Source organism: Algoriphagus boseongensis (assembly GCF_004362805.1).
Taxonomy (GTDB): Bacteria; Bacteroidota; Bacteroidia; order Cytophagales; family Cyclobacteriaceae; genus Algoriphagus; species Algoriphagus boseongensis.
The window spans coordinates 1-54,583 of sequence record NZ_SNYF01000012.1; the positions used below are offsets into that span (position 1 = coordinate 1).

At 40.7% G+C, this 54,583-nt stretch carries 50 protein-coding genes; 29 read left to right on the top strand and 21 right to left on the bottom strand.

What is annotated here, in order from left to right; translation table 11 throughout:
• Nucleotides 1-233: 233 nt before the first annotated feature.
• From DFQ04_RS18505 to mfd, 3 genes are all read right to left on the bottom strand, one after another.
• A complete protein-coding gene (locus tag DFQ04_RS18505; protein ID WP_394345585.1) occupies nucleotides 234-350 on the bottom strand; it encodes a YdeI/OmpD-associated family protein in 117 nt (38 codons plus the stop codon).
• Nucleotides 351-875: 525 nt separating this feature from the next.
• Nucleotides 876-2,099, bottom strand: a complete 1,224-nt coding sequence (gldJ, locus tag DFQ04_RS17965) for a gliding motility lipoprotein GldJ (RefSeq protein WP_133558467.1) — start codon at nucleotides 2,097-2,099, stop codon at nucleotides 876-878.
• A 180-nt stretch (nucleotides 2,100-2,279) separates the two neighbouring features.
• Nucleotides 2,280-5,627, bottom strand: coding sequence for a transcription-repair coupling factor (mfd, locus tag DFQ04_RS17970; RefSeq protein ID WP_133558469.1), 3,348 nt, complete (start codon nucleotides 5,625-5,627; stop codon nucleotides 2,280-2,282).
• 169 nt (nucleotides 5,628-5,796) lie between these two features.
• On the opposite strand from mfd, the gene DFQ04_RS17975 reads away from it, so the two are divergent.
• Nucleotides 5,797-6,372 (top strand): cytochrome c oxidase subunit 3, encoded by a 576-nt coding sequence (locus tag DFQ04_RS17975; protein WP_243739719.1) that lies wholly within the window; start codon nucleotides 5,797-5,799, stop codon nucleotides 6,370-6,372.
• Complete coding sequence (locus DFQ04_RS17980; protein WP_133558473.1) at nucleotides 6,372-6,821, top strand: SRPBCC family protein; 450 nt, start codon at nucleotides 6,372-6,374, stop codon at nucleotides 6,819-6,821. Before DFQ04_RS17975 ends, DFQ04_RS17980 begins: the two co-directional genes overlap by 1 nt.
• Here DFQ04_RS17980 and DFQ04_RS17985 read toward each other — a convergent pair.
• On the bottom strand, nucleotides 6,799-7,278 hold the full coding sequence (locus DFQ04_RS17985) for a Fur family transcriptional regulator (protein ID WP_133558475.1): 480 nt from the start codon (nucleotides 7,276-7,278) through the stop codon (nucleotides 6,799-6,801). The two genes, DFQ04_RS17980 and DFQ04_RS17985, sit on opposite strands and share 23 nt — an antisense overlap.
• A gap of 284 nt (nucleotides 7,279-7,562) precedes the next feature.
• On the opposite strand from DFQ04_RS17985, the gene DFQ04_RS17990 reads away from it, so the two are divergent.
• The 4 genes from DFQ04_RS17990 to DFQ04_RS18005 all read left to right on the top strand — a co-directional run bounded on the left by DFQ04_RS17990 (nucleotide 7,563) and on the right by DFQ04_RS18005 (nucleotide 10,673).
• On the top strand, nucleotides 7,563-8,735 hold the full coding sequence (locus DFQ04_RS17990) for a retroviral-like aspartic protease family protein (protein WP_133558477.1): 1,173 nt from the start codon (nucleotides 7,563-7,565) through the stop codon (nucleotides 8,733-8,735).
• Between the two features lie 102 nt (nucleotides 8,736-8,837).
• The gene (locus tag DFQ04_RS17995) at nucleotides 8,838-9,428 is read left to right on the top strand and encodes a LemA family protein (protein ID WP_133558479.1); all 591 of its coding nucleotides are present in this window, start codon (nucleotides 8,838-8,840) and stop codon (nucleotides 9,426-9,428) included.
• An 8-nt stretch (nucleotides 9,429-9,436) separates the two neighbouring features.
• Complete coding sequence (locus DFQ04_RS18000) at nucleotides 9,437-9,871, top strand: TPM domain-containing protein (RefSeq protein ID WP_133558481.1); 435 nt, start codon at nucleotides 9,437-9,439, stop codon at nucleotides 9,869-9,871.
• Complete coding sequence (locus DFQ04_RS18005) at nucleotides 9,852-10,673, top strand: TPM domain-containing protein (protein WP_133558483.1); 822 nt, start codon at nucleotides 9,852-9,854, stop codon at nucleotides 10,671-10,673. Before DFQ04_RS18000 ends, DFQ04_RS18005 begins: the two co-directional genes overlap by 20 nt.
• Nucleotides 10,674-10,747: 74 nt before the next feature.
• Here DFQ04_RS18005 and DFQ04_RS18010 read toward each other — a convergent pair whose 3' ends face one another.
• Complete coding sequence (locus tag DFQ04_RS18010; protein WP_133558485.1) at nucleotides 10,748-11,170, bottom strand: nucleoside-diphosphate kinase; 423 nt, start codon at nucleotides 11,168-11,170, stop codon at nucleotides 10,748-10,750.
• A gap of 180 nt (nucleotides 11,171-11,350) precedes the next feature.
• On the opposite strand from DFQ04_RS18010, the gene DFQ04_RS18015 reads away from it, so the two are divergent.
• The 4 genes from DFQ04_RS18015 to DFQ04_RS18030 are packed head-to-tail and all read left to right on the top strand — an operon-like array spanning nucleotide 11,351 to nucleotide 14,487.
• The gene (locus tag DFQ04_RS18015) at nucleotides 11,351-12,385 is read left to right on the top strand and encodes a DHH family phosphoesterase (protein WP_133558487.1); all 1,035 of its coding nucleotides are present in this window, start codon (nucleotides 11,351-11,353) and stop codon (nucleotides 12,383-12,385) included.
• A gap of 41 nt (nucleotides 12,386-12,426) precedes the next feature.
• Nucleotides 12,427-13,353, top strand: coding sequence for an FKBP-type peptidyl-prolyl cis-trans isomerase (locus DFQ04_RS18020; RefSeq protein ID WP_133558489.1), 927 nt, complete (start codon nucleotides 12,427-12,429; stop codon nucleotides 13,351-13,353).
• A 25-nt stretch (nucleotides 13,354-13,378) separates the two neighbouring features.
• Nucleotides 13,379-13,942, top strand: coding sequence for an FKBP-type peptidyl-prolyl cis-trans isomerase (locus tag DFQ04_RS18025; RefSeq protein ID WP_133558491.1), 564 nt, complete (start codon nucleotides 13,379-13,381; stop codon nucleotides 13,940-13,942).
• On the top strand, nucleotides 13,939-14,487 hold the full coding sequence (locus DFQ04_RS18030; RefSeq protein WP_133558493.1) for an FKBP-type peptidyl-prolyl cis-trans isomerase: 549 nt from the start codon (nucleotides 13,939-13,941) through the stop codon (nucleotides 14,485-14,487). Before DFQ04_RS18025 ends, DFQ04_RS18030 begins: the two co-directional genes overlap by 4 nt.
• Before the next feature lie 23 nt (nucleotides 14,488-14,510).
• Here DFQ04_RS18030 and DFQ04_RS18035 read toward each other — a convergent pair whose 3' ends face one another.
• Nucleotides 14,511-15,086, bottom strand: a complete 576-nt coding sequence (locus DFQ04_RS18035) for a methyltransferase family protein (protein WP_133558495.1) — start codon at nucleotides 15,084-15,086, stop codon at nucleotides 14,511-14,513.
• 30 nt (nucleotides 15,087-15,116) lie between these two features.
• On the opposite strand from DFQ04_RS18035, the gene DFQ04_RS18040 reads away from it, so the two are divergent.
• Nucleotides 15,117-16,328, top strand: a complete 1,212-nt coding sequence (locus DFQ04_RS18040) for an NAD(P)-dependent oxidoreductase (protein ID WP_449353864.1) — start codon at nucleotides 15,117-15,119, stop codon at nucleotides 16,326-16,328.
• A gap of 5 nt (nucleotides 16,329-16,333) precedes the next feature.
• Nucleotides 16,334-16,999 carry a deoxyribose-phosphate aldolase gene (gene deoC / locus DFQ04_RS18045; RefSeq protein WP_133558496.1) on the top strand — a complete coding sequence of 222 codons (666 nt, stop codon included), beginning with the start codon at nucleotides 16,334-16,336 and terminating at the stop codon, nucleotides 16,997-16,999.
• Here the strand turns inward: deoC and DFQ04_RS18050 are convergent.
• The gene (locus DFQ04_RS18050) at nucleotides 16,996-18,108 is read right to left on the bottom strand and encodes a Na/Pi symporter (RefSeq protein WP_133558498.1); all 1,113 of its coding nucleotides are present in this window, start codon (nucleotides 18,106-18,108) and stop codon (nucleotides 16,996-16,998) included. The genes deoC and DFQ04_RS18050 overlap by 4 nt on opposite strands.
• Before the next feature lie 215 nt (nucleotides 18,109-18,323).
• Between DFQ04_RS18050 and DFQ04_RS18055 the strand changes: the two genes are divergently transcribed.
• From DFQ04_RS18055 to DFQ04_RS18080, 6 genes are all read left to right on the top strand, one after another.
• Entirely contained in the window at nucleotides 18,324-19,454 is a 1,131-nt protein-coding gene (locus DFQ04_RS18055) for a hypothetical protein (RefSeq protein ID WP_133558501.1), read from the top strand.
• Between the two features lie 10 nt (nucleotides 19,455-19,464).
• Complete coding sequence (locus DFQ04_RS18060) at nucleotides 19,465-19,908, top strand: nucleoside deaminase (protein ID WP_133558503.1); 444 nt, start codon at nucleotides 19,465-19,467, stop codon at nucleotides 19,906-19,908.
• A 103-nt stretch (nucleotides 19,909-20,011) separates the two neighbouring features.
• Nucleotides 20,012-20,617 carry a superoxide dismutase gene (locus DFQ04_RS18065; protein ID WP_133558505.1) on the top strand — a complete coding sequence of 202 codons (606 nt, stop codon included), beginning with the start codon at nucleotides 20,012-20,014 and terminating at the stop codon, nucleotides 20,615-20,617.
• Between the two features lie 213 nt (nucleotides 20,618-20,830).
• Entirely contained in the window at nucleotides 20,831-23,266 is a 2,436-nt protein-coding gene (locus tag DFQ04_RS18070) for an outer membrane beta-barrel protein (protein ID WP_133558507.1), read from the top strand.
• Nucleotides 23,267-23,332: 66 nt separating this feature from the next.
• Nucleotides 23,333-23,980, top strand: coding sequence for a TatD family hydrolase (locus DFQ04_RS18075; protein WP_133558509.1), 648 nt, complete (start codon nucleotides 23,333-23,335; stop codon nucleotides 23,978-23,980).
• On the top strand, nucleotides 23,977-24,705 hold the full coding sequence (locus DFQ04_RS18080) for a tRNA threonylcarbamoyladenosine dehydratase (RefSeq protein WP_133558511.1): 729 nt from the start codon (nucleotides 23,977-23,979) through the stop codon (nucleotides 24,703-24,705). Before DFQ04_RS18075 ends, DFQ04_RS18080 begins: the two co-directional genes overlap by 4 nt.
• On the opposite strand, the gene DFQ04_RS18085 is transcribed toward DFQ04_RS18080, so the two are convergent.
• Entirely contained in the window at nucleotides 24,702-25,166 is a 465-nt protein-coding gene (locus DFQ04_RS18085) for a MaoC family dehydratase (protein ID WP_133558513.1), read from the bottom strand. The two genes, DFQ04_RS18080 and DFQ04_RS18085, sit on opposite strands and share 4 nt — an antisense overlap.
• A 167-nt stretch (nucleotides 25,167-25,333) precedes the next feature.
• Between DFQ04_RS18085 and DFQ04_RS18090 the strand changes: the two genes are divergently transcribed.
• Nucleotides 25,334-26,128, top strand: a complete 795-nt coding sequence (locus tag DFQ04_RS18090) for a class I SAM-dependent methyltransferase (RefSeq protein ID WP_133558515.1) — start codon at nucleotides 25,334-25,336, stop codon at nucleotides 26,126-26,128.
• Between the two features lie 6 nt (nucleotides 26,129-26,134).
• A complete protein-coding gene (mtgA, locus tag DFQ04_RS18095) occupies nucleotides 26,135-26,830 on the top strand; it encodes a monofunctional biosynthetic peptidoglycan transglycosylase (protein WP_133558517.1) in 696 nt (231 codons plus the stop codon).
• A gap of 419 nt (nucleotides 26,831-27,249) precedes the next feature.
• Here mtgA and DFQ04_RS18100 read toward each other — a convergent pair whose 3' ends face one another.
• Entirely contained in the window at nucleotides 27,250-28,983 is a 1,734-nt protein-coding gene (locus DFQ04_RS18100; RefSeq protein ID WP_243739721.1) for a chloride channel protein, read from the bottom strand.
• 95 nt (nucleotides 28,984-29,078) lie between these two features.
• Complete coding sequence (locus DFQ04_RS18105; RefSeq protein WP_243739722.1) at nucleotides 29,079-30,029, bottom strand: M28 family peptidase; 951 nt, start codon at nucleotides 30,027-30,029, stop codon at nucleotides 29,079-29,081.
• A gap of 56 nt (nucleotides 30,030-30,085) precedes the next feature.
• Between DFQ04_RS18105 and DFQ04_RS18110 the strand changes: the two genes are divergently transcribed.
• On the top strand, nucleotides 30,086-31,075 hold the full coding sequence (locus DFQ04_RS18110; protein WP_133558521.1) for an NTPase: 990 nt from the start codon (nucleotides 30,086-30,088) through the stop codon (nucleotides 31,073-31,075).
• Nucleotides 31,076-31,304: 229 nt separating this feature from the next.
• Here the strand turns inward: DFQ04_RS18110 and yjjX are convergent, their stop codons facing one another.
• Together yjjX and DFQ04_RS18120 are read right to left on the bottom strand one after the other, a co-directional pair.
• A complete protein-coding gene (gene yjjX / locus DFQ04_RS18115) occupies nucleotides 31,305-31,871 on the bottom strand; it encodes an inosine/xanthosine triphosphatase (RefSeq protein ID WP_133558523.1) in 567 nt (188 codons plus the stop codon).
• A gap of 22 nt (nucleotides 31,872-31,893) precedes the next feature.
• Nucleotides 31,894-32,601 (bottom strand): YebC/PmpR family DNA-binding transcriptional regulator, encoded by a 708-nt coding sequence (locus DFQ04_RS18120; RefSeq protein ID WP_133558525.1) that lies wholly within the window; start codon nucleotides 32,599-32,601, stop codon nucleotides 31,894-31,896.
• 142 nt (nucleotides 32,602-32,743) lie between these two features.
• On the opposite strand from DFQ04_RS18120, the gene DFQ04_RS18125 reads away from it, so the two are divergent.
• Together DFQ04_RS18125 and DFQ04_RS18130 are read left to right on the top strand one after the other, a co-directional pair.
• Nucleotides 32,744-34,084, top strand: a complete 1,341-nt coding sequence (locus tag DFQ04_RS18125; RefSeq protein ID WP_133558527.1) for an NAD(P)/FAD-dependent oxidoreductase — start codon at nucleotides 32,744-32,746, stop codon at nucleotides 34,082-34,084.
• A gap of 85 nt (nucleotides 34,085-34,169) precedes the next feature.
• Nucleotides 34,170-34,577, top strand: coding sequence for a DUF4890 domain-containing protein (locus DFQ04_RS18130; protein WP_133558529.1), 408 nt, complete (start codon nucleotides 34,170-34,172; stop codon nucleotides 34,575-34,577).
• A gap of 104 nt (nucleotides 34,578-34,681) precedes the next feature.
• Here the strand turns inward: DFQ04_RS18130 and DFQ04_RS18135 are convergent, their stop codons facing one another.
• From DFQ04_RS18135 to mutY, 5 genes are all read right to left on the bottom strand, one after another.
• Complete coding sequence (locus DFQ04_RS18135; protein WP_133558531.1) at nucleotides 34,682-36,154, bottom strand: glutamate synthase subunit beta; 1,473 nt, start codon at nucleotides 36,152-36,154, stop codon at nucleotides 34,682-34,684.
• 1 nt (nucleotide 36,155) lies between these two features.
• Nucleotides 36,156-40,646, bottom strand: coding sequence for a glutamate synthase large subunit (gltB, locus tag DFQ04_RS18140; protein WP_133558533.1), 4,491 nt, complete (start codon nucleotides 40,644-40,646; stop codon nucleotides 36,156-36,158).
• A gap of 391 nt (nucleotides 40,647-41,037) precedes the next feature.
• Nucleotides 41,038-42,387 carry a gliding motility-associated protein GldE gene (gldE, locus tag DFQ04_RS18145; RefSeq protein WP_133558535.1) on the bottom strand — a complete coding sequence of 450 codons (1,350 nt, stop codon included), beginning with the start codon at nucleotides 42,385-42,387 and terminating at the stop codon, nucleotides 41,038-41,040.
• Between the two features lie 74 nt (nucleotides 42,388-42,461).
• Nucleotides 42,462-42,917, bottom strand: a complete 456-nt coding sequence (locus DFQ04_RS18150) for a single-stranded DNA-binding protein (protein WP_133558537.1) — start codon at nucleotides 42,915-42,917, stop codon at nucleotides 42,462-42,464.
• Nucleotides 42,918-42,961: 44 nt separating this feature from the next.
• Nucleotides 42,962-44,011, bottom strand: coding sequence for an A/G-specific adenine glycosylase (mutY, locus tag DFQ04_RS18155; RefSeq protein WP_133558539.1), 1,050 nt, complete (start codon nucleotides 44,009-44,011; stop codon nucleotides 42,962-42,964).
• A gap of 145 nt (nucleotides 44,012-44,156) precedes the next feature.
• Here mutY and DFQ04_RS18160 point away from each other — a divergent pair, with 145 nt between their 5' ends.
• From DFQ04_RS18160 to DFQ04_RS18170, 3 genes are all read left to right on the top strand, one after another.
• Complete coding sequence (locus tag DFQ04_RS18160; protein ID WP_133558541.1) at nucleotides 44,157-44,465, top strand: HU family DNA-binding protein; 309 nt, start codon at nucleotides 44,157-44,159, stop codon at nucleotides 44,463-44,465.
• Between the two features lie 18 nt (nucleotides 44,466-44,483).
• A complete protein-coding gene (locus DFQ04_RS18165; RefSeq protein WP_133558543.1) occupies nucleotides 44,484-45,314 on the top strand; it encodes a tetratricopeptide repeat protein in 831 nt (276 codons plus the stop codon).
• A gap of 182 nt (nucleotides 45,315-45,496) precedes the next feature.
• On the top strand, nucleotides 45,497-47,068 hold the full coding sequence (locus DFQ04_RS18170; protein WP_133558545.1) for an Rne/Rng family ribonuclease: 1,572 nt from the start codon (nucleotides 45,497-45,499) through the stop codon (nucleotides 47,066-47,068).
• Between the two features lie 18 nt (nucleotides 47,069-47,086).
• On the opposite strand, the gene DFQ04_RS18175 is transcribed toward DFQ04_RS18170, so the two are convergent.
• Both DFQ04_RS18175 and DFQ04_RS18180 read right to left on the bottom strand, forming a co-directional pair.
• Complete coding sequence (locus tag DFQ04_RS18175) at nucleotides 47,087-47,536, bottom strand: hypothetical protein (RefSeq protein WP_133558547.1); 450 nt, start codon at nucleotides 47,534-47,536, stop codon at nucleotides 47,087-47,089.
• A gap of 36 nt (nucleotides 47,537-47,572) precedes the next feature.
• On the bottom strand, nucleotides 47,573-47,917 hold the full coding sequence (locus tag DFQ04_RS18180; RefSeq protein WP_133558549.1) for a DUF3127 domain-containing protein: 345 nt from the start codon (nucleotides 47,915-47,917) through the stop codon (nucleotides 47,573-47,575).
• Between the two features lie 331 nt (nucleotides 47,918-48,248).
• Here DFQ04_RS18180 and DFQ04_RS18185 point away from each other — a divergent pair, with 331 nt between their 5' ends.
• Together DFQ04_RS18185 and DFQ04_RS18190 are read left to right on the top strand one after the other, a co-directional pair.
• Nucleotides 48,249-48,851, top strand: coding sequence for an RNA polymerase sigma factor (locus tag DFQ04_RS18185; protein ID WP_133558551.1), 603 nt, complete (start codon nucleotides 48,249-48,251; stop codon nucleotides 48,849-48,851).
• Nucleotides 48,826-49,059 carry a hypothetical protein gene (locus DFQ04_RS18190; RefSeq protein ID WP_133558553.1) on the top strand — a complete coding sequence of 78 codons (234 nt, stop codon included), beginning with the start codon at nucleotides 48,826-48,828 and terminating at the stop codon, nucleotides 49,057-49,059. The genes DFQ04_RS18185 and DFQ04_RS18190 overlap by 26 nt, the downstream gene beginning before the upstream one ends.
• 32 nt (nucleotides 49,060-49,091) lie before the next feature.
• Here the strand turns inward: DFQ04_RS18190 and DFQ04_RS18195 are convergent, their stop codons facing one another.
• Entirely contained in the window at nucleotides 49,092-49,949 is an 858-nt protein-coding gene (locus DFQ04_RS18195; protein ID WP_133558555.1) for an alpha/beta hydrolase, read from the bottom strand.
• Nucleotide 49,950: 1 nt separating this feature from the next.
• A complete protein-coding gene (locus DFQ04_RS18200; RefSeq protein ID WP_133558557.1) occupies nucleotides 49,951-51,375 on the bottom strand; it encodes an aldehyde dehydrogenase family protein in 1,425 nt (474 codons plus the stop codon).
• 405 nt (nucleotides 51,376-51,780) lie between these two features.
• On the opposite strand from DFQ04_RS18200, the gene DFQ04_RS18205 reads away from it, so the two are divergent.
• Nucleotides 51,781-54,583, top strand: a 2,803-nt coding sequence (locus DFQ04_RS18205) for a DUF11 domain-containing protein (protein ID WP_243739723.1), incomplete at its 3' end; no start/stop codon positions are given.

Genomic DNA, 54,583 nt, shown 5'->3' on the forward strand with positions numbered 1-54,583 from the left:
AGACTGGAGTACCAGTGGTTTGGCAAGACCCGACCTATCCACAACTGTGACGAGGTGACCTGTACCCCTGCGATGCACCAGCTGAACAGACGTACCGAGCTGAGAGTGGGCAAGACCTCCTACGGCTACACCGGCAGACAGAAGAAGGTGGATACCATGTAAGCACCACAAAACAGAACAGATAACAAATCCTAACCATCAAAAAAGGCCTTCATCTCGAAGGCCTTTTTGGTTTAGAAAGGTTTGGGGAAGGAATTGGCCCTTAAATTCTTTTCGGCAAGTTTGACCGTTTCTTGAATTCTTTTCAACCGAGTATTTTCTGTTTTTGCGTTATAAATCCACTCTAAAATTCCTCTTCTAGCGGAGGACCGGAATTCTTTCCAAAACTGAAAAGTGACGAAATCTTAAGAAAATTCCCACAAATGGTCCTTTGGTTCGATATGCACGTCAACTTCATTTAGAGCATTCCATGTTCTATTGACTTTAGCAAGTTCAACCATGGCTAGCCCAGAAGCTCCCATTTTATTCTCTTTTATCAGTTTTGCGACCTTTTCTTTATTGACTTTGCTCCAGTTGCTTTTTGGATTGCGCTTTGAAAAATATAAATAGAAGCTTTCTTTATCTCTTTTGTTGGGTTTACTATCTACCCATCCAAGGCATAAAGCAACATTGATTGCTTTATCTAAAGAAATGTTAGGTTTTCTACTTCCTTTTTAAAAATGATAAGTCAAACGGAGTCGAATTTTTCCTGATTAGTCCTTAACCATTTCCTCCTAGCTTATGAAGATTCTCTGTAAAATTCAGGCTTTTCATTTTTTCCTTTTCAAAAAAAAAGCCCGAATAAATCGGGCTTGTATTTAAGTGATATTGGAATGTTATTTTCCTCGTTCTCCAATAGAGATCATTGCACATCTAAAACCAATGTGGTTGGTAGCAGAATCTTGGTGCATAAATCTTCTAGTTCCTGGAGCAAGCCAATAAGCTACATCTTTCCAAGAACCTCCTTTGTATACTCTTAATTCGTCAGTAAACATTGAGGTTTCATAGTTTTCCTGCTCGTCATAAACTCCATCTTTTCTAAGTGGGTTAAGATCATCAGCATCTTGGAAAGTCAACGGTCTGTAAACGTCATAAACCCATTCGTTCATGTTTCCAGCCATATGATACAATCCAAAATCATTTGGAGCCATGTCATAAACGTTGGTAGGAAGAATCTCACCGTCATTTCTTTGATTACCAGAAATACCGGCGTAGTCACCACGGCCTCTTTTGAAGTTGGCTAAGAAATCACCTTGTTTACCTTTTCTTTTCACATTGTATGGATTTCTAACCCCTCTTCCGTCCCATGGATAGATTCGTCCATATTCCTGGTTTTCATCCAAATATTGGGTACCGATCATGGCTTTTGCTGCATATTCCCATTCTGCCTCATTTGGAAGACGGAAATCTGCCATCGCCACACCTCTTTCGATCAATTGATTTTTAGTGAAGGAAGAATCAATTCCTCTTTCTTCTCTTACTAAATCCTGAACGAAATCAGTTCTCCATTTAGAATAAGTATTTGCTTGCTTCCAAGAAACTCCAGCTACTGGATAAAAATTGAAACCGGGGAAACGGAAATAATAAGACTGATACAAATCATTGAAAGACATCGCTCCAGACCAAACGTTATCGGCTGGCTCAAGCTTGGCCACAGAATCAGCGCTTACCTTTTTCTTCATGTAAAACAAAAATTCTCTGTAATCATTGTTAGTGATTTCAGTTTCGTCCATGTAAAAAGAGGCAATTGAAACAGTTCTTTCCAAATTGTCCCGGAAAGCCATTACGTCATCTTCCTGAGAACCAAGCACAGTTCTACCGCCTTGGATAAATTTCAAATTTGGACCAGGAATTTGCTCAGCTCTTCTAGCTACGAAAAAGTTTGTGGAATCATTTTCGTCGAAAGAAAATTCAGATCCAGTTGTCGCACTTTTCTTACCCGGATCATTGGCGGTACGTCTTCCGTACCCAGGAGTTTTGTTACAAGAAGATAAAAAGCTTGCAGAAACCAGCATAAAAGCTGATGCCCACATTCCCCAAGAGTTGTTTGTAAGACGCATATTTCAGATGTTAGGTCTATTTCAGATTGCTAATATATAGGCATTGAAATCTAGTTCCAATGATTTTTATTTTTGTGAGTATTTGCAAAAGGCCTTGAAATCAATAATTGAGGCATATTCTGCAAAATACTCATGCGAAAGCGCAATATTTATGCCAGTTAAATTTTGAATTTTTTTTCTCTATTTCATTTCTAAAAGCATCTTTTCCGCTTCTTTGATCGACTTTATCCCTTCAATGGTAAGAATCAAACGATTTTTGTACTCCTTTATTTTACAATTTTTTGGATGGAGTTGGACAAATTTCATAATTCCTCCAAAAATCCCTGAGGAATAAAAATCATCCCGGCCAGAAGGCAATAAGTAACACTTCATTTGTTTGCCCTTCAACACTAGCTTTTCGATTCCCAATTTTTCAGCCAACCACCTTAGGCGAACAGTTTCCATCAGATCTTTCACGGTCTCTGGAAGAGGGCCAAATCTATCTGAAAGCATGGAAGAAAATTTGCTCAATTCTTCCTCATTTTTGATGGAATCCAGCTTGGAATATAGGCCTAATCGTTCGCTGATATTTCCAACATATTCTTCCGGAATAAGGAGTTCCAAGTCCGTTTCAATGGTACAATCTTGTACCAAAACCTTTACTTTTTCCTTAAGATCGGTTTCGAAAAGCGCAGCAAATTCATTTTCCTTCAGTTCTTGAACTGCCTCATCGAGAATCTTGTGATACATCTCAAAGCCCAAATCAGTGATAAATCCACTTTGCTCTGCACCCAAAAGATTGCCGGCTCCCCGAATATCCAAATCCTTCATGGCTACCTTAAACCCATCTCCCAGATCGGAAAATTCTTCCAAAGTCTGCAATCTTTTCCTTGCTTCAGGAGTCAATCCAGACATCGGAGGGGTCAAAAGGTAGCAGAAAGCCTTTTTGTTACTTCGACCAACTCGTCCCCGCATCTGGTGAAGATCGCTCAAGCCAAACATGTGAGCCCGATTAATGATGATTGTATTGGCATTTGGAATATCCAAGCCTGATTCGATGATATTGGTTGAAACAAGCACATCGTATTCATGATTGATAAAATCAACCATGATTTTTTCAAGCTTCTTTCCGTCCATTTGACCATGAGCACCAATTACCCGGGCATCTGGAACCAGCTTTTTGATCAAGTTTGCGATGCTATCTATTTCTCCTACACGATTGTGAACAAAAAACACCTGCCCTCCTCTCCTCAATTCATAAGCCACTGAGTCGCGGATGATTTCTTCTTGGAAAGTTTGGACTTCAGTTGTTACAGGTTGCCTATTGGGAGGAGCAGTGGCAATTACTGAAAGATCCCTTGCTCCCATCAAGGAAAAATGAAGTGTTCTAGGGATTGGAGTGGCTGTCAAGGTGAGTACATCCACGTTGACGCGAAGATTTTTCAATTGATCTTTCACCTTTACCCCAAACTTCTGCTCCTCATCAATTATCAAAAGGCCAAGATCCTTGAATTCAATGTCTTTGTTAACAATCTTATGAGTTCCGACCAGAATATCAATTTCTCCGGTTTTGACTTGATTGACGATTTCTTTGACTTCCTTGGTTGTTCGGAAGCGATTGATATAATCCACCTTTACTGGGAAATTTTCTAGCCTTTCCTTGAAGGTTTGAAAATGCTGCATGGCCAAGATGGTCGTAGGAACCAAAACCGCCACTTGCTTTCGGTCATTAACAGCTTTGAAAGCCGCCCGAATAGCAACCTCCGTTTTCCCAAATCCCACATCTCCACAAACCAATCGATCCATGGGGTAATTTTTTTCCATATCAGATTTTACATCTGAAGTGGCTAAAGCCTGATCCGGAGTATCCTCATAGATAAATGAGGATTCCAACTCAATCTGTAAAACTGAATCCTTGGAAAATTGAAATCCTGGAGCTGACCTTCGCTTGGCATAAAGGTTTATCAAATCCTTGGCAATGTCCTTAACCTGCTTTTTGACCCGACTCTTTTTATTCTCCCAATCCGGTGATCCCAATTTGGACATGGAAGGAACTTGGCCTTCCTGTCCGGAATATTTTGAGATTTTATGAAGGGAGTGAATGTTAACATACAGGAGGTCATCGTCCCTAAAAATCAATCGGACCGCTTCCTGCATTTTCCCCCCGACATCCACTTTTTCCAAACCTGCAAAGCGACCTACCCCATAATCGATATGCACCACAAAGTCCCCAGGATGCAGACTTTTTAGCTCTTTTATAGTTAGTGCCTTTGATTTGCTGGCCTTTGCTTTGGTTTTATAGCGATGAAATCGCTCAAAAAGCTGATGATCTGTATAGCATGCGATTTTTAGGTTTCTGTCGACAAAACCCTCTCTCAATCCTAAAAGCATGCTTTGGACGTGTAGAGTAGGATCTAGCTCATGAAAAATACCTAAAAGCCGATCAATCTGCTTTTCATTTTCTGCGGTAATTAGATTGGTGATTCCAGATTTTTCATTTTCGGAAAGATTGGCTACCAGCAGATCAAAATTTTTATTGAAGGATGGCTGAGGCTGACTGTCCCAAACAATTTTATTTTCTGTCTTGAGATAAAATTGACGCCCAAACTCTACTGTTGAGAATTGTTTGATTTGGTTGGTAAAAGGCTTTGCTCCATCAAATAAATCTTCAGGTTTTAGAAGTAATTTTTCGGTGTGTGTAGCTTTGACAATCTGCTGAAAAGCCTGTTCTGCTTTATGAAAACACTCCTCCATCACGTCAGCAGTGAGTTGAAAATCTTTCAACCAAACGATGGTTTCTTGTGGTAAAAACTCCAAAAAAGACTGACGTACTTCCTGCAAAAGCTTGGTTTGTACGTTCGGGATCAGAGAAATCTGATCTACTGAAGCTATGGAAAGCTGAGTTTCAGGATCGAATGTTCGAATGCTTTCTACCTCTTTTCCAAATAGCTCCAGTCGATAAGGATGCTCAAAGGAATAAGAGAAAACGTCCAAAATCCCTCCCCGGATAGCAAATTGCCCTGGCTCATAGACAAAATCCGTTCGCTCAAAGTCATAGCTCGACAATAGCTCAGTCACAAACTCCATGTCTACTGCCTCTCCAACTCTTACCGAAAAGGTATTTTCCACCAAGGATCTTTTGTTAATCACCTTTTCATAAAGAGCCTCAGGATAGGTGATGATCAGGCTTGATTTTCTTTTGGTCTCTAAGATTTTATTCAAAATCTCTGCTCTCATCAGCACGTTGGCATTATCCACTTCGTCATACTGATAAGGGCGCTTGAAGCTTCCTGGGAAAACTAGATGATCTTCAATACCCAAGAGGTTTTGCAAATCTGAATTGAAATAAGCGGCCTCTTCCTTGTCCTGTGCAATGATTAGATGAGTTCCTCCTTTTTGCTCAAAATAGGAAGCGAGCAATACCATATCCAAGCTACCGGAAAGACCTCGAAGCTGAATTTTAAACTGGTCTTTAGAACTTAGCTGAAGACTTAAGGTCTGAAAAATCGGGTCGGCTTGGTATAGAGAAATGAAGGACTGTCGATCCACAGTGGGCTAATTTTGGAATGGGGTGCCTAGGTTGAATGCGCAAATTTAGGGCTTTTGAGCTTTACTAGACTTAATTCTTCTGAAATGGTAATTTTCTGAACCAAGTGCCCGTTAAAATGTTTGAGATTGCATGGGAGACTCGAATACATCATCAACCTTTCTCCAAAAAATGGAAAGGCTGCATCCATACGAGATGCTGCTCTATCTTGGCATGGTCAGTAGTGGCCTTATTTTCCTTTTTCTGACAGCTGCTTTTCTCTTTTCTGGTTTGCATCAGCTCGCCGGATTTAACAAGCACATACCGGTTTCCTTTCTGATTTCTACATTTTTGCTTGTCTTAAGTGGATATACAGCTACTAAAATGAGACTTTACTATCAGGAGGAAAGGATTCCTGAGTTGGAAAGTTCTCTTAGAAACACTTTCCTTTTGGGAATTGCCTTTACTGTTTTACAGTTTGCAGGATGGAAAGAATTGGATCAAATGGGAGTGAGTTTCACCGGAATTCCAAGCGGAAGCTTTCTATATGTACTTTCCGGAATCCATATTTTTCACCTGTTGGGAGCCATGGTTTTTGCTTTGATTCTCCTCTATCAGTTGAGAAAAACTCAAGAGGATGGGATCAGGCGGCTGATCTTGGTGACCAATCCTTTTGAAAAAATGAGAATCCGCTTATTTACTGTCTATTGGCACTTTATGGATGTGATTTGGCTGATTTTGTTTTTACTATTTATCCTAAGTTTTTAATGAAATTGACCCTAGAAACTACCGTCGAGCAGGGCTATTTGGATGTAAAATCCGGATTCACGGAAAAGCTATTCAAAAAGTTAAGCCCTCCATTTCCTCCGGTAAAAGTCATTCGATTTGATGGCTGTGAAAAGGGGGATTTAGTCAGCCTAGAGTTGAATTTCCTTCTTTTCAAGCAAAAATGGACCAGTGAAATCAAAGAGGGATTCACCAATGAATTTGAGTTTTGCTTTGTAGACGAAGGAATTGAATTACCCTTTTTCCTTAAAAAATGGCATCACCGACACCGGGTAATTTCTTCTGGGATCCAGTCAAAAATTCGGGATGAAATCACTTTTGAGGCTCCTTTGGGACTTTTGACTCTACTTTTATATCCAGCAATGTGGGTTCTGTTTTCCTATAGAAAACCCATCTATAAAAAGATGTTTAAAAGGGCTGTAAATCCTTGAGATTTTCGCAATTCTCAATTTTACAATCCCCATACAAAACAAGGGAATGACTGGTGATGGCCGATTGGAAGCTTTTACCCATCGCCTCTTTGATTTCATTGATTTTTGGATCTGAAAACTCACGGATTTTGCGGCACTGGTTGCATACGTGATGATCGTGATGCTTATAGGTTAGTGCCTGTTCGTACAAAGCAACCTTGTCCTTGAACTGGTGTTTTACCGCTAAACCACTTTCAACCAAGAGGTCCAAAGTATTGTAAATAGTGGCCCGACTGATCGTATAACCCTTGTTTCTCATTTTGAGAAAAAGCCCTTCTACGTCGATATGCTCATCTTCCGGCAATAAATACAGTTCGTCAATCACAGAAAATCGCTCAGGAGTTTTCCGGCTGCCTTGTTTGGAAAGAAAGTTTTCGAAGATTTTTTTCGCCTTTTCGATCAGTACTGTATTAGCCATGGGAATGTGAGATAATTTTAAAGATGAAATTTTCTGATTTTTTAGGCAACCTAGAAGCCCATTGGCCATCTAATTTGGGTTCATTCTAAATTGGAAAGAAGTTATGACTTTGTTTTGCAACAATTCTTGGCAGAATTCGATTTTTAAAAGTAAAGGACTCTTTTAAAGTTGTTAACTTATAGAGACCATTCACCCAACTTATCTACCTCTTGAAAAAACATCTTCTTTGGTTTTTTTCACTGCTTTTGCCTTTACTACTTGAGGCTCAGGTACCTGGATTTTTTATGAAGGAGGATAAACGTATGGTTAGAATTCCATTCTATTCTTCCAATAGTTTGATCATTATTCCTGTTTCGATTAATGGCAATGAGGCTGTCAATTTTTTGGTAGATACTGGAGTAAAATCGAATATACTTTTTAGCAAAAAATTAGGCGATGCTCTGGGGCTTGAATATACCCGGAGGATAAACATAGTCGGAGCTGATGGAAGTGATCAAATCATGGCTCAGGTTTCTCCCATAAATACCTTGGATGTGGGTCCTGTGGAAGGAAGACTCCAAAGTTTATTGGTCTTAGAGGAAGATTTTTTTGAATTGGAATCTGTAATCGGGGTACCTGTTTATGGAGTGCTTGGATATGAATTTTTCAAATACAATCCCATAAGAGTCAATTATGACGATGGGTGGTTGGATTTTTTTAGAGAAAAGGCCATGAAATGGAAACCTCCGTTTTATAGAAAACTGGACATGTCCATTGATGATAGTAAAGCCTATATCCAGGCAAAGATTAAGCAAAGCAATGGTCCAAAATTGAAGGCTAAATTATTGGTTGATACAGGGGCAAATCATGGGCTTTTACTCAATAGAGAAACTTCAGACTCAATCAAAATGCCTCTTGAGTTTATTGAATCTGAGTTGGGACAATCTTTAGGTGGTGTTTTGTATGGATATATAGGGAGAGTTTCAGCGCTTAATTTGGGAGGTTTGACTATGGAGGAGGTATTGACTTCATATCCTGAAGAGACTGACTATAGCTCCATAATTAAAGCCTCTGGCAGAATGGGAAGCCTAGGGTCTGAAGTCTTGGGGAAAACAAGGATAATTTTAGACTATCCAAGAAAGAAATTTTTGGTGAGAAAAGGGCAGACTTTCTATACTCCCTTTGAATTTGACATGAGTGGTCTTATAGTCAAAAAAGTGCCAAATGATGAAAACCGGATTTTTATAGGGGAAGTAAGACCAGGGTCTCCAGCTTATAGAGTTGGTATTTTACCATTTGATGAAATACTTTCCATCAATAAGGTTCCGACATTTTTATGGGAACTTACTGAGGTTTTTAAATTGCTAAGGTCAGAGGAAGGAAGGGAAATCCAATTTGAAATGAGGAGGTATATCAACAATGATATCAACCAATTCAGTGACTACAAAGTAAGCATCTTCCTTAGAAAGCAGATTTAGTATTTCTACTTACAAAAGAAAATTTGGGTAAATTTGATCCAAGTGAAAACAAAAGAGGAAGATTTACGTGAACTCTCCTCGCTTTAAAATCAACTTAGAACTATGAAAAAACTCCTTATTCCAATCGCCATCCTAGCTGTAGTCGGTATTTTCATCTATACCAAGGCAGTTGGCACTTACAACATGTTTGTTCAAAAAGAAGAAGTAATCAATGGCCAATGGGCAGAAGTCCAGACGCAATACCAGCGTAGAGCGGATTTGATTCCCAACTTGGTGAATACGGTTAAGGGCTATGCAGAATTTGAGCAGGAAACTTTGACTGGTGTTGTAGAAGCACGGGCAAAAGCCACTTCTATTCAGATTGACCCGACTAACTTGACTCCTGAAAAATTGGCTGAATTCCAGCAGGCACAAGACCAACTTTCAGGCGCATTGAGCAGACTCTTGGTCACTGTAGAAAAATATCCTGACCTCAAGGCAAATCAGAATTTCTTGGAGCTTCAGGCCCAATTGGAAGGAACTGAAAATAGAATTTCTGTTGCCAGAAGAAACTTCAATGAATCCGTTCAGGACTTTAATTCCAACCTCAGAACCTTCCCTAATAACATTTTCGCAGGCTGGTATGGCTTCGAAACGAAAGGGTATTTTGAGGCAGCTGCGGGTGCTGAAAATGCGCCAACAGTCCAATTCTAATCTAGATCATGGCTGAAAAATTATTTTCTCAGGAAGAAAAAAAGAGCATCGTTGAAGCAATTCAATCGGCTGAGCTTCGTACTTCCGGGGAAATTCAAGTTCATATCGAAAACCACTGCAAAGGCGACGTAATGGATCGAGCAGCAGAGGTTTTCGAAACTTTGAAAATGTACCAAACCAAAGAACGAAATGGGGTCTTGGTCTATTTGGCTGTAGAAGATCATAAGTTTGCCATCATAGGCGATGCAGGGATCAATTCAGTGGTTCCCAAAGATTTTTGGGAAAAATGTAAGGACCTCATAGCTGAACAGTTTCGTCAGGGGAATTTTACCAAAGGACTAATTGCCGGAATACATCAAGCCGGAGAGCAGTTGAGAACGCATTTCCCGTATGATGCTAAGTCAGACCAAAACGAACTATCAGATGAGATTTCCTTTGGGTAAAAAGCCCGTTCTTCTACTACTTTCTTTTTTTCTTTTCCAAGTTGGATTTGGGCAGGATTTCCCTCCTGTACCTAACCCTCCCAAATTGGTCAATGACTTTACAGGAACTTTGAGTAGCGAGGAGGTTAATCAGCTGGAACGAAAACTGGTGGCTTACAACGACAGTACGTCTACCCAGATAGCCATTGTGATGATGCGGTCTACTGGAGAGTATGAAATTGCAGATTACTCTCAGAGATTAGCTCAAGCTTGGGGAATTGGCGGGGCAAATAATGATAATGGCATTCTCATTTTGGCCGCAATGAATGACCGGAAGGTTTTTATTGCGACTGGTTATGGAATGGAAGGGGCAGTTCCTGATGCATTGGCCAAACGGATCGTGAACAACCTGATTATTCCCAATTTCAAAATGGAGGCTTATTATCAGGGTTTGGACCAGGCCACGGATATGATCATCAAACTTGCCTCAGGAGAATACAAAGCGGATGAAGTCACTTCAGATGGAAACCATGGTGGAGCGGCAATTCTGATTTTCTTGTTTATCCTGTTTTTTATCATCATTCCATTGATCAAAAACCGTAAGGATAACGACAACCACATGGGTGGAAAAGGAGGAGGAATAGACCTTTGGACTACTATTATGCTGGCCAATATGCTTAAAGGTTCCAGCCGAGGAAAGTGGGGAGATTTCTCAGGGGGAAGAGGTTCCTTTGGAGGTGGAGGAGGATTCGGTGGCGGAGGAGGTTTTGGCGGCTTCGGAGGAGGATCCTTTGGAGGAGGTGGAGCCGGAGGAAGCTGGTAAGCTTGAAAAGATAAAAAGCAAAAAGCGCCAATTCGGCGCTTTTTTGTTTTAGTACTTTTCAGAAGATGTTCAGATTATAGAACTCTTTCCAACTGAGAGAAGTAGAAATTGCCTTCGATAGCAGCATTTTCGTCAGAATCTGATCCATGAACTGCATTGGCTTCGATAGACTTGGCAAATATTTTTCTGATGGTTCCTTCTGCAGCATTTGCAGGATTAGTAGCACCGATCAAAGTTCTGAAATCTTCCACTGCATTATCTTTTTCCAAAATAGCAGCGATGATTGGTCCAGAAGACATGTATTTGCAAAGGTCTGCGTAGAAAGGTCTTTCCTTATGCACTTCGTAAAATTTACCGGCTAGTTCTGGAGTCAATCGGGTAGCTTTCATGGCTACGATTTTAAAGCCTGCTTCTTCGATCATTTTCAAGATTGCGCCTGAATTGCCTGCTTCGAACGCGTCAGGCTTGATCATAGTGAATGTTCTGTTTCCTGCCATGGGAATGATTTGGTTTAATTTGGCCGCAAAAATAGGGTTTTTCAGGACAAATCAGGTCTAATCTTTAGGATTAATCTTGTAGAGTCTTCATTTTCAGTGAAGTTGGTACTTTGGCAATTCTAAAAAAAATGTAGACCTTTGCAGGCTATTGGAGCCAAAAGTGCCGCTGAATTAGACTAAATGGAAGCTTTAGCTACGTTTGAAAAAGAACTTTCCTCACCCAAAAAAATATTCATCACCACTCACGTAAAGCCTGATGCGGATGCATTGGGTTCCTCTTTAGGTCTGGCTAATTACCTGATTAAGAAAGGACATGAGGTTACGGTGGTGACTCCTACGGATTATCCTTCTTTCCTGAATTGGATGAAGGGGAACGAATTCGTGCTTGATTTTAGCAAACAAGTGGACAGGGATTTGGCTGTGAAAAAACTCAATGAGGCAGAAATGATTTTTTGCCTTGATTTCTCGGTTTTAAACCGGGTAAATGAATTGGGTGAAATGATCCGTAAATCCGATGCCTTCGTTGTCAATATAGACCATCACCAGGATCCTGAGGATTTCGCAAAATTTAAATTCTGGAGTACACAAGCCGCTGCAACTTGTGAGTTGGTTTATGAACTCATTGTCAAGTTGGGGGATAAGAATCTGATTGATAAAGACATTGCAGAATGTCTTTACGCAGGAATCATGACAGATACGGGTGGATTTAGGCATCCAAATACCACCAAAAATGTCCATCTCGTGGTTGCTGAATTGATTGATTTGGGAGCAGATGTATCCCAAATCGCCAATTGGATTTATGATTCCAATTCTGTTAATCGTTTGAAATTTATCGGTTTTGCGATCACCAGAAGATTGGTGGTGAGAGAGGATATCCATACAGCCTATTTCGTTATCAGCAAAAAAGATCTTAAAAAATATCAAAGCCAGACTGGAGATACCGAAGGTCTGGTGAATTATGCCCTATCTTTGGATGGGATTAAACTTGCCGCATTGTTTTCTGAACGGGAAGACGGAATAAAAATCTCTTTTAGATCAAGTACCGAAGTAGCAATCAACAAATTTGCTGCGTCCTACTTCAACGGAGGAGGTCATAAAAATGCTGCTGGAGGTAAATCAACACAAAGCCTGAAAGAAACCGTCGAGTATTTTGAAAAGCTCGTGGAAGAAAGTCAGGAGGAACTGTTTCACTCCGAAAGCGTCACTGCTAACTAAAGCTCAACTTTAAGAATACCTTGAAAATTCTCTTATACTTTATGAAAAACAAACACAGCCTTTTGGCAGCTCTTGCACTTACTGTAGGTGTGAGTACTCTTTCCTCCTGTCAAAAATCGAAAGTCACTGAAAAGGACGGGATTGAATACACTTATATCAAAGAGGGAACAGAAAAAGCTCCTAATGGGGATTTCCTTCTTTACAATTTGGAGATTTCTACCGCTAGCGATTCTGTAATATATACGACTTTGAATCAGCCTTTTCCAGGCTATTTGATGGCTACGGATACCCTTACTCCTCAAAACGGAATGGATGAGATTTTCCTAAACTTAAAAAAAGGAGATTCCATTACATTCAAGTCTACTGCAAAGATCATTTTCAATGGCAATCAACCTGAATTCTTGAAAGAGGATGATTTGCTTACCGTGAAATTGGGTGCATTCGACGTGAAAACTGATTCTGCAATGCAGGCCTATTACATGGAAGTAATGATGGCTGAGCAGGCTAAAAGCGCTGAAAGGGCCAAAGTTCTTGTAGTAGAGGAAGGTCAAAAAATCGAAGCTTATGCTGCTGAAAAAGGCCTTACTGTTCAAAAGACTGAAAATGGCTTGTATTACGTAATCGAAAAAGAAGGAACCGGTGAGGCTACTACTCCTGGTACTACCATGTATGTGAACTATGCCGGGTATTTGTTGGACGGAACTTTGTTTGATACCTCCATCGAAGAAATCGCTAAAGCTAATAATGTCTTCAGTGAAGAAAGACCTTATGAGCCACTTCCAGTAAATGTTGGAATGGGTCAGGTAATTCCGGGATGGGATGAGGGTTTGATGTTGTTGAAAAAAGGCTCTAAAGCTAAATTCTTGATTCCTTCTCCGCTTGCTTATGGTGAGGCTGGAGCAGGAGCACTAATTCCAGCAAACTCAATTTTGATTTTCGACGTAGAAGTTACCGACGTTCAGAAATAATCAACATTAATTTCAAAGCCGAACTATGAAAAACAGGTGGATTGCTTTCCTAACACTTCTTGTCGGAGCCATTTCTATTGCCTCCTGTGTAGATCCAGACCAAACTCAAGAAGTTATTCTGGAGCGAGACAAAGAGGCTATTGCGAAGTATTTGCTGGAAAATCCGATCTCCTCTGTGAAAGAATACTCAGAACCGATTGAAGGGTTTTACATGTTTTGGCAAGTTTCAACAGATCCTAAAATCAATAATCTTCTTCGTGGGGATACCGTGACGGTAGACTATGCTGGGAAATTATTGTCAAATAAATATTTCGATACATCGAAAGAACAGTTTGCAAAGGATCAGGGGATTTATAACTCCACAAGAAATTATACCCCTTTAAAATATCCGTTAGGCTATGGTTTAACAATATCCGGATTTGAATTTGCCGTCTCCCTGATGAGAGAAGGGGAAAAAGCTACAGTAATTTTCCCTTCCAGACTTGGATATGGTTCACAGCCCCAAGGTCCTGTGCCATCAAATTCTCCTTTAATATTTGAACTAGAGCTTAAGAATGTGAAGCTCGGAGTCAATCATCTCAATCCATGATCAAAAAAGTTTTACCTGTATTTTTCCTAGGCCTCATTGCCCTATTTTCCTGTGAGCCAACCAATCCGTTTAACATTGGTCCGGTTTACGATTATGAGGGAAATTTGGCAAAGGACAGGGTTAAAATCGATGCCTATCTTGATACTGCAAAAATTGATAGTATCTATAGAATCCATGATCCATCAGGTGTGGTGATCATTGTTCAGGAAGAAGGAGCAGGTTCTCGTCCAATTACCAATTCAGTAATCTATACTGATTATACAGGGTTTTTGATGGAGGACGGTACCGTCTTTGATACCAGCTATGAAAATGTAGCTAGAGATAATGACATTTTCGATGAAAAAAGGGATTACATTCCTCTCCGATTTATTCTAAATACCAATCAGGTAATATTCGGGTGGGATATTGCATTCAATAGAATCCGGCCAAAAACCAAGGCGGTATTTGTGATTCCCTCACCTTTGGCCTATCGGGACAAGGAGGAGACCAGAATACCCGCCAACTCAATTTTGGTATTTAATATTGATTTCCTAGGACTAGATTAAAAAAGGGCTCTAAAGCCCTTTTTTTAGTTAAAGATCTTCGGGAAAAAGGCCGGGATCTCTTGTTTGTATTTTCTATAGCTTTCTCCGAAAAGGGCAACCAAATTTTTCTCCTCGAAATAAATTCCAAAGGGAAGGTATAGGGCCAAACAGGCCAAATGAATCAAAGATCCCAAGGTTCCAGCCACTAAAAAATACCCCAGAAAAACCAGCGTTATGCCTAAGTATAATGGGTGCCTTGATTTGCTGTAAATCCCTTTTTGGATTAATTCGGTCGATTTTTTTTCCTCTTTGAAAAGGAAGTTATTCACAGAAATCTCCTTCATTGATCTACTGAATACCACTATGCCTAGGGTCGCCAATAAATAACCCAAATACCTGGGGAATCCACGAGAGTCGAAGAGATGATGAACGGACAGGAATAATGCCTGAAAAAAGATTCCTGAAAAAAGCAGGATTGATAATAAAGTGTAGAAAAGGCGATAGTTTTTATAGAATCTTGGCCATTCCGCCTCCAAAAATCTTTTTAACTTGCCTGAAGCTAGCGCAGTGTGCAAGAAATAGAATAAGACCCAGCTGAGGATCAATAGTACATTTGCCATTATCAGGAATTAAACCCGGAAATAAACCCCATGATTAAAATCGGAATAATCCGTGAAGGAAAAAACCCACCAGATAAGCGAGTTCCCTTTACTCCGACACAAATAAAGGAATTGATTCTTAACTATGGAGAAGACCTTGAATTTTTGGTAGAATCTAGTCCGAATAGATGTTTCGATGATCAAGAATACATCCAGGCGGGAGTTAGAGTGGTGAATGACGTGTCCGAGGCAGATATTCTTTTTGGGGTTAAGGAAGTCCCAATTAGCAATTTACTCCCAGAAAAAACTTACTTTTTTTTCTCCCATACCATTAAAAAGCAAGCCTATAACCGCCCGCTTTTGAAAGCTATTTTAGCCAAGAATATCAGGTTGATTGATTATGAAGCTCTCAAGAATGAGGAAGGGAATAGAGTGGTGGCTTTTGGAAGATGGGCTGGAATTGTAGGTGCCTACAATGCGCTTTGGACGTATGGGCAGAAAACCGGTTTGTATGAAATTGAAAGAGCCCGAAATTTAGATGGGCTTTCAGATCTCCTAAATGAACTCAAAAAGATCCAGCTACCTCCTATAAAAATCATTGTAATTGGAACTGGAAGAGTGGGGAAAGGAATAAAGGAAATTTTAGGAGCATTGGGTATACAAGAGGTCAGCGCCCATGATTTTATTCATTCATATTATGAGGAGCCGGTTTTTGTGGTGTTGAAATCCGAAGATTTTAATCGCAGAAAAAGTGATGGGGGATTTGATAAGGAGGAGTTTTATTCCAGCCCCGAAAAATATGAAAGCCATTTCCAGAAATTTGCCGAAGTCGGTGAAGTTTTGATTGGAGGAGGATATTGGAATCCCGGTGCCCCGAGATTATTTACCATGGAGGATATCAAGTCCCCTGACTTTTCTATTTCCGTAATTGCAGACATTACTTGTGACATAAGAGGATCAATTCCGACGACCATAAGAGCATCAACTATCACAGACCCGATTTATGATATCGAAAGGGAATCTGGTGCAGAAATTCCAGCATTTGGGAGTCAGACGAGTATCTCCGTCATGGCTATTGACAACCTTCCCTGCGAATTGCCCAGAGAATCCAGTGAGGAATTTGGTAGGCATCTCAGCAAATGGGTGATCCCAGCCTTGTTTGAGGAAAATTCACCCATTTTGGAAAGGGCAACTGTCACCAGAGATGGGGATTTGACTCTTGAGTTTATGTATTTGATGGATTTTGTAAACCAAGAAGAATAATTCCGATGAAGAATTTGAACAGATTTTTGGAATCTACAGTCCTCAAGCCTACAATGACGGACAAGGATGTGGATTTATTGATTCGAGATGCCATCGAAGAGCAATTTATTGGGGTATGTATTCCTTCCTTTTGGGTGAAAAAGGCAAAAAGAGAATTAAAAGACGAGGATATTCAGGTAGTCACTGTCATTGGCTTTCCTTTTGGATTTGAGGATACAGCTACCAAAGTGGCAGAAACCAAAGAAGCCATCAAAAATGGGGCAGATGAATTGGACTTGGTATGGTCTCAGACTGCTTTTCATTCGGGTATGAATTGGCCAAAGATTGAAATCGCCCAAATAGCCAAATTGTGCCATGAAGAAGAGCGGATTCTTAAAGTAATCATCGAGACTGCCTACCTCAGCACAGCGCAAATCCGAGAAGCTTGTCTGATCTGCCAGGAGGCAGGAGCAGATTTTGTAAAAACTTCAACTGGGTATGCCCCCACTGGAGCAAAGATCGAAGACATCCAATTGATGCGGCAGACATTATCCTCGGGTGTTGGGATCAAAGCAAGTGGGGGAATTAAAACGCTGGATTTTGCTTTGGAATTAATCCGCGCTGGAGCTGATCGGATAGGAACCAGTTCGGCTGTTTCCCTGATGAAAGAACTCAGATCCCGGGAATCTTAATCTTTGCTGAAATAGATTAGGAGAAAAGGAATGATAAAGAAAGTCAGCAAAATATAGGCGAACCCTACGATTCGATTGTCCACAGCCTTTTTCCCCATATAATTCGCCATTCGAACAGGAATTTTTCTGATTTCAGGAAAGGGCAAGAAAATCAGTGCGCCAATACTATTGAAAAGAATATGCACAATGGCTAGTGCAATAGCAGCTTCAGACTTGTACAGGGAAGCAATGACAGCAGTAATTGTGGTTCCTAGATTTGCTCCGATAATAAATGGGAAGCTCTTGGCGAGGCTAACTCGTCTATTTGCCACCAAGGGAACAACCAATGAAGTGGTAACTGTGCTAGATTGAACTAAAGCTGTGAAAAATGTACCATAAAGAAATGCCAAGCCTGTCTTTTTGAAAATCAGGTTATTGATATTATTAAAACTGTCCAGCACAAAGGATTTGTACATGGCAGTGGAAAGAATTTTTATAGCAGCAAAAACCGAGAAAACGGCCAAGATCATGGTCAAAAATGGAATACTAATATGATCTGTAATCCACTCTGTCAATGGTCTTGTGAAGAGCTTGTTATACACAATTGGTCCCTCAAAGGATTCATCAAAACCGAACCAGCCCACAATTTTTTGTGCCAATCCAGATAAAAAGCCTAGGTAAACTTCCAAAGGAAGTAAAATCAAAACAGTTAGAATATTGAATAAATCGTGTACGATTCCTGCGGATAGGGCTCTTCTGAACTCTTTTTTCTCCATCAAGTAAGAAAAAGAAACCAAAGTGGAGGTCAACGTAGTACCGATATTTGCACCAAGAACCATAGGGACTGCCTGTTGCAGAGTCATGTTTCCTGATGCTACGATTGCCACTATACTTGCCGTAACCGTTGAACTGCTTTGGATCAGAGCGGTAACCAAAAGTCCAATAAATAGACTGATAAAAGGATTTCTGGTAGCCTGAAGAATTTCGCCGGCCACTGTATCATTTATAGCGGCCATTGCTACAGTGAGCAGATCAATTGAAAAAATAAACAGGATCAAACCCAACAAAACCGCGATCAGGTTTTTTGCTTTTTTATTTTTGTCAGGTTTTTGGATTCCCAAGTTTTCCATTCATTCAAGGTAAAATTCAGTCAATACAACTCCTAATCGGGAATACCAGTATTCAGAATTTATCTAAAATATTTTGGCAAAAGTTGAAATTTTTTTGTGAAAAATCATTCCAAGAGTGGGCTATAGAAAAGATTTTCAGCATAGTTAACAATTTGTTAACATGAGGTCCAATATATCTTCTGTAATTTTGACCGTTTATCAGCCCTCTCCAGGCAATGAAAAAAAAGCAAATCGATCAGAACATCAACCAAGATAAGCTTTCCAAAACCGCTTATTCCCTGTTTGACTTTACAAAAAGCGAGCGTCCTTTTCTTGTAACCATCTGTGTTCTGATTTCTGTCGCAGGACTTATCACCCCCTATACTTATGCGGCAATGTGGTTTGGGTTTGCTCTGGCAGCCTACTCTGCCATTGCCAATGACAGTATCCAGACCATCGGGACATTTATTGCTTCCAATAGCAAGCGACCTTGGTGGTTGCTTTGGTTGTTTATGGGCTTGATTTTCGTAGCCACGGTTACCTATAGTTGGTTTACATATGACGGAGATGTTAGTTATGAGCGCCTCAGCGTTCCAGGCTTAGAAAAGGCTCCTGAGAGCTTTGTATTTCTTCAGCTAGCAGCTCCAATAGTCCTACTCATCATGACTAGGATGAGAATGCCAGTATCTACCACCTTCCTTTTACTGAATGTTTTTACCTACAAAGCCGGAACCATCGTAGATGTCATGTTCAAAAGTTTTGTTGGATATATTTTGGCTTTTGGGATGGCCATTGTGGTTTGGTTTGTATTGGAGAGGTTCTTCAAGAACTATCTGAAAGGAGAAGCCAAGCCCTATTGGATGGTTTTGCAGTGGATTACTTCTGGAATTCTTTGGGCAGTTTGGATCATGCAGGACGCTGCAAATATTGCCGTATTCCTACCGCGACAATTGGATGTATTTGAATTTTCGGTATACACAGGTTTCGTATTCCTTGGTTTAGGATTTCTTTTTTATCTGAAAGGAGATAAAATTCAAGCCATTGTCAATGAAAAGTCAAATGTTACAGATGTAAGGGCGGCGACTATCGTGGATTTGGTGTATGCAATTATCCTTTTCTATTTTAAAATGTATAATAATGTACCAATGAGTACCACTTGGGTATTTATTGGACTTTTGGCAGGTAGAGAATTGGCCATAGCATTAGGTAAGCATGGTAAAGCCAAAAAGCGAAATGCGTGGTTGGTTCGGGCTTTCAGATTAGGTAGAAAAGACGTTTTCAAAGCTTTGATAGGTTTGGTAGTTTCCTTGATTCTTGCAGTGATCATCAACAAGGGTGTTCGGGATGAAATCCTAGCCATGTTCTAAATTCCAAAAATTGGAGCTTTTCACACACGAGTATTTCATGAATGAAGCCCTCAAGCAGGCAAAAATTGCCTTTGAAGAAGGGGAAATACCTGTTGGGGCAGTAATAGTTTCCAAGAATAAAATCATAGGAAGAGGGTATAATCAGACGGAAAAGCTCCAAGATGTCACTGCTCATGCCGAAATGATTGCCATAACCTCAGCGGCAAACTATTTGGGAGCAAAATATTTAATTGACTGTCGACTTTATGTGACCTTAGAGCCTTGCCCGATGTGTGCCGGTGCGCTTTTTTGGTCACAAATAGGGGAAGTTTATTATGCTGCCTCTGACCCGAAACGAGGTTTTCACCAATGCAATGATTCCATGTTGCATCCCAAAACCAAAGTTTTTTCTGGCATAATGGCTGAACCTGCACAAGACTTGGTTAATGAGTTTTTCAAAAAGCTCAGAGAATAAGACTTTTTTTACAAGAAGAAACCTTTTTTGAAGAAGTCTGGTTGACAAAACACAGCTTAGCTGACGAAATTGTACTAAATGTTTAACCCTAAATTTTAATAAAATGGCTTTTACACTCCCATCATTACCTTATGCTTTTAATGCTCTTGAGCCGCATATCGATGCAAGAACAATGGAAATCCACCATGGAAAGCATCACAATGCGTACGTGACCAACCTAAACAACGCTATTGCCGGTACAGATTTAGAAAATAAGTCTCTGGAAGAGCTTATGCATGTAGCTGGTTCAAACACCGCAGTAAGAAATAACGGTGGTGGGCATTGGAACCACAGCCTTTTTTGGGAAATCCTTTCTCCAACTGGTGGAGGAGAACCTACAGGTGATTTGGCAGGAGCTATCAATGCTAAGTTTGGCAATTTTGACGGATTCAAAGAGGTATTCAATAAGGCTGCAGCAACCCGTTTTGGCTCTGGCTGGGCTTGGTTGATCGTAACGGCTTCAGGAACTCTGGAAGTAGTTTCTACTCCTAATCAGGATAACCCACTTATGGATGTTGCCGAAATCAAAGGTACTCCAATCCTTGGCTTGGATGTGTGGGAACATGCCTACTACCTGCATTACCAAAACAGAAGACCTGATTACATCGGAGCATTCTGGAATCTAGTGAATTGGGCAGAAGTAAATAAGCGATATATGGCGGCTTTGTAAGCCTAATTCAATGGAATAATAGAATCCCGGATCTTAACGATTCGGGATTTTTTTGTCCTATACCGAATAAAATATTGTTCGGATTTGATACAGTCATTTTTTTCGGAGAACCTCAAATCTGCTTTTTTAGCCATTTTGGAGGGGTTTTCCCCTCTTGGCACTTCCTTTTCCTATAGAATGGTACGAGTATAAACTAAGCCAATCTATTCAGTCATGAAAACGACCAACTTTATTTTTCTTACCCTTCTTATTTATTTGCTTGGGGTAAGCAACCTTGCCGCCGCTCCAAAAGAAGTCGCAAAGATTTCCGGAAAGGTGGAAGATCAAAAAGGCCAGCCAGTGCCTTATGCTAACGTAGCCTTAATTTCAACAGAAGGAGGTTTGGTGGATGGAGCTGTTTCCGATGAGGACGGTAACTTCCTGATCGAGTCCGTGAAAAGCGCCAAAGTTAAACTGGTAGTATCCTCCATTGGGTACAAAACCTTCTCAACCGAACCTTTTGATCTTCAGCCTGGGATTTCCAAGGAATTTGGAAAGATCACTATCGAAGATGAAATGACCGGTCTGGATGAGGTTACTGTTAAAGCTTCCCGTCCTGAGATTATCATTGAGCCTGACAAAACCATTGTCAATGTGGAAGGAACTGTGATGGCTGAGGGCTCAAATGCCCTCGACGTGATCGGAAGATCTCCGGGTATCTATGTAGATCAGGATGGAAATATCAATCTTAATGGAAGAACCGGAGCCACTGTGATGATCAATGATCGTCCAAGCTACATGAGCGCGACCGACTTGGCTAATTTCCTTCGTTCCATGCCTGCAGATAATATCAAGAGTATTGAAGTGATCAATAATCCTTCTGCAAGATTTGATGCGGAAGGTTCAGCCGGTGTGATCAATATTCAATTGAAGAAAAACTCGGTTGATGGTGTATTTGGGAATATCCAGTTTGGAGGCCAATACAACGGCCAATATGCACCCAATGGAGGAGCAACGCTAAATGTGAAAAAGGGCAAGTGGTCTACCAATGGCACCTTTAATTACAATGAATTTGCTAACTACAATGATTTAAACATTTATCGAAATTTCACTTTGGAAGAAGGAATTTCAAGCTTCAATCAGGAGTCCAGAATCACCTCTAGATATAAGACTCCTTCTTTTGTAGGATCTGCCAATTATGAAATCAACAAAAATCAGAATCTGGCAATCAACGTTCAGGCATCTGCTTCTACTGACATCAATTCAAGTTCCTCAAAAAGCACGGTGACTAATCCAGGTTTGGATTACAACAGCTACATCCAGTCCCTGAATGATGCAGAAGGAAAAAGAAACCGCTTGTTTTCCAATCTTCACTATGATGCAAAGTTGGATACTTTAGGTACCAAAATTTCAGCGGACGTAGATTTTACCGTGATGGATAATTCCAGTACTTCTCTTTTGGATAATAGTTACTGGGATGGTAATGATTCGAACTCTGGGACTGACGATAGAATCCAAACATTGAACGACATGTATTACACGATTTTCACTTCCAAGGTGGACTTCACCAAACCATTGAAAGGTGGGAAAATCTTTGAAACTGGTTTAAAAGGAAGCTGGGTGCAATCTGACAATGATCTAGACTTAAGCCGGTCAGTTGGAGAAGGACCTTTTGAGCCAGATCCAAATTCCAATCGCTTTATCTATAACGAGAATGTATTGGCTGCCTATGCTTCTATCAAGGGTTCTTTCAATCCGAAAATTAGCTATCAGGTAGGCTTGAGAGGGGAATATTCAGATATCACCGGAAACTCGGTGACTTTGGAGGAGGTCAATACCCAGCAGTACTTCAACTTATTCCCAAGTCTTTTTGTACAGCAAAAAGTGAGTGAAAAGTATCAAATCGTGTACAATGCCAACCGTAGAATTACGCGTCCTAATTATCGCTTGCTGAATCCTTTTGTGTACTACATTGATCCTTTGACTTCAGAAAGAGGAAACCCAGGTTTGACGCCTCAGTATTCCACCAATTTTGAAATGAACCACGTGATCAATGGAGCGTTCCAGTTTACCTTGGGCTATAGCGTTACAGAAGATGCCTTTATGCAGGTTTTTGAGCAGGATCAGGAGGAAAGAACCACTACTACCTTTACCGATAATTTTGACAAGACCAGAAATGCCAACTTTAGAGCGATTTTGCCTTTCGAGATCAAGAAGTGGTGGAATACCTCAAACATGGTGCAGGTGAATTATAACCAGTTCCAATCTCAAATCGGAGAAGATATCCTAGATGTAGGGCAGGTTTCTTATATGGTCAGAACTCAGCAAAACTTCACTTTGCCAAAAGGATTCAAAATGGAATTGATGGGGATGTATTTAGGCCCACAGATTTGGGGTCAAGGTTTGATCGAAGGTTTTGGATGGGTTGATTTGGGTGTGACCAAATCCATGATGAAAGACAAGCTTTCTCTTTCTGTAAACGGAACAGACTTGTTCAGAACACAAGTGATCAAAGCGAAAATTGACTTTGCAGAAATCGACACCTCATTTAGACAATACCGAAGCAATCAGGGAATTCGATTCACTTTGAGATACAACTTCGCCAAAGGGGAGAGCTTCCGAGTAAGATCTACCTCGGGAAGTCAGGAAGAACGAAATAGACTAGATTAATAAGGGACAAGCCTCTCAAATTTGAGAGGCTTTGTTTTTTTTAGGGAAAAGGTGAAGCTTAGCGCTATGAAATTTTGGGATTTTCATACACACCAAGGGCAAAGTAGCGAATCCATTTTTAATTGGGATCTTTCGGGGGAAATCCCCGAAGGGAGTTTTTCTGTGGGCTTGCATCCCTGGTTTTTGGATCAAAATTGGGAGGAATCAATTAAGCTGGTGGAAAAGCTAGCAAAACAAAATCAGGGAGTTTTAGCTATTGGAGAATGTGGCTTTGATCGTATTAAAGGACCAAAAATTGGCATCCAAAAAAAAGCATTTCAGGCTCAGGCAAGCCTAGCTAGTCAACTTGAAATTCCACTGATTCTTCATTGTGTGAAAGGGCATGATTTGTTGGTTGAGTATTTGAAGAACGAAAAAAATCCTCCCCCAATTATCTGGCATGGATGGAATCTCAAGCCAGAATTAGCCAATCAACTGCTACTTTTTCCAGTCTATTTTTCCTTTGGGAAACATCTTTTAATAGAAAATAGCAATGCTTCTCAATGGCTTAAGGATTGTCCCCAAAACAAGATTTTTTTGGAAACTGATGATTCCAATCTTCCAATTGCTCAAATTTATCAGGCTGCTTCCCTAATTTTGGGCCTTTCTGAGCAAGACCTATCAGATCTTGTTCAGAAAAATTGGAATAGCATTTCATCAAGAAAAATCAAATGAGTGAATTTGCCTGGCTGAGCCGAACCGAACTGATAATCGGTAGGGAAGGTCTTGAAAAACTTGCCGGAAAGCATGTGCTGGTTGTTGGATTAGGAGGAGTGGGATCCTTTGCTGCCGAATTTATTTGTAGATCCGGAGTCGGAGAAATGACCATTATCGATGGAGACACCGTGGATATTTCCAATGTTAATCGACAGCTTCCTGCTACCCAGCTCAATGTGGGCCAGTCCAAAGCGGAATGGATGGAGCAGCGCCTACTTTCGATCAATCCGAAATTGAAGATTCATACCATCCGTCAGTTTCTAAATCCCCATGACATGACCGCCTTATTGCAGGCAAACGAGTTTGATTACGTGGTGGATTGTATTGACAGTTTCACACCAAAGCTGCACTTGATTGAAGGGGCATTCAATCGAGGATTTCCTTTGGTTAGTTCCATGGGAGCTGGAGGAAAAGTAGATCCCACCAAAATTCAGGTGGTGGATATCTCCGAAACCTATGAATGTAAACTCGCGAAGTTTGTCCGGAAAAAGCTCCGCTATCGCAATATTAATTCCGGATTCAAGGCGGTATTTTCTACAGAAAGGGTAATCAAAGAAAGCCTGATGCTAACTGACGGGAAAAACTTCAAGAAATCAGCTTATGGGACCATGTCATTTCTGCCTGCTGCCTTTGGCTGTGCCTGTGCTGCAACAGTAGTCAATGATCTTCTCGCCTTTGATTAATGAAAATGGTAAAGGAATACTAAAACGCCTGTGAAAGCAGGCTTTTTTTGATCCTTAATCTCCAGTTTCACTTCCACCTCAGCTTTTACTGTTCCCCGTAGGTTTGCCACGTTTTTTAATTTCGCCGCTAGTCTGACTTCGCTATCCACCGTCACTGCCTGAGCAAATCGCAAAGTCTCAATACCGTAATTGATCATCATTTTGAGATTTTCCACCTTGACGATTTGATCCCAAAGGTGAGGGACAATGCTCAAGGTGAGGTAACCATGGGCGATGGTATTGCCAAAGGCGCCTTCTTTTTTGGCTCGTTCAGGGTCACAATGAATCCATTGGTGATCATGGGTGGCATCAGCAAAAAGATTGATTTGATTTTGGGTGATTCTGAAATAGTCCGATGTTCCTAGATCTTGACCGTTGAATTTTTCAAAATCTTCAAAACTTCTTATAACAAGTACTGACATTAATTGGTGGTTTTTATAAAATGAAATTAGTAAAGATTCCCTTCCAATTCCAAGAATTGGGATAAATGGAATCATTAGAATTTAATTTCTACTTTAGAGGCTAGAGATGAAAGTGATTTTTTGAGGTAAAGATTTAATTTACTTTTGATAAATAACTCCTAATTCCAATGAGCAATTACCTCCACGGCTTTGACTCTGAAGAGCAGCAGAGATTACTGGATCAGGCTGGTTTTTTGGCTCAAAAAATATATGCCGGGATTGATTTTTCAGGATGTAAAAATCTCCTTGAAATCGGAAGTGGAGTAGGGGCTCAGACGGCTGTTTTACTGGATTTATATCCAGATTTGCACATTACCTGTGTTGATTTTTCAGAAAGTCAATTGCAAACTGCCAAGCAAAATCTCAAGGGGAAGGAGTCCCGGGTTACCTTTGTCCAGCAGGATGCGCAGGCACTTTCACTTCCCGACAAGTTTGATTCCGTATTTATTTGCTGGGCCTTGGAGCATATTCCTTCGCCGATCAAGGTTTTAGAACATTTAAAAGCTCATTTGACTGTGGGGGCGAAAATCTATATCACGGAAGTTTTCAACTCTACATTTTATTGCTTCCCATTTTCTCCGGGATTGGAAAAATACTACCAAGCCTATAATGAGTTTCAGGAAAAATCAGGAGGCAATCCCGATGTAGGATCGCAACTGGGAAACTTATTGAATCAAGCAGGATTTTCGTCAATTTCGACTTGGAATCAAGGGTTTTTTCTGGATCAAAGCGCTCCGGAGCAGCTTAAATCCATGCTGGATTTTTGGAAAAAACTCCTGTTAAGTGGCGCTCCTGCGCTACTTCAAGCGGGATTAATTTCTCAAAACGAGGTGCAGGCTATGGAAAGAGAAATTGATTTGATCGGGCAGAATAAAAATGCCGTTTTTTTCTACCAATTTGTGCAAGCATTTGCAACACTATAGACTGCTATGAAGATTCTTCGCTGGATTTGGAGACTGCTTTGGAAGACAACACTTTGGTTTTTGGGAATTTCAATTGGATTGGTAATTCTTTACCGGTTTATCCCTGTACCATTTACCCCCTTAATGATCATTCGCGTTTTTGAGCAAGCTTTTGATGAAAAAAGGGAGGTAAGGCTATACAAGGACTGGGTTTCCATTGATGAAATCTCGCGTCATATGCCTCAAGCAGTAGTGGCATCAGAAGATCAGAAGTTTCTGGATCATCGAGGCTTCGATTTCGAGGCTATGGAAAAGGCTTGGGAAGGAAACAAAAAAGGGAAACGAGTCAAAGGTGCCAGTACTATCACTCAGCAAACTGTCAAGAATGTATTTCTGTGGCCTGCACGTAGTTATTTGAGAAAAGGACTTGAGGCCTATTTCACTGTTTTGGTTGAACTGATTTGGTCTAAGGAGCGAATCATGGAAGTTTATCTCAACGTGATCGAAATGGGTGATGGGATTTACGGGATTGAAGCAGCTGCACAATATTATTATAAAATACCCGCTGTAAAACTTAATAGAAGCCAGTCTGCAATGATTGCGGCTGTTTTACCGAATCCAATCCGTTGGAAACCTTCGAAGCCTACTGGATATATCCGAGGAAGGCAGGCATGGATCCTACGCCAGATGAATAATCTAGCTCCGGTAGGATTTGGAAAATAGAATTTCCGATGTAAAAAATTCACTTTTCTAAGAAGGTTTGAGGTTGATTTTGCTGATCAACCCAAACTGATCATTTTTGTTTTAGCTTGGATAAAAAATTCCAAATAAAATTTTATTTCAGCCGGTTTGTGATCCATAAAATACCAATAAAAAATACTCCCCCTGGGGACTTATCATTCTCAAAAAAACGGCCTCTATCGCGCGTATTTTGAGATTAAAAAACGCAAGAAAAATTTATCCACAAATTCAATAATTTATCCACACACCTCTAAAATAATACTATAAAACATTGAAAATCAATACAATAAGTATGTGTTAGTATTGCTGAATTTGTGGATAATTGTTGCTAAGTTCGATTTTTTCGACAGCCTTTTCGTGGAAAAAAGTGGATAAATCCAAATTCCAAATAATATTCTAAATCAGCCCAAATCGTGCTTTTGTCGCAGCAATCTTTTTCGGTAGGTATTGAAAATTCTTGACTTGGAAACAAAGCCTATATAGCGCTCATTTTCAATGACTGGGAGATTCCAAGCCCCTGATTTCTCAAATTTCTCCATAGCTGATTGCATATTTTCAGTAACCAATAGGACATCAGGGGGACTGTGCATAAGCTGTCGCACCAAGAGGTTGTTTTGCTTTTCTGGATCAAACATGATTTCTCTGATATCATCCAGGGTAATGATTCCTCTGAGTTGTTTTTCCTCATCCACCACAGGAAAAATATTTCTCTTCGACACCTTTACCAACTGAACCAAATCACCAAGTTTGGAGTCGGGATGAATGGGTAAAAGGTCCCTCTCAATGACGTGGGAAATATTGATTGCATCCAGTAACTCCTGATCCTTGCTTTCTGGAAGCTGCTTTCCCTGGTCTTTCAATTGTAATTTGTAGAGACTGTCTTTTTGGAAGTAAGTAGTAGTAGTGTAAGAAATCGCGGAAACAAACATCAATGGGACAAAGAGCTCATAGCCCCCCGTAATTTCTGCGATTAAGAATATCGCGGATAGAGGGGAATGCTGAACTCCGGCCATTACCCCGCACATGGCCACTAAAGTGAAATGTGCCAAAGGAAGGGAAATGTGGAAATCCACCATGTTTTTGGAATAGGCGAACAAAAAGCCTAAGATTCCTCCGACGTACAATGAAGGAGCAAAGATCCCTCCGCTACCTCCAGCACCAATAGTGATAGCGGAAGCGATTGGTTTGAAAAGAATAATCAAGCCAAGGAATCCCACGATCAACAAGGGATTTTCAAAAGCTGAGAAGAATGGACTCTTGGCTAGCAATTCTCCAGTTTGGCCTTCGATTAAAAGATTTAGCGTGTCATATCCCTCACCATAAATGGGAGGAAAGAAAAACACCATAAAACCCAGAAAAGCACCTCCATATAGGAGCCTCATCCATTGGTCCCCCATATCTTCCATGATATGCTCGGTTTTTCGGACCATCCGTGAAAAGTAAAGAGAGACAACACCACAGATAATGCCCAATAACAAGTAATAAGGCATATGTGAGGCACTGAATGAATCGACCAGATCAAACTTGAAAACCGATTCCCGTCCCATTAAAATCATAGAGGTCAAAGAGCCCATCACCGAAGCTATCAATAGAGGGATAAAGCTTGAAGTGCTTATTTCCAGAAGAATTACTTCAATCGCAAAAATTACCGCGCCGATTGGGGCACCAAATATTGCCGAAATAGCTCCTGCCGCACCGCAACCGATAAGCAAGGCTCTTTTCTTTGCATTGAGGTGCATGAGTAATCCCACATTGGATCCAATGGCTGACCCTGTGACGACCATCGGCGCTTCCAATCCTACCGATCCTCCAAAACCAACCGTCAGCGCTGAAGTTATTACTCGGCTATAAGTTTTTATTCTTGGAATTAGGGCTGAGTTTTTTGAGATATTAAAAAGAACATCCGGGATTCCATGTCCTCCTACGTCTTTCAAAACATATTTTCCGATAAGATATGCGACAGATATCCCAATCAAGGGATAAAGGATATACATGAAATTGGCATACTCGGTATAAAAGTCCTCCGTTAAAAAATGCTGGATAAAATGAACGGCCGTTTTCAAAATCACTGCTGCCAAACCTGAAAATATCCCAATCAATCCACTTAAGATTAGGATAAAAGCCTGATTGCTCATGTGTTTGAGCCTCCAGATCAGTAGTTTGGTTATAAAATCATTTTTGGCCAAGCTCGATTACTAGTTTTGGTGAAAAGTAAAAGTTAGGCATTTGTTTAACTCCCTTGAAGTAATTCGGCATCTAATGCAAGAATACATTTCAAAATAAGATTAACCGCATTGGTGAAAAACTCAGGTTGGATATTTTCAAATTCGTCTGAAGGCTTGTGGTAATCTTCATGATCTTCTACTCCAAAATAGATATGTGGGATTTTTTTGTCAAAAAATGCCCCATGATCTGAGGATTTCGTCCAGTCTTCTCTTCCAGTTCCGGGTATATCATGTCCAAAAACCAAAGTTGGATTTGATCCTTTTGATGCTCGTTCTAAAATGGGTTTTAAGCTGGGATTATGGTAAGTTCCAGAAGCATACAATTCATTTTTATCGCTCCTTGAAACCATATCCATATTGACATTTACTACAATTTGATCCAGGCCATAGGGGAAATCCTCCAGCAGTGCTTTCCCTCCCTGCAAGCCCATTTCTTCCGCATCAAGGGCTGCAAAGATTAAGGCATGTTTAGGTCTGTTTTTGGAAAAATAATCGGCCAAGGCCAATAGTGCAGAAGTACCTGATGCATTATCATCTGCCCCATTGTAAATAGAATCCCCAGAGGCATTTTTCCGACCAATTCCGACATGGTCATAATGTGCCGTTATTACGATGACTTTTTTGGATTCACTTCCCGGAATCAAAGCAATGATATTTGCGGCATCCTCATAGGTTACTTTTCTTCTCGTATTTTGAAAAGTAAAGAGTTGGGTGAAATCATGATATAGAGGCTCGACTAAGTCCAACTTGGAAAGGTTTTCTAAAATATAGGAACGAGCCATTAAACTCCCTTCCGAAAGAGTCTCACGGCCTTGGAGTTCGTCTTTTGAAAGGTATTCCAGATGGTTTAATACCTTTTGAGCGTTTATTTGCTGTGCAAAACTGGGATCGGTGTAACCTAGCAAAGCAATCAATCCTAAAATTTTGAAGAATTTTCTACACATCTGGTGTTCCATGTTTCGTTACGTATATTCGTAAAAGTACAAAGCCAAAGCCAAAGCCGTCCAAATAGATGAAATTTATCCTTTCCCTTGGTGTTTTTTTTAGTGTTTTAGTGGTAGGATTTGCTCAGGGACAATTACCCGAAAGCTTTTATGATGGAAAGTCAGTGGTGATGATCTCCACCGACCCAGGTGCCAGACCAGTGCTTTCCTGGCAAGTTTTAGCTGATAGCATTCATCCGTATTTGGTGGAGGCAGGAGCAGATCCGATTGGTTATTTTGAATTGGAGCAAGTGGTTCTGTCAGAAGCCCGTCAGGCGGCATTTGCGACTGCTTTTCTTCAGAGAAAAGTTCAGAATATCATCTTGGTGACCCGACAAAAATCTAAGTTGAGTATTCATGTTGGGGCATTTAGTGGGGATGGAAAAATTATCCCCACAGCAGCGCTTTATGGGCTTTCTGGAGCGGATTGGAATGAGGCTGGGGGTGTATTGGCAGAGTTAGGAAAAGGCAAAAGTTCCAAAAACCTGCTTGTGATCGATGTGGCTGAATTTCCAACAATTAGTAATGTGGAAACTGCTCAGGCTGCCCAGAGATTTTTACCCCGGAATCCCCTGAATTTAGAAGTTTTCAAATTAGGAATCCCCTTGGAAGGCTCCTCAGCACAAACGGGTTTAATGAGTGCGTTTCGATACGATTTACTAGGAAAAAGCCAAGAGGCTATTTTGGCGGAACAAAGTGCTCAAAAAAGCCAGCTGGAATCTATCTTTGAAAGCAATTATTCCAATCCAATTGAATGGCTGACGGAGGCAAAAACTAATCAGGAACTAATTCAAAATCGAGTTCAATTTTTATTGGTGAAAGTTGAGGGAAGACAAGCTGACTTGATGCAAAGTATGGGATTGGAACCTGTAGCCGGTGAAGCTGCCTCTCAAATTGTAGTGAAGTACTACATTAAATTTTTGGTGAGGGATGAATTATATATAGGACCGGAATGGGATGCAAATTCGGATTGGAGAATTGCACTGACTCAATTCCTGCAAAACCTCAAAAAGCAATAAGGTTTAGAGTTTTTATCGAGAATCTATAAATAAAAAAAACCTCCTAATGGAGGTTTTGGACTGATTTAGGGTGTGGTGATTTGAGCAACTTTTACTAATTCAATTTCAGAAAATAATTTTTTAGCTGATCTCTAACCGAAACAAATAATATTTTTTCGTTTTTCCTATTTAATCACGAAAATTTTATGAAATATCTTTAGTTCAGCGTATAAATAGTGCTAATTCAGATTCAATAGATGTTTTCATTAAGAAAGGGAATCAAGGCAAGAATGATTGCCTGACGATAGTATTCAGATCGATCTACTACCCCATGTGTCAGAATTCCAACCGATCCACCCTGCTGTTTTGAGTTTTCTTTTTCAAAAACCAGATCATCTGCCTTTCCAAGCTCCATTCCTCCCTTGACTAATTCGGCTACTTTTTTGGGTAAATAGAACGTTCCCGTTTTGGATTGACCGGATTTACCATTTCTATCCAAAACGTAAATCCATGCAAAGGCAAACATTCCATGGTTGTCCTCATCAATTCCTCCTTCCAGTCCTACCCAATAATTGGCATCAGGAAAAACTTTCTGGGAGTTTATAGCTCGATTTTTCGCTCCGAGAAGGGTTTCTTCATCCCCAACGGGTTGATCGGGAACTCCCGAGAAGGCATTGATTCCTTCTACAAGAAATGATCTATTGAAAGCTTGGGTAAATCCGTCCTCTGTACAGGCAATTTTAACTGGATTTTTACTTCCTACTAATACAAGTGGCTTTTCTGATTCCTGAATGTTTTGTCTTTTCCTAAACTGCATTTAATTTTTTGCCCAATCTGGATTAGGCCATGTTGGTGAATACCTGGTTTACGTCATCATCCTCTTCCAATCGATCAATCAACTTATTGATGATTTCTTCCTGTTCTTCGGTAAGTTCAGTCAAGGTAGTTGGGAATCGCTGAAAATCTGCTGAAATCACTTCGATTCCTTTGTCTTCTAAGGCTTTTTGCATAGCACCAAAATCTTCAAACTCAGTGTAAACGAATAATTCCCCTTCGTTTTCAGCAATTTCGGTTAGGCCTGCGTCGATCAATTCCAGTTCGAGCTCCTCCATGTCATAGTTACCTTGGGCAAAACGGAATACAGCCTTTCGGTCAAACATAAAGCTTACCGAGCCAGATGTGCCTAGGGAACCTCCAGCTTTTGAAAAATAAGAGCGGACGTTGGCCACAGTTCTATTGGTATTATCTGTGGAGGTTTCTACGATGACTGCCACCCCAAATGGTCCGTAACCTTCGTATACAATTTCTTCGTAATCTCTTTCTTCCTTATTGGAAGCTCGTTTGATCGCAGCCTCAATTCGGTCTTTGGGCATTTGTGCACCTTTGGCATTTTGGATCACTGTCCTAAGCTTGGCATTGGTTGTAGGATCAGGGCCGCCAGCCTTTACTGCCATTACAATTTCTTTTCCTAGTCTGGTAAACACTTTGGACATTTTGTCCCAGCGCTTAAACTTTCTTTCTTTTCGGAATTCAAATGCTCTTCCCATGGGTTTACTTTTTGAGGTGGGCAAAAATAACAATTCTTTTGGCTTAGGGGAAAATGAATTACAATACATTACTGGAGATGTTTCCTGTTTTTTCCTAGACTAATTGCTTCAAAAAACGTGTATTGAGTAATTCCTCTTTCTTATGAACACCTCTCTTAATTCTCCAATTCCCAACCTTCCTAAGCTTAATTTACCGAAGGTGGTTATCGTAGGAGCAGGTTTTGCAGGCCTCAAACTGGCAAGAAATCTCAAAAACTCTCCATTCCAGGTGATTTTGGTGGATAAGAATAATTACCACCAGTTTCAGCCATTATTCTATCAAGTTGCAACTGCTGGATTAGAGCCATCAGCCATTTCCTTTCCACTGAGAAAGATTTTTCACAATACTCAAAATGTCAGCTTTAGAATGGCTGAGGTGCTGCGGGTGGATCAAAACGCGAAACGCCTATTTACGGATATAGGCTATGTTGATTTTGATTATTTGGTCCTGGCAATGGGGGCTGATACCAATTATTTTGGATCCAAAAACATAGAATACTTTTCTTCTCCGATGAAAACTGTCTCGGAGGCTTTATATATACGGAATAAGATTATTTCAAACTACGAACGAGCTATAAGTTTGGAGAAGGAGAGTGATCGAAAAGCATTAATGAATGTGGTGATCGTTGGTGGAGGTCCGACTGGGGTTGAATTGGCCGGGGCAATGGCAGAATTGAGAAATAATGTATTTCCAAAAGATTATCCCGAGTTGAGTTTCAAAAATATGAAGGTTACCCTGGTGGAGGCTGGTCCCAAATTATTAGCTGCTATGTCAAATGATGCGCAGGAGCACGCTAATGCTTATTTGAAACAATTAGGAGTCGAAGTATTTCTTCAAACCAGGGTTTTAGACTACGATGGGAAGACAGTTATTTTGGAAGGAAAGGAGGCTATCAATACTGAAACTTTACTTTGGGCGGCAGGAATAAAGCCTAATCGAATCGAGGGATTTTCTGAGAATCAATATGCTGCTAATGGTAGGATGATCGTGGATGAGTTTAATCAGTTGATTGGAGGGCACGATATTTTTGTGCTTGGTGATCAATGTTTAATTCATTCAGAAAAACTTCCAAAAGGTCATCCTCAAGTAGCCCAGGTAGCTATTCAACAAGCTAAAAACCTGTCCAGAAACCTGATTAGAATAGAAGCAGGGAAGGATATTTTTCCTTTTGAGTACAAAGACTTGGGTTCTATGGCAACTGTTGGCAGAAAGCTAGCGGTGGTTGATTTACCATTCATGAGATTTCAAGGACTATTTGCGTGGATGACTTGGCTTTTTGTACACTTGATGGCAATTCTGGGAGTGAAAAATAAGTTATTTATCTTTTTTGACTGGGCTTGGAACTACTTGAGTTTTGATCCGAGCTTGCGACTTTTAATCAAACCCAAATATGTTAGGGCTTCTGAGCGGAAGGAATTGATTGAAGAAAAAGCAGGGGGTTAAGGTTCTTTAACAAATAGAATTTTAACCCTGATTAAACCGTCCTCATTTCCATAGGTCTAATCCACGAAACAAAACCAAAACAACTATGAAAAAGTGGATGATTGGAGCTGCCTTCTTGGTCTTTACAAGTTTGGGAGTTACCGCACAGCAACAAAGCAAAACACCTCCTTCTCCTGAAGAAAGAGCTCAACGGATGACAGAGAGAATGGCCGAAAAATTAGGTCTGAGTGAGGAACAAAAGAAGCAGATCTATGAAGTTAATCTGGAAAATGCGGCAAAGCGTCAAACTGAAATGGAGGCTCAAAAAGCTGAAAGACAGGCAAAGCAAGCTGAGATGAAGGCACAGGAGGAGAAGATCAATCAGATTTTGACTGAAGAGCAAAGAAAGCAGTGGGAGGAAATCAAAATGGAAAATAGAGATCGAAGAAGACCCGGAGGCCAAGTGCATGACCGAGGTGAAATTCGCAGAGGTCCTCGAGGAGGTAATAATTAAAAAGGAGAAAGCCACCCTAGGGGTGGCTTTCTTTATCGCAGGTGGGTCAACTAAACAGGGTACTATTGATGTGCCAGGAACTTCCCACAGGAAAGCTCTTGGCGCTAGCCCGCGATTTGCTCATCCACCTGGAAGAATGATTCATCCTTCCGCGGAAGACCAGATGTACCCATAAGGTATTCATCAACTTTTACTGCAGCTTCCCGGCCTTCTGAGATAGCCCAAACCACTAGGGATTGGCCTCTTCTCATGTCTCCGGCAAGAAAAACTTTTGAATTCGTACTTTGATAATTTTTCGATTTTGGAAGTGTATTCTCCATGGCTTCCACTCCAAAAGAGTCCAGAAGGCCATTTTGGGTTGGTCCCATATAGCCGATAGCAATGAAAGCCAAATCACAAGGGAGAGTTCGTTCGGTTCCAGGAATTTCCTCAAAGGTCATACGACCTCCTTTTTCTTTCCATTCAATATCCACCAACTTTAATCCAGTGACTTCTCCATTTTCATTTCCTACAAATTCTTTGGTTAGAATCGAAAACATCCGATCTGCGCCTTCTTCGTGAGAGCTGGAAGTTTTCAAAACCATTGGCCACTCTGGCCATGGATTGAGGGTAGTTCTTTGCTTAGGAGGTTTGGGTAAAAGCTCCAACTGAGTAATTGAAGCTGCTCCATGACGATTTGAAGTTCCAATACAGTCACTTCCTGTGTCTCCACCTCCAATTACAATCACATGCTTGCCCTCTGCTGAAATCGGATTTTCAGAGATTTCTCCACTAATTACTTGATTTTGCTTGCCCAAAAATTCCATGGCAAAATGGACACCTTTGAGTTGGTCTCCTTTGATATTTAGAGCTCTAGGCTGGCCTGCACCTGTTGAAAGGACCACTGCATCAAAATCCTTAAGAATCTGCTCAGCAGGGAGGTTTTTTCCTACTTCGATATTGGTCGCGAAGATTACTCCCTCCTTTTCCATCAATTCTACACGGCGGTCAATAACCCATTTTTCCAATTTGAAATCGGGAATTCCATAACGGAGAAGCCCGCCTACTTTTTCATCTTTTTCAAATAAAGTAACCTCATGTCCGGCCTGATTTAACTGGTCTGCAGCAGCAAGTCCAGCTGGTCCTGATCCTATTACGGCTACTTTTTTACCAGTTCTCTTAGCTGGTGGATTGGCTTGAATCAATCCCAATTCGTAAGCTTTTTCAGCAATACTTTTTTCAATTAATTCAATGGCAACTGGGTCCTTATTGATTCCCAAAACACAGCTGGCTTCACAAGGCGCAGGGCAAATTCTACCGGTAAATTCAGGGAAGTTATTTGTGCTTCTCAAAATCTGTATAGCCTGTCCCCACTCTTGGTTGTACACTGCATCGTTGAATTCGGGAATTACATTTCCCAGCGGGCAACCATTATGGCAAAATGGAACACCGCAATCCATGCATCGAGCCGCTTGATGATTTAATTTTTCATCAGAAAATGGCACATATATCTCTCTGTAATCTCCAATCCTTTCTTTGGGATCCCGGCTTACTGGAGTTTCTCTTTTAAACTGAATAAATCCTTCATTCGCTCCCATCTTACACCAATGTTTTTGCTTGTTCTTCTGCTCTTTTTTTCAATACAGCCTTGTAATCCCTTGGAATTATCTTGATGAATTTTTCTTTGGCCTGGTCCCAATCTTCCAGGAATTTTTCTGCCAAAGCACTTTCGGTTAGCTTCACATGTCGCTTGAGGAAAGCTTTGATGGTTGAAAAATCTTCTTCTTCCAAGAGGTCGATATCCACCATTTCTGTATTGATTTCGGTGATGTAATCTTTCAGGATATAAGCAATTCCACCGCTCATTCCTGCGGCAAAGTTTCTTCCTATTTCTCCCAAATTGATCACCAATCCACCGGTCATGTATTCACAGCCATGGTCTCCGATTCCTTCGATTACGGTTTTTACACCTGAATTTCTCACACAGAATCTTTCACCACCCTTTCCATTGATATAGGCCTCTCCGGATGTTGCACCATAAAAGGCCACGTTTCCGATGATGATATTTTCTTCAGGAACGAAGCGGGCATTTCGACTTGGATAAATGATCAATCTACCTCCTGAGAGGCCTTTTCCGAAGTAATCATTGGCTTCACCTTCTAGCTCGAAGTTCACTCCTTTAGCCAGGAAGCCGCCAAAAGTCTGGCCTGCAGAACCGGTAAATTTGAAATGAATTGTGTCTTCGGGAAGCCCTACGCCTCCATAGATTTTCGAGATTTCATTGGAAAGCATGGCTCCCACAGATCGGTCTGTGTTTTTGATCTGGAAAGAACCATCCACCTGAATTGCCTGCTCTAGGGCTGGCATGGCAGCTTTTATTAATTGTCTGTCAAGAACCTTGTCAAGTTCAAATTCCTGATCGATTTGCTTATGGATTCCAACGTGATCTGGCACCTCTACTTTGTGGAAAATAGGAGAAAGGTCGATTTTATCCCATTTCCAATGGTTGAGATGTCCAGTTGATTGCAATACTTGGCTTTGGCCAACCATTTCATCCACCGTTCTAAAGCCTAAAGAGGCCATAATTTCTCTGAGGTCTTGTGCTAGGAATCTGAAATAATTCACCACATGATCCGGATCTCCGGTGAATAGCTGTCTTAGTTCAGGGTTTTGGGTAGCAATACCTACAGGGCATGTGTTGAGATGACATTTTCTCATCATGATGCATCCTTCTACCACTAATGCTCCGGTAGCCACACCCCATTCTTCGGCACCTAATAGAGTAGCGATTGCGATATCTCTTCCTGTTCGGATTTGTCCATCAGTTTGCAAAACCACCCTGCTACGCAGGTTATTTTTTACTAAAGTTTGATGTGCTTCAGAAAGTCCCAATTCCCAAGGAAGTCCCGCGTGGCGGATAGAACTTAAAGGAGATGCTCCCGTTCCTCCATCTGCACCAGCGATCAAAATCACATCAGCCATTGCCTTGGCCACACCTGCGGCTACTGTACCGACTCCAGCTTGGGAGACCAGCTTGACATTGATTCTAGCTTGTCTATTTGCATTCTTTAAATCGAAGATCAGTTGTGCTAAATCTTCGATAGAATAAATATCATGGTGTGGTGGAGGAGAAATCAGCCCAACTCCAGGAGTGGAATGTCTTACTCTACCTATCCAATCGTCTACTTTATGACCGGGAAGCTGTCCTCCTTCACCGGGCTTTGCGCCTTGGGCCATTTTAATTTGAAGCTCATCGGCATTGGTGAGGTAATGAGAAGTCACCCCAAATCTTCCAGAAGCTACTTGCTTGATAGCCGAGCGCTCCCAGTCTCCATTTGGTTTTTTCTCATAGCGGATTTCATCCTCCCCGCCTTCTCCGGAATTACTCTTTGCTCCAATTCGATTCATGGCAACAGCCAAGGTCGTATGGGCTTCGAAAGATATGGAACCAAAAGACATGGCGCCGGTGGCAAATCGCTTGAGAATATTTTCTTCAGGCTCGACTTCTTCAATTGGGATGCTGATCCGCTTTTTGAATTCAAAAAGTCCTCGAAGTGTCAAGGCATCTTTGGTTTGCTCATTGATTTTTGCTGCGAACTTTTTATAAAGTTCATAATCACCTAAGCGGGTTGATTTTTGAAGTAGGTGTATGGTCTCCGGATTAAACATGTGTTTTTCTCCACGTCTTTTCCATTGATAAACTCCACCAGTTTCCAAAATCGGAGTTAAGGTCTCATAGGCTGCACGATGCCTTGCCAAAACCTCCTCAGCAAGTTCGTCGAAAGACACCCCGGAAATTCTGGAAATGGTACCCTTGAAGCATCTGTCGATGACCTCTGGCCCTAAACCAATGGCTTCAAATATCTGAGCACCTTGATAAGACTGCAGGGTAGAAATACCCATTTTGGAAAGGACCTTCAATAAGCCTTTTCCAATTGCATCCTGATAGTTGTGAAAGAGAGTCTTTTGATCTTTTACCTTTGGTAATTGCCCCTTTTCAAACATGTCCAAAAGAGACTCCAAGGCCAAATACGGATTGATTGCCGATACACCATAGCCGATTGCAGTAGCAAAATGATGGACTTCTCGGATATCACCTGACTCCAATACCAAACCGGCGCGAGTTCTGATTTTCTTTTTAACCAAATGCTGATGAACAGCCCCAATAGCCAATAAGGATGGAATTGGAGCCAATTTTTCTGTACTATATCTATCCGAAATGATCAGTACATTTTTACCATTTTCGATTGCATCTTCTGCCTCTTGGCAAAGTTTGTCGATAGCCTCAAGCAATCTTCCAGGCTGATGATCTGCCACGAAATGTCCAAATAGCTTGATCGTTCTATAGCCCAAATGATCCATTCGGGTTATTTTTTCCAAATCCTCATTCAAAAGAACCGGCTGTGAAATGTGGATCTGTTTGGTATGCTCGGGACTTTCTTCCAAGATATTGTGCCCTTCACCTATTCGGGTGAAAAGTGACATTACCATCCGTTCCCGAATTGGATCAATAGGAGGATTACTTACTTGTGCAAAAAGCTGCTTGAAGTAATTGGAGATATGTTGGCTTTGCTTGGATAAAACTGCCAAAGGAGTATCAGCTCCCATGGAACCGATAGCCTCATAGCCACTTTCTCCCATTGGTGCCAAGATTACTTTGAGTTCCTCGGAAGTATATCCAAAGACTGTCTGGCATTTATTGATATTGTTTGTTGAATAAGGATGAGTGAGTTCCTCTGGATCTGGTACAAATCGAAGCTTGGTTCGCTTTTCATTTACCCATTTCTCATAAGGCTGCTGTCTGCAGATTTCACCTTTAACCTCTTCATCAAAAAGAACCTGTCCTTTTTCCAAATCCGCCCAAAGCATTCTTCCTGGGCTGATTCTTCCCTTTTCTACGATAGTAGCTTCTCTCAAAGGCAAAGCACCTGCTTCAGAAGATAGAACCAATCTTTGGTCACGAGTAATAAAATAGCGAAGAGGTCTTAGTCCGTTTCTATCTAGAGTAGCTCCTACAGATTTACCATCCGTGAAAAGTAGAGCCGCAGGACCATCCCAAGGCTCCACCAGTGAAGCATGAAATTTATAGAAAGCCTTTCTTTCCCGATCCATTACCTCATTATCCTGCCAGGCTTCTGGGACTAGCATCATCATGGCATGAGGCAGTGACCTTCCGCTCAAGGTGAGCAATTCCACCATGGCATCTAGGTTCGCTGAATCTGAATTCATCTTATTCGTGATAGGCATTAGCATGGCCAATTCTTCATCAGTGAAGAATTTAGACTTCATCAGTGCCTCCTTAGACTTCATCTTATTCAAATTCCCTCGAATGGTATTAATCTCTCCATTGTGAGATAAGAATCTAAATGGCTGTGCCAGTCTCCAGTTAGGAAAGGTATTGGTCGAAAATCTGGAATGGACAATGGCAAAGGCTGATTCAATTCTAGGATTTTGCAAGTCTTTATAAAAAGCCAAAACTTGATCTGTCCTGAGTTGGCCCTTATATATAAGTGTTAGGCTACTCAAGCTGGCAAAATAGAAGGAGTGGTTAACCCCAGGGATTTTGTTGTTGATTTCGGAAGTTGCAAAATTTCTCAATACATAGAGTTTTCGCTCAAGCTCGATTCCAGTCAGCCCCTCTTTATGTTTGACAAAAAGCTGTTCGATATTTGGCATTACATCCAATGCACCAGATCCAGGAACTGTTTCATCCACTGGCACAGTGCGGTATCCGATCAGGTCAAAGCCTAATTCTTCAATTAATTCATTGAGAAGTTCCTTTGAGCGTTGAAATAGCTGTTTGTTTTTTGGGAAAAAAGTCATTCCCACCCCGTAATACCCTTTTTCAGGCAAAGAAATTTCTGTGCGCGCTGTGACGTCTTTTAAAAATTGATGAGGGACCTGAATACAGATACCTGCCCCATCTCCAGTTTTGGGGTCAGAGCCCCGACCTCCGCGGTGCTCCATATTACTAAGCATGTATAAGGCATCGCTGATAGTTTCATGAGTTGGGGTATTACTCAAGTCGACCACCGCACCTATACCGCAGGAGTCATGCTCAAACTCCGGCCGATACAAACCTTCTTGCATTCTAAATTGATTTAATAGGTTCAAAATTTCCAAAAATTACAAAAAAAAAATCCTTTGTTAAAATAAAGGCAATAAACTAGCTATAAAAATGAAGGATTGTTGATGAAAATTAGGTTTGATTGATTTTTTATGAAATAAAAATTCGATCCAAAAAAGCTGAGATTTTTACTGATTTCTTGTGGTTACTTCAAAATTTGGTTTAAATCTTGATTGATTTCGGTTAAAAAAATGTAAAAAGATTAGAAACGGGTTATTTTAATATTTTTTTAAAAAACTTTTAAAAATTTTCTGGAAGTGATTTCAGGCTTCCACTACATGAAAGTTTGGGTTGAAATTTAAATAAAAATAAAATTTTGCAATTTAAAGAAAATACAGAATTTTAATTCGTGTATTAATCTGTAAAATGATCTCCAGGCTCTTTCCCGGAGGACATAAAGTGAACTTTTACCTTCTTGATTTTTCTGGCATCAACCGCCAAAACAGTGAATTCAAAGCCCTCAAACTGAATCTTAGTTCCATTTTTTGGAAGCTTCGAATTTAGCTCGAGCAATAAGCCGCCGAGGGATTCACTTTCTCCCTTTACCTCTTCAAAAATTTGCGGATCAAGTTCTAGCTTTTTGCAAAAGTCATTCAGGGATACTTTTCCCTCAAAAACAAAGGTGTCAGAGTCTATTTCCTGAAAGAAAAAGTCTACCGTGTCATCAAATTCATCATTGATTTCACCGATGATTTCTTCAATCAAATCTTCCAAAGTAACCAGGCCTGAAGTTCCTCCATATTCATCTACCACAATGGCCATGTGGACTCTCATCTTTTGGAAGTCCTTTAATAAGGCGTCAACTTTTTTGTTTTCGGGTACGAAGAAGCTTTTTCTGATTAGAGTCTTCCATTCAAAATTCTCATCACGATCGATATAGGGGAGAAGATCTTTGATATAGAGGATGCCAAGAATATTGTCCACTGTCTCCTCATAAACCGGAATTCTGGAATATCCACTTTTATTGATTCGGTCCATCAATTCATGAAAATCCATTTCTGAATCGAGAGCAGTGATTTCCAAGCGGCTTTTCATCACCTGCTTGACATTTAGGGTGCCAAAGTTTACGATTCCTTTCAGAATGTCTTTTTCCTCCTCTGGGGTGTCTTCGGTGGTTAGTTCCAAAGCCTGATTAAGTTCATCCACAGAAAGGGAATATCCTTTTTGCTGGAATCTCTTTTCGATCAGATTTCCAAATGCCATCAATAAGACTGAGAATGGTTTTAAAATGGACGAAAAGAAACTTAGGATTGAGGCCATACCCATTGAAAATGGAATTTTGGCTTGGTTCGCATAGACTTTTGGGACGATTTCGCCAAAAAACACAATAGCGAATGTCACTCCCACTGTCTGAATTAGAATGATGATGATACCGGCTGCATTAGTTCCAAAGATTGACCAAGTGACAAAAGTGGTCAAGGTGACAATCCCGATATTAATCAGGTTATTTAGAATCAAAATAGTGCTTAACAGTCTTTTAGGTGAAGACAGAAGGAAGCTTACTTTTTTGCCTGTTTGTGGGTCTGTCTCTCGGATATTTTCTAGGTCTTCATTGCTTAAGGAAAAAAATGCTACTTCCGAACCTGAGGCAAGGGCGGAACATATAAGCAAAAAGACCAGAACTAACCCATTGATGAGGTAATAACTAGGTGAAAACTCAGCAATTTGAGCTAAAATCAGTTGACTCGGGTAAGGGTCGTCCATTGGAAGGTTTACTGGTTGATGCAAAAATAAAAAATTCCTCTGAAACTTAATTTCAGAGGAATTTTCCAAATTAATTAAAATGGCAAATCATCATCAGTATCAGACAAGTCAATTTCTGGTCCTGAAGAGGTTTGAACAGAAGCTTTCGGAGCGTTTGTGCTAGTAGCAGGCATATTTGGAGCATTCGGCGCATTGTCAGGTCTGCCACCCAACATAGTAAAACTCAAAACTCTGATTCTTACTTTTTTTCTATTCTGACCTTGTTCATCTTGCCAAGTGTCTGATTTGATTTTTCCTTCTACATAAATCTGGGATCCCTTTTTAAGGTACTGCTCGGCGATTTTGGCCTGCTGTCCCCAAAGTTCGAGATCATGCCATTCCGTTTGTTCAACGCGGTTACCACTTCTATCTTTGTAAGATTCAGTGGTAGCTAGCCTTAGATTGGCTACTACATTATCTCCTTCTAGGTACTTCACCTCAGGATCTGCTCCGAGATTTCCAACCAAGATCACTTTATTTACTCCTGCCATGGTATTCTTTTTTTTAAGATTAAAAACTTGAAAATTGAAGTTACTCAAAACCCTTGATCGGTCAAAAAGTTGACAATCAGTTTAGGCTTGGCCAAATACTCAATTTCATTCTCTGCTACGAGTTCAAAACCTTTGTTTTCACACCATTGAGCAAGTTTTTCTCGATTATTGATTGGAATTTCGACTTCAGAAAATTTCGCCTCAAGTTTCTGATGGGACAAAAGGTGTCGATATTTTTTCGGGAATGGTTTGGGATCCTCGCTCAATAATCCTCCTTGTTGGGAGATTTCCTCAGAAGGAAAATCATAAAGTCCTTCCCAGATATCGCCAGCTCCCCGCTTTTTCCATACCCAATCTGTGCCACAACGGATGACCAAGTAGTTGAGAGACCTTTCTTTGATTTTTACTTTATTTATTTTTACTGGAAGAGATCCTACCAATTGGTGCTGAAATGCAAAGCAAGAAGATTTAATAGGGCAATTGGTGCAATCTGGGTTTTTGGGAGTACAAAGTCTTGCACCAAAGTCCATCATCGCCTGATTGAATTCTCCAGGTGTATCGGCAGGGATTAATTCATTAGCTAAAGTTTCAAATTCTTTTTTCCCCTTACTCGAGGCTATATCTGTTTCAATTCCAAAATACCTTGCCAAAACCCGAAACACGTTTCCATCCACCACAGCCTTAACTTCCCCAAAGGCAAAACTAGATATGGCCGCAGCAGTATAACTTCCCACTCCCTTTAATTTAATTAGCTCATCATATCGAGTGGGGAATTTTCCTTCTAGCTCATGCCAAATAAATTTTGCACAGAAATGTAGATTTCTAGCTCTACTATAATATCCTAATCCTTGCCATAGTCTTAAAACCTCAGATTCAGGAGCAAGGGCAAGATCTTTCACAGTCGGATACGCTTGGGTAAATGCATAATAATAAGGTAATCCTTGGGCAACCCGGGTTTGTTGGAGAATGATCTCTGAAAGCCAAATTTTATAAGGATCGGAACTATTTCTCCAAGGTAAATCCCTTGGATTTTCCCGATACCATTTTATTATTTGATGAGAAAAAGCCTGATATTCAGGTAGTTTTAGGGGCATGTTGGGGTAATTTTTATTAGGATTTCCTAGGTAATTTTTTTGATTTTGTTTTTTAATTGAGATGCTTCTCGTACATTTGCAGTCCCAAAAACACTTGGTTAATAGGTTGTTAAGCTTATTTCGTAATTTCTAAATTAAAATCACTGTGACAAAAGCAGAAGTAATCACCAAGATTTCCGATAAAACCGGAATCCAGAAGGATGATGTGACACAAGCTATCGAAGCGTTCTTCAAAGTAGTGAAGGACTCTATGGCTGAAGGAGATAACATCTACGTAAGAGGGTTTGGTAGTTTTATCAACAAGAAGAGAGCAAAGAAAATTGCTAGAAACATCTCCAAAAATACAGCTATCGTGATCGATGAGCACTATATCCCGGCATTTAAGCCATCAAAAGTGTTTATTGAGAAGATCAAGAACAGCAAAAAAATCAAACAACTCGCTCCTCAGGACTAAGCCAGAGGCGACTTTGACATGAAAAAATCACAGCTCATTCTTGTTGCAGTCGGTATTTTAGCTGTTGTAGGTTTGTATGCCCTACCCAAAGTAGTGGTCGACAACGATTCTACAGGAGCAAAAATGGAGGAATCGGAAGGACAAACTTCTACTGAGACTCCATCTGTTACCGAAATGCATGAGAATGAGCTATCTTCTGAAAAAAGAACTCAAGCGGACCAATTGAAATACAATTACCTTAATGCTCCTGAAAAGGAAGAAAAGGTAGCTGCAGCGCAGGTTTTAGCAGGAATTTATCAGGAGGAAGGTTTGTTTGACAGTGCGGCCTACTATTGGAGTGGAGCTGCTGATCTTTTGCCTGAGAATATGTTTTTGGCAGAAGAAGCTGGAAAAGCCAATTATGAGGCTTTTTCCTTTGCGTTGGACAAATCGAAAGTTGAATTATTGGCAGAAAAAACTAGGCTCTATCTAAACAAAGTCTTGGATAAAGATCAGAGTAGACTTGATCTTAAGACCAAAGTGGCGATGACCTACGTTTCTTCCTCCAACCCGATGCAGGGAATTACCATGCTGAGGGAAGTTTTGGAGCAAGATCCGCAAAACGAAGATGGATTGTTTAATATGGGAGTTCTTTCCATGCAATCCGGACAATATAAAAGAGCGGTTGAGCGATTTGAGGAATTGGTAAAATACCATCCTGACAATCTTCAAGGGCAATTTTATCTCGGAGTGAGCTATTTTGAAGCCAAAGAAAAAAACAAAGCGAAAGCACAGTTTGAGTTAGTAAAGAAAATGACTGAGGATCCTATGATTCTTGGAAGTATTCAGGGCTATCTCGACCAGCTATAAATTATTGTTACACACTAAATTCTAAAAACTATGCCTTGCGGTAAGAAAAGAAAAAGACATAAAATCGCGACTCACAAGCGTAAGAAAAGACTTAGAAAAAACAGACATAAGAAGAAGTAATCCACTTCTTCTTTTCGAGTTTTTATACCTACGTTCATTTACATATTAATTAAGACGAGATTTTGAGTACGGAATTGTTAATCGATTCTGCTCAAAACGGGAGTCGTATCGCCTTATTAAGTGACAAACAACTGGTAGAGCTTCATTCCGAAGGGATGGAAAACCAGTTTAAGGTAGGAGACATTTACCTGGGCACGGTCCGCAAGATCGTCAATGGACTCAACGCTGCGTTCATTGACGTGGGTTATGAGAAAGACGCCTTTCTTCATTACCAGGACCTTGGCCCGAATGTCAACAGCTTGCTGAAGTTTACCAAGTTGGTAAGAAACAACAACTACAGCAGTTACCTACTGAAGGGTTTTGACAATGAACCTGAAATAGAAAAAGTCGGTAAAATCGACAAGATTCTTTCCAAGACCAATCAGGTTTTGGTTCAGGTGGTTAAAGAACCCATTTCCACTAAAGGCCCGCGATTATCCTGTGAGCTCTCTCTGCCCGGCCGATATTTGGTGCTGGTTCCATTTTCTGATACAGTCAATGTATCCAAGAAAATAAGAAGCAGTGACGAAAGAAAAAGGCTACTCAGACTTATCAATTCAATCAAGCCTGCCAATTTTGGAGTAATCATCCGAACGGTAGCCGAAGGACAGTCCGTGACGGAACTTGACAAAGACCTTCGAAATCTTCTCAATACTTGGGAAGAAGGCATGAAGAAATTGCTGAAAGCAAAAAGTCGGGATAAAATTATCGGAGAGATGAGTATGGCCAGCTCCTTAGTGAGAGACCTACTCAATGAATCATTCGACGCAATCACCGTAGAAGAAGAATCCACCTACGATCAGATCAGATCCTACATCAGGTCAATAGCCCCTGAAAAAGAAAAAATTGTCAAGCTTTACAACGGTAAAGCCAAGCTATTTGAAAGTTTTGGAATCGAAAAGCAAATCAAAAGCTTGTTTGGACAGACAGTCAGCTTGCCTCAGGGCGGCTATGTCATCATTGAACATACAGAAGCCCTACACGTCATTGACGTCAATAGTGGCAACAAGTCCAATCAAGAAAGTGACCAGGAATCCACAGCATTAAAAACCAACCTGGTTGCTGCAAAAGAAATTGCCAGACAACTCCGCCTCCGAGATATGGGGGGAATCATTGTAGTCGATTTTATCGATATGAAAAGAGCCGAAAACAAAAAGGCGATTTACGAAGCAATGCAGCAGGAGATGAAGTCTGACAGGTCTAAGCATACTGTTTTGCCGCTGAGCAAATTCGGGCTCATGCAAATCACCCGGCAGCGAGTGCGTCCTGAAGTCAATATTGTGACCAAAGAGACCTGTCCTGCATGTAACGGTACCGGTAAAATCCAAGCTTCCATTTTGGTGGCGGATAAACTGGAAAGTGACCTGGAGCATATCGCAACGATTCAAAACGTGGACAAAATCCACATCGGGCTGCATCCCTACCTGCACGCATACTTTACCACTGGCATGATTAGCCGAAGAGTAAAGTGGTTTTTCAAGTACTTTAAATGGATTAAACTGATCAAAGATTCTTCCCTACCCGTGACGGAATACAGATTCCTAGATGAATCTGGTGAGGAAATAGAACTAAAAATAAAAAGCGAGGCCGAATAGGCCCCGCTTTTTTTATTTCTAAAGGAATAATCCCCAACCGTCATCGTATCGGTCTGTTGGGTCAAAGGTTTTTACCCAATCCACGAAGAGAAGTTTAAACTCATCGATTGCTTTTCTGAGCAATTCCAAATGCTCCTCAGCATGAGTTTCTTCCATGGCCAATTGGTAGGTCATTGTTCGAAGGCTTCTAGCGTGAATTTTCATGACTGTGGCATTCTCCATTTTTAGAATGTAGTCTTCAATTCCGTTTGCTCCGGCAAACTTAGCCCCGAGAACCATAGCGCTTTCCATCATGATTCCGCCATAGAGTTCTTTCCTCGCTTCGTCGAGGCTACCTACAATGGCATGGGTAAGCGAAACAATTTCCAGTGCTTTTTTCATGATGGGATGAGAATAAGTCTGATCTCGGGACGATTCCGGATCAAACTCATTTTCATCTTCCCATTCATTTTCATCATCATCCCACATAGAAAAGTAAGTTTAAAAAAAGCGTTGAATTACTAATTAAAAAGGAAGCTTATCCTCTTCACTTTCTGAATAGAAGGTATCGACTTCTGGCATGTTTTCAGAACTTGATCCTCCGCTGGTTCTGTCTACTTTGTAAGCTTTTACTTCGGTATACCATCTTCCGTTGTATTCACGGCTTTCTACATCAATTCCCAAAGTAACCTGTTCACCTACTTTAAGGCCAAATTGATCAATCTTATCTCCCCAAACCGATACGCACACTTTTTTAGGGTATTGCCCACCCGTTTCAACAATATATTCCTGCTTTCTCCAGGCATTTCCACTTTTGGAATTTCCACTGACTTCCTGAAGTTGGTTGATTATTTTTCCGCTTAAATCCATTCTTTCTTTAATTTTTGACAATATACGAAGGTACAAATTGGAGAGGACTTTTGCGGAAAATCCCAATTCAGAATTCGGAGGGATTTATTGAATTAACAATTTTTGGCACAGACCTTGGCGCTATTTGGTTGCAAGGAGTTATATGTCAAAGACTGGATTTTTCTGGAAATCGAAATTTTCTCCTGAATTTTAATTTCACCTTGATTTATTCAACTATTTAGAATAAGATTGAGGCCTGTTTTCAAAAAAACCGATAAAAATAATTTTTATAAAAATCACCTAATTAGATACTATGGCTTAGACTTCTACGTTTCTCAAAAACCAACTTAATATGAGTAAGCGATTAGGTCCTCAGGACAGCGAGTTAATAGCTCAGTATCGAAACGGCAGTGAAGTTGCCTTTGATCTTTTGGTCGATCGGTACCAAAGTAAAATTTACACCACAATATTTCTGATCGTGAAGGATCAGAAAATAGCCGAAGATTTGCTTCAGGATGTATTTGTCAAAGTCGTTCAGACTCTGAATTCAGACAGATACAATGAGGAAGGAAAATTCCAGCCCTGGATTCTCAGGATTGCGCATAATCTTGCGGTGGATCATTTCAGAAAACAGAAGCGCTATCCTACCATTTTGATGGAAGATGGTTCCAATGTTTTCAATTCTTTGAAATTCGCTGAAGACTCAGTGGAGGACAAAAGAATAAAGGAAGATACCATCGAATTGGTCAAGCGCTTGATTGAGGAATTACCCGAATCACAAAAAGAAGTATTGATCATGCGGCATTACTTGGATATGAGCTTTCAGGAAATCGCAGATCAAACTGGAGTGAGTATCAATACAGCCTTAGGAAGAATGCGTTATGCGCTTATTCACTTGCGGAAAAAAATGAAACAATTAAATATAGCCTATGACAAAACCTTTTACCCCAAATGACCTGGTAAGGTATATTTATCAGGAAATGCCGGAGGTAGAACAAGAACTCTTGATGCAAGCCTTGCATAGTGATGAATCCCTGATGCAAGAATACGTGGAGATGCTGAGCACAATAGAGCACTTGGACCAGGTACGCCTGAAACCTTCGGAAAAAGTAGTGGAAGCCATCAAAGAGATGGCTCATTCTACGGGACTTCAAAAAGTCTAAAACTTATGGTACCCCGGTTTTGCCGGGGTTTTTTAATTTATATCTCCTATAAATGCCCTCGCTTCAGCGATTAAAGTTGAGTAGGTAGCCTGTGTAAAACCATGGCCCTGACCGGGAACTTTGGTGAATTGATGCCTGACATTTTTTTGTTCCAAACCTGCCTTGAGCAATTCGCTTTGTGTAATTGGAACCACTGTATCTACATCTCCATGAAAGAAAATTGTAGGGACATCCTGGCTATCTATGTGTGTTGTAGGGCTTACCTCTCTATATTTTTCGGGATTTTCAGAGGGAGTTCCTCCGACCACCGCACTCAGTCCTAGTGATGTTAGGTTATTAAAACCATATAAGGCAGACAAATCCGTTGGAGGGAAGAATGCAATCGCTGCTTTTATCGAGGAGACATTTCTTTTATAAGCATGCAATAGGGCTAAATGTCCTCCAGCACTCGCACCGGAAATGACTTGAATATCAGCTATTTTCCAATCGTTCAATTGAGATTTGATATAGGCTATGGCGGATTCAATGTCTTTTTCCTGGTCGGGTATTAGATTTTTATTTAAAGCAAAATCATAAAGTCTGTAATTGAGAGAAATAAGTGCAAATCCTTCAAATTCTTTTTCCATGATGGATTTTACCTGAAGAAATTCACTCTTATCCCCATCTATCCAGGCCCCTCCATGTATATATATAAGTGTGGGTGTTGTAGCTGTGGATCTACCAGCCGGCAAAAAAACATCCATGGTTTGTCGGCTGTCAGTTCCGTAAGAAATATTCAAAAGGTCTCTTGCGGGTAAGATTTCAGGCTCTGAATTTTCCTGACAAGCAAACGCAAAAGCTAGGAAAAAGAGTAAGAAAAATAGTCTACTGATAAAAAATGAGTGCTTCATATTAGAACCATTTGATGAGAGATTGAACCACTTTTTTAGCTTTTATTCCGTAAGGAGGTCTCAGCATCGAAACATTGGTTAGTCCTATTCTTTGCTTCATCACTCCTTTTTCATTGGAAAAAGCCAAAAATCCATAATAGCCATGTGCCTTGCCTAGGCCGCTGTTATTTACCCCTCCAAATGGGAGTTCATTATTCAGGAAATGCAGGACACAATCGTTGATTACCGCATTTCCAGAACTCGTTTTGTGAAGGATTTCCTTGGCCTCTTTACTCTGGTCAAAAATGTAAAGGGCTAAAGGCTTCGGCTTTGCATTAACGTATTCTATAGCCTGTTCAAGAATTTGATAAGTCAAAATAGGAAGAATGGGGCCGAAAATTTCTTCCTGAGCTACCTGCATTTCTTCACTTATTCCAGAAAGGAGTGTGGGTTCAATGTATCGTTCTTTAGGATCGGCTTTTCCACCAAACTCCAGTTTTGCACCTTTTACTAAAGCATCCTGAAGCCATTCATTCAGCCTTTGGAAATGGCGATCGCTGATCAATCTGGCCAAATCAGGAGATTGCTCTATCCCTTTAAGCTTGGGGTCATACATCTCCTTGATAGCAAGGGTCAATTCAGCTACGAGTTGATCTTTGCTGTCCTGATGAACCAAGATATAATCAGGAGCAATGCAGGTTTGCCCGCTGTTGACGAATTTTCCGAAGACAATTTTCCTCGCTGTATCTGCCAAATTAGCGCTGGTAGTGACGATGGCCGGTGATTTTCCGCCAAGCTCCAAAGTCACTGAACTTAGATGCTGGGCAGCTTTTTCCATGATAATTTTCCCGATTTGAGGGCTTCCAGTAAAAAATATATGGTCAAAAGGAAGGTTTAAAAGCTCCTGAGAGACTGAAGCATCCCCTTGAAACACCTTTACTTCCTCAGGTTTATAGAGGGAGCCCACCATATCCTCAATGAGTTGGGAAGTATGAGGGGTCCATTCTGAAGGTTTGATTACCACCGGGCAGCCAGCAGCCAAGGCAGAAACTAATGGGCCAATGGCCAGATTAAACGGATAATTCCAGGGAGAAATAATGAGGGAAGTGCCTTTCGGCTCTTTTTGAAGATAGCTACTTGTGCCCAACATGGGTAAGGGAGTGCTTACTTTGGATGGACTCATCCATGATTTGAGGTTTTTGGCTACATGATTAATTTCTGAAGTCACTGGAAAAATTTCTGAAAGGTCAGTTTCAATCGGAGGCTTTCTAAAATCATCCCAGAGAGCCTGCTGAATTTTTTTCTGGTTCTTTTTGATCCAATCACTTAGGATTTTCAAGCGTTCCAAGCGCTCCTTATAGGTAGAGCTTCTCCATTCAATGGCTGTTTTTTTCTGCAGGTGAAGCAGGGTAGCAAAATCAGTCTGGGATATAAGCGATTGTTCCATGGGCTTTGTTTCTATGAATCCAATATCCATTCAATATACAAAAGGGGGAAGGTGAATCTATTTTTTTGATTTAAATCAAAGGAATTAGTTTTTGTTTATAAAAAATGGCCCAAAAGTTCATCAAAAATTAATTTATAAGGGCATTAAAATTCATTTCACATAAAAAAATTTGCATTACACATTAAATTTTTCCAAAAAAGGTTTGGATATGAAAAACATAAAAGTGTATTTTTATGGCAAATATTTGATAATGAGTGTAAAGCCCGTTTTTAGTTCGACGGGATTTTGTTACAAAAAGTAAGGGCTCATCTGGATTTTTTTGAAAAAGGAATGCAGCTAAAGCCTTAAAAATGAGAACAGTATAGAAACAAGTTTACGAACTCGAAAATTTTAAATTCTAACGATATGGAGACTTTATCCAATTATCAATTCAGTTCCCGGACACCCGAAGGTGGATTTTTGAAATGGGGAGAATTAGCAAAAAGTAACCTTCTTGGTTTATCCTTTGTTCTTCTCTTTCTATTTTCTTTTTTTCCAAAAGGATTTTCTCAAAACACATCACCTGTAGTAATTCCAAGTGGAGGAATTGGAATAGAAGGAGACCTGGTTTCTAACTCACCGACAGTGGGAATTGGAGACTGGTTTCCAGGACCTGCTGGTGCTGGAGGACATGTTTTTTCTTCTAGTGGAGTTCCTTTAAATGTGGAGACATCATTTTGGGTTAAGGATGGATATAAAGGGACTACCTTACCCCAAGAATTGGTTTTTACTTCAGGTACAAAATCTTCAGATGATCCCAGTTCATGGATTTGGGGAGCGAGCGATGCAGGAGGTAAGGGAGATATCGGAAATGCGTTTTTGCATATCGGAACGGCAGCAAATAATGATACTTGGTTAGTTGTTGCATCCGACCGATTAGCAACCAACGGCACTAGCTATTTAGAATTTGAATTTTTTCAAAATACGATAACTCGAAATACGAATAATAACAGATTTACTGGAACAAGATCAATCAACGATATCTTAGTTGCTGTTAGTTACGAAAACGGTGGTTCAGCTGTAGATATCAAATTTTATTTGTGGAATGGATCGAGCTATATCCAAACTACCTCTTCAAATGCTTTCGGTTTTGTAAACACTTCGATTTCTCAAACTCCTGTCGGTGCATTTGGAAATTCATCCTATCAGCCACTTCAATTTGTTGAAGCGGCTTTAAACATTACAGAAATTCTTGGAGCATTGACTGATCCATGTTTAGGCATCAAAGTCAAAACAATGATGGTCAAGACCAGATCTTCCTCTTCTCTTACTGCAGCAGCGGATGATTTCATAGATCCAATTCAGGTAAAAATCAATTTTGGAACCGCAGAAGTAACCTATGATTCAAATTTATTTTGCGGTCCTAATACAACTGTTCCTGCCAAAATTACTGGTGTAACAGGAGGAACTTTTACTTCAAATAGTAATAATTTAAAAATTGATGCCCAATCTGGAGAAATCAATTTGGCTACTAGTTTGCCAGGCTCTTATGTGGTAAAGTATTCCTTTACTACCAAGAACTGTAATAAGTTTATTGAGATTCCAGTTACTATTCCTTCTAAAGCTCCAGCTCCGACTAATCAGACTTTTGATTATTGTCAAAATTCTGGAGATAAATTGCTTTCAGTTACACCAGCTTCTGGATATACCATTAAATGGTATGATCAAAATGACAATCCATTATCTGGGGCGCCGACCATCAGTACTTTGAGTGCAGGAACTTTCACTTATAAAATCAGCCAAACTAAAACTGGTGAATGTGAAAGTGCAAAAGCTACTGTAACCGTAAACGTTGGAACTTGTAGCCTTGCTCTAGTTAAAACAGCGACCAATGGTCCTTCTGGTGAGAATTGTTTGGATCCAACCTTGAATCCTACAATCAATTACAGCTTTGTATTGACCAATACAGGCGCATATCCTCTAACCGATGTTCAGATTTCTGATCCTTTATTCCAAGCCCCAAATGCTGTTGTGGCATTGACACTTGGTGCTAATGGTAATGGAAACGCAATATTGGATGTCAATGAAAGCTGGACTTATACAGCCAGTTATACCATTACCGAACAGGATATTGAGAATGGTAAAGTTGAAAATCAGGCAACCGCTAGTGGTAAAGCCAATGGAACTACGGTATCTGATCTTTCTGGTACGGCTGCTAATAATGATACTAAGACGGTTGTTGTTGTTTGCCAAACCAAAGCTTTGACTTTGGCAAAGGAAGCTACTTCTGGAGATCCATATGATGCAGTAGGTGACGTGGTTGCATACCGCTATGTAATCACCAACAGTGGAAATGTGACCTTGAATGGTCCGTTTAGTGTAACTGATAATAAAATTTCCAGCATTGCAAATGTCAATGGTCCATTAGCACCTGGTGCAAGTGTAACTGCGACAGGTAGCTATACTATTTCTCAGTCCGATCTTGATGCAGGTTCCGTAACCAATTTAGCCACAGCAAGTGGAAATGGAGTTACATCGAATCAAGCTCAAGAGACGGTGAATGCGGTACAGACAGCGAACTTGGAGTTGACCAAGACGTCGACTACATCACCGAACAGCTACGATGCGGTAGGAGATGTATTGACCTATAACCTGATCGTGAAGAACACAGGTAACGTGACCTTGAGCAACATTGTGGTGAGTGATCCGGTGGCGACCGTAGTAGGCAGCCCGATTGCGAGCTTGGCTCCAGGGGCAAGTGCTACGGCTACAGCGAGCTACACCGTGACCCAGTCCGATGTAGATGCAGGCAGCTTCACCAACACGGCGACAGCCAGCACGACCTATAACAACACTCCGGTAAGAGACACCGATTCTGAGACGGTGAATGCGGTACAGACAGCGAACTTGGAGTTGACCAAGACGTCGACTACATCACCGAACAGCTACGATGCGGTAGGAGATGTATTGACCTATAACCTGATCGTGAAGAACACAGGTAACGTGACCTTGAGCAACATTGTGGTGAGTGATCCGGTGGCGACCGTAGTAGGCAGCCCGATTGCGAGCTTGGCTCCAGGGGCAAGTGCTACGGCTACAGCGAGCTACACCGTGACCCAGTCCGATGTAGATGCAGGCAGCTTCACCAACACGGCGACAGCCAGCACGACCTATAACAACACTCCGGTAAGAGACACCGATTCTGAGACGGTGAATGCGGTACAGACAG

Coding starts and splice junctions, on each gene's coding strand:
- DFQ04_RS18090 (WP_133558515.1), top strand. CDS start 25,334: ATGAGCAATTACCTCCACGGCTTTGACTCTGAAGAGCAGCAGAGATTA.
- DFQ04_RS18055 (WP_133558501.1), top strand. CDS start 18,324: ATGAAAAAAAAGCAAATCGATCAGAACATCAACCAAGATAAGCTTTCC.
- DFQ04_RS18025 (WP_133558491.1), top strand. CDS start 13,379: ATGAAAAACAGGTGGATTGCTTTCCTAACACTTCTTGTCGGAGCCATT.
- DFQ04_RS18005 (WP_133558483.1), top strand. CDS start 9,852: ATGAGATTTCCTTTGGGTAAAAAGCCCGTTCTTCTACTACTTTCTTTT.
- DFQ04_RS17975 (WP_243739719.1), top strand. CDS start 5,797: ATGGAAAGGCTGCATCCATACGAGATGCTGCTCTATCTTGGCATGGTC.
- DFQ04_RS18085 (WP_133558513.1), bottom strand. CDS start 25,166: ATGTCAGTACTTGTTATAAGAAGTTTTGAAGATTTTGAAAAATTCAAC.
- mutY (WP_133558539.1), bottom strand. CDS start 44,011: ATGCCCCTAAAACTACCTGAATATCAGGCTTTTTCTCATCAAATAATA.
- DFQ04_RS18020 (WP_133558489.1), top strand. CDS start 12,427: ATGAAAAACAAACACAGCCTTTTGGCAGCTCTTGCACTTACTGTAGGT.
- gldE (WP_133558535.1), bottom strand. CDS start 42,387: ATGGACGACCCTTACCCGAGTCAACTGATTTTAGCTCAAATTGCTGAG.
- DFQ04_RS18065 (WP_133558505.1), top strand. CDS start 20,012: ATGGCTTTTACACTCCCATCATTACCTTATGCTTTTAATGCTCTTGAG.
- DFQ04_RS18010 (WP_133558485.1), bottom strand. CDS start 11,170: ATGGCAGGAAACAGAACATTCACTATGATCAAGCCTGACGCGTTCGAA.
- yjjX (WP_133558523.1), bottom strand. CDS start 31,871: ATGCAGTTTAGGAAAAGACAAAACATTCAGGAATCAGAAAAGCCACTT.
- DFQ04_RS18165 (WP_133558543.1), top strand. CDS start 44,484: ATGAAAAAATCACAGCTCATTCTTGTTGCAGTCGGTATTTTAGCTGTT.
- DFQ04_RS18135 (WP_133558531.1), bottom strand. CDS start 36,154: ATGGGAGCGAATGAAGGATTTATTCAGTTTAAAAGAGAAACTCCAGTA.
- deoC (WP_133558496.1), top strand. CDS start 16,334: ATGAAGAATTTGAACAGATTTTTGGAATCTACAGTCCTCAAGCCTACA.
- mtgA (WP_133558517.1), top strand. CDS start 26,135: ATGAAGATTCTTCGCTGGATTTGGAGACTGCTTTGGAAGACAACACTT.
- DFQ04_RS18030 (WP_133558493.1), top strand. CDS start 13,939: ATGATCAAAAAAGTTTTACCTGTATTTTTCCTAGGCCTCATTGCCCTA.
- DFQ04_RS18200 (WP_133558557.1), bottom strand. CDS start 51,375: ATGGAACAATCGCTTATATCCCAGACTGATTTTGCTACCCTGCTTCAC.
- DFQ04_RS18040 (WP_449353864.1), top strand. CDS start 15,117: ATGATTAAAATCGGAATAATCCGTGAAGGAAAAAACCCACCAGATAAG.
- DFQ04_RS18035 (WP_133558495.1), bottom strand. CDS start 15,086: ATGGCAAATGTACTATTGATCCTCAGCTGGGTCTTATTCTATTTCTTG.
- DFQ04_RS17995 (WP_133558479.1), top strand. CDS start 8,838: ATGAAAAAACTCCTTATTCCAATCGCCATCCTAGCTGTAGTCGGTATT.
- DFQ04_RS18150 (WP_133558537.1), bottom strand. CDS start 42,917: ATGGCAGGAGTAAATAAAGTGATCTTGGTTGGAAATCTCGGAGCAGAT.
- DFQ04_RS18130 (WP_133558529.1), top strand. CDS start 34,170: ATGAAAAAGTGGATGATTGGAGCTGCCTTCTTGGTCTTTACAAGTTTG.
- DFQ04_RS18015 (WP_133558487.1), top strand. CDS start 11,351: ATGGAAGCTTTAGCTACGTTTGAAAAAGAACTTTCCTCACCCAAAAAA.
- DFQ04_RS18195 (WP_133558555.1), bottom strand. CDS start 49,949: ATGAAGCACTCATTTTTTATCAGTAGACTATTTTTCTTACTCTTTTTC.
- DFQ04_RS18000 (WP_133558481.1), top strand. CDS start 9,437: ATGGCTGAAAAATTATTTTCTCAGGAAGAAAAAAAGAGCATCGTTGAA.
- DFQ04_RS17985 (WP_133558475.1), bottom strand. CDS start 7,278: ATGGCTAATACAGTACTGATCGAAAAGGCGAAAAAAATCTTCGAAAAC.
- DFQ04_RS18080 (WP_133558511.1), top strand. CDS start 23,977: ATGAGTGAATTTGCCTGGCTGAGCCGAACCGAACTGATAATCGGTAGG.
- gldJ (WP_133558467.1), bottom strand. CDS start 2,099: ATGCGTCTTACAAACAACTCTTGGGGAATGTGGGCATCAGCTTTTATG.
- DFQ04_RS18075 (WP_133558509.1), top strand. CDS start 23,333: ATGAAATTTTGGGATTTTCATACACACCAAGGGCAAAGTAGCGAATCC.
- DFQ04_RS18190 (WP_133558553.1), top strand. CDS start 48,826: ATGACAAAACCTTTTACCCCAAATGACCTGGTAAGGTATATTTATCAG.
- DFQ04_RS18125 (WP_133558527.1), top strand. CDS start 32,744: ATGAACACCTCTCTTAATTCTCCAATTCCCAACCTTCCTAAGCTTAAT.
- DFQ04_RS18070 (WP_133558507.1), top strand. CDS start 20,831: ATGAAAACGACCAACTTTATTTTTCTTACCCTTCTTATTTATTTGCTT.
- DFQ04_RS17980 (WP_133558473.1), top strand. CDS start 6,372: ATGAAATTGACCCTAGAAACTACCGTCGAGCAGGGCTATTTGGATGTA.
- DFQ04_RS18100 (WP_243739721.1), bottom strand. CDS start 28,983: ATGAGCAATCAGGCTTTTATCCTAATCTTAAGTGGATTGATTGGGATA.
- DFQ04_RS18105 (WP_243739722.1), bottom strand. CDS start 30,029: ATGGAACACCAGATGTGTAGAAAATTCTTCAAAATTTTAGGATTGATT.
- DFQ04_RS18185 (WP_133558551.1), top strand. CDS start 48,249: ATGAGTAAGCGATTAGGTCCTCAGGACAGCGAGTTAATAGCTCAGTAT.
- DFQ04_RS18120 (WP_133558525.1), bottom strand. CDS start 32,601: ATGGGAAGAGCATTTGAATTCCGAAAAGAAAGAAAGTTTAAGCGCTGG.
- DFQ04_RS18180 (WP_133558549.1), bottom strand. CDS start 47,917: ATGGATTTAAGCGGAAAAATAATCAACCAACTTCAGGAAGTCAGTGGA.
- DFQ04_RS18050 (WP_133558498.1), bottom strand. CDS start 18,108: ATGGAAAACTTGGGAATCCAAAAACCTGACAAAAATAAAAAAGCAAAA.
- DFQ04_RS18175 (WP_133558547.1), bottom strand. CDS start 47,536: ATGTGGGATGATGATGAAAATGAATGGGAAGATGAAAATGAGTTTGAT.
- gltB (WP_133558533.1), bottom strand. CDS start 40,646: ATGCAAGAAGGTTTGTATCGGCCGGAGTTTGAGCATGACTCCTGCGGT.
- DFQ04_RS18110 (WP_133558521.1), top strand. CDS start 30,086: ATGAAATTTATCCTTTCCCTTGGTGTTTTTTTTAGTGTTTTAGTGGTA.
- DFQ04_RS17990 (WP_133558477.1), top strand. CDS start 7,563: ATGAAGGAGGATAAACGTATGGTTAGAATTCCATTCTATTCTTCCAAT.